Annotated in this window: 37 protein-coding genes and 2 pseudogenes; 15 read left to right on the top strand and 24 right to left on the bottom strand. The window is 61.8% G+C overall.

Features of this window, described 5'->3' with window-relative positions; genetic code table 11:
• The 3 genes and pseudogenes from GNZ13_RS33240 to GNZ13_RS33230 form a co-directional block, all read left to right on the top strand.
• Positions 1–206: pseudogene (locus GNZ13_RS33240) on the top strand (D-glycerate dehydrogenase); the annotation flags it as partial.
• A 115-nt stretch (positions 207–321) separates the two neighbouring features.
• Positions 322–448 (top strand): annotated as a pseudogene (locus GNZ13_RS52945) (2-hydroxy-3-oxopropionate reductase); the annotation flags it as partial.
• Between the two features lie 135 nt (positions 449–583).
• Entirely contained in the window at positions 584–1,345 is a 762-nt protein-coding gene (locus tag GNZ13_RS33230) for an SDR family oxidoreductase (RefSeq protein ID WP_172172437.1), read from the top strand.
• A gap of 81 nt (positions 1,346–1,426) precedes the next feature.
• Here the strand turns inward: GNZ13_RS33230 and GNZ13_RS33225 are convergent, their stop codons facing one another.
• The 15 genes from GNZ13_RS33225 to GNZ13_RS33155 all read right to left on the bottom strand — a co-directional run bounded on the left by GNZ13_RS33225 (position 1,427) and on the right by GNZ13_RS33155 (position 17,535).
• Positions 1,427–2,029: an ANTAR domain-containing response regulator gene (locus GNZ13_RS33225; protein ID WP_172172435.1), complete on the bottom strand. Its 603-nt coding sequence runs from the start codon at positions 2,027–2,029 to the stop codon at positions 1,427–1,429.
• A 321-nt stretch (positions 2,030–2,350) separates the two neighbouring features.
• Positions 2,351–3,187, bottom strand: coding sequence for a nitrilase family protein (locus GNZ13_RS33220; RefSeq protein WP_172172433.1), 837 nt, complete (start codon positions 3,185–3,187; stop codon positions 2,351–2,353).
• Entirely contained in the window at positions 3,184–4,581 is a 1,398-nt protein-coding gene (locus GNZ13_RS33215) for an amidase (RefSeq protein WP_172172431.1), read from the bottom strand. Before GNZ13_RS33215 ends, GNZ13_RS33220 begins: the two co-directional genes overlap by 4 nt.
• Positions 4,578–5,501, bottom strand: a complete 924-nt coding sequence (locus tag GNZ13_RS33210) for a DUF1028 domain-containing protein (RefSeq protein WP_172172429.1) — start codon at positions 5,499–5,501, stop codon at positions 4,578–4,580. The genes GNZ13_RS33215 and GNZ13_RS33210 overlap by 4 nt, the downstream gene beginning before the upstream one ends.
• A 20-nt stretch (positions 5,502–5,521) precedes the next feature.
• Entirely contained in the window at positions 5,522–6,232 is a 711-nt protein-coding gene (locus GNZ13_RS33205; protein ID WP_172172427.1) for a branched-chain amino acid ABC transporter ATP-binding protein, read from the bottom strand.
• A complete protein-coding gene (locus GNZ13_RS33200) occupies positions 6,229–8,061 on the bottom strand; it encodes an ABC transporter permease subunit (protein WP_328807336.1) in 1,833 nt (610 codons plus the stop codon). The genes GNZ13_RS33205 and GNZ13_RS33200 overlap by 4 nt, the downstream gene beginning before the upstream one ends.
• On the bottom strand, positions 8,054–8,887 hold the full coding sequence (locus tag GNZ13_RS33195) for a branched-chain amino acid ABC transporter permease (protein WP_216675125.1): 834 nt from the start codon (positions 8,885–8,887) through the stop codon (positions 8,054–8,056). The genes GNZ13_RS33200 and GNZ13_RS33195 overlap by 8 nt, the downstream gene beginning before the upstream one ends.
• A gap of 25 nt (positions 8,888–8,912) precedes the next feature.
• Positions 8,913–10,025 (bottom strand): substrate-binding protein, encoded by a 1,113-nt coding sequence (locus GNZ13_RS33190; RefSeq protein ID WP_172172443.1) that lies wholly within the window; start codon positions 10,023–10,025, stop codon positions 8,913–8,915.
• Between the two features lie 135 nt (positions 10,026–10,160).
• Complete coding sequence (locus GNZ13_RS33185; RefSeq protein ID WP_172172423.1) at positions 10,161–10,931, bottom strand: SDR family NAD(P)-dependent oxidoreductase; 771 nt, start codon at positions 10,929–10,931, stop codon at positions 10,161–10,163.
• A gap of 12 nt (positions 10,932–10,943) precedes the next feature.
• The gene (locus GNZ13_RS33180; protein WP_172172441.1) at positions 10,944–11,939 is read right to left on the bottom strand and encodes an acetamidase/formamidase family protein; all 996 of its coding nucleotides are present in this window, start codon (positions 11,937–11,939) and stop codon (positions 10,944–10,946) included.
• Between the two features lie 60 nt (positions 11,940–11,999).
• The gene (gene urtE / locus GNZ13_RS33175; protein WP_172172421.1) at positions 12,000–12,704 is read right to left on the bottom strand and encodes an urea ABC transporter ATP-binding subunit UrtE; all 705 of its coding nucleotides are present in this window, start codon (positions 12,702–12,704) and stop codon (positions 12,000–12,002) included.
• Between the two features lie 2 nt (positions 12,705–12,706).
• Complete coding sequence (gene urtD, locus GNZ13_RS33170; RefSeq protein ID WP_172172419.1) at positions 12,707–13,462, bottom strand: urea ABC transporter ATP-binding protein UrtD; 756 nt, start codon at positions 13,460–13,462, stop codon at positions 12,707–12,709.
• The gene (gene urtC / locus GNZ13_RS33165; RefSeq protein ID WP_236002304.1) at positions 13,459–14,553 is read right to left on the bottom strand and encodes an urea ABC transporter permease subunit UrtC; all 1,095 of its coding nucleotides are present in this window, start codon (positions 14,551–14,553) and stop codon (positions 13,459–13,461) included. The genes urtD and urtC overlap by 4 nt, the downstream gene beginning before the upstream one ends.
• 38 nt (positions 14,554–14,591) lie before the next feature.
• Positions 14,592–16,202, bottom strand: a complete 1,611-nt coding sequence (gene urtB, locus GNZ13_RS33160; protein WP_172172415.1) for an urea ABC transporter permease subunit UrtB — start codon at positions 16,200–16,202, stop codon at positions 14,592–14,594.
• An 85-nt stretch (positions 16,203–16,287) separates the two neighbouring features.
• A complete protein-coding gene (locus tag GNZ13_RS33155; protein WP_172172413.1) occupies positions 16,288–17,535 on the bottom strand; it encodes an urea ABC transporter substrate-binding protein in 1,248 nt (415 codons plus the stop codon).
• Between the two features lie 403 nt (positions 17,536–17,938).
• Between GNZ13_RS33155 and GNZ13_RS33150 the strand changes: the two genes are divergently transcribed.
• The 4 genes from GNZ13_RS33150 (at position 17,939) to GNZ13_RS33135 (ending at position 21,063) form a co-directional block, all read left to right on the top strand.
• A complete protein-coding gene (locus GNZ13_RS33150; RefSeq protein WP_172172412.1) occupies positions 17,939–19,126 on the top strand; it encodes a transporter substrate-binding domain-containing protein in 1,188 nt (395 codons plus the stop codon).
• On the top strand, positions 19,123–19,725 hold the full coding sequence (locus tag GNZ13_RS33145) for an ANTAR domain-containing response regulator (protein ID WP_172172410.1): 603 nt from the start codon (positions 19,123–19,125) through the stop codon (positions 19,723–19,725). The genes GNZ13_RS33150 and GNZ13_RS33145 overlap by 4 nt, the downstream gene beginning before the upstream one ends.
• A gap of 96 nt (positions 19,726–19,821) precedes the next feature.
• Positions 19,822–20,805, top strand: coding sequence for an oxidoreductase (locus tag GNZ13_RS33140; RefSeq protein ID WP_236002303.1), 984 nt, complete (start codon positions 19,822–19,824; stop codon positions 20,803–20,805).
• Positions 20,806–20,865: 60 nt separating this feature from the next.
• Positions 20,866–21,063, top strand: coding sequence for a tautomerase family protein (locus GNZ13_RS33135; RefSeq protein WP_172172408.1), 198 nt, complete (start codon positions 20,866–20,868; stop codon positions 21,061–21,063).
• Between the two features lie 19 nt (positions 21,064–21,082).
• On the opposite strand, the gene GNZ13_RS33130 is transcribed toward GNZ13_RS33135, so the two are convergent.
• The 3 genes from GNZ13_RS33130 to GNZ13_RS33120 form a co-directional block, all read right to left on the bottom strand.
• Positions 21,083–22,018: an SMP-30/gluconolactonase/LRE family protein gene (locus tag GNZ13_RS33130; protein WP_172172406.1), complete on the bottom strand. Its 936-nt coding sequence runs from the start codon at positions 22,016–22,018 to the stop codon at positions 21,083–21,085.
• A 16-nt stretch (positions 22,019–22,034) separates the two neighbouring features.
• On the bottom strand, positions 22,035–22,889 hold the full coding sequence (locus GNZ13_RS33125; RefSeq protein ID WP_172172404.1) for an SDR family NAD(P)-dependent oxidoreductase: 855 nt from the start codon (positions 22,887–22,889) through the stop codon (positions 22,035–22,037).
• 240 nt (positions 22,890–23,129) lie between these two features.
• Positions 23,130–24,044: a LysR family transcriptional regulator gene (locus tag GNZ13_RS33120; protein ID WP_172172402.1), complete on the bottom strand. Its 915-nt coding sequence runs from the start codon at positions 24,042–24,044 to the stop codon at positions 23,130–23,132.
• A 206-nt stretch (positions 24,045–24,250) separates the two neighbouring features.
• Here GNZ13_RS33120 and GNZ13_RS33115 point away from each other — a divergent pair, with 206 nt between their 5' ends.
• From GNZ13_RS33115 to GNZ13_RS33090, 6 genes are all read left to right on the top strand, one after another.
• The gene (locus GNZ13_RS33115) at positions 24,251–25,306 is read left to right on the top strand and encodes an aldo/keto reductase (protein WP_172172400.1); all 1,056 of its coding nucleotides are present in this window, start codon (positions 24,251–24,253) and stop codon (positions 25,304–25,306) included.
• Between the two features lie 286 nt (positions 25,307–25,592).
• A complete protein-coding gene (locus GNZ13_RS33110; protein WP_172172398.1) occupies positions 25,593–26,672 on the top strand; it encodes a Gfo/Idh/MocA family protein in 1,080 nt (359 codons plus the stop codon).
• A gap of 81 nt (positions 26,673–26,753) precedes the next feature.
• Positions 26,754–28,100, top strand: coding sequence for an MFS transporter (locus GNZ13_RS33105; protein ID WP_172172396.1), 1,347 nt, complete (start codon positions 26,754–26,756; stop codon positions 28,098–28,100).
• A 602-nt stretch (positions 28,101–28,702) separates the two neighbouring features.
• A complete protein-coding gene (locus GNZ13_RS33100; protein ID WP_172172394.1) occupies positions 28,703–31,894 on the top strand; it encodes an efflux RND transporter permease subunit in 3,192 nt (1,063 codons plus the stop codon).
• Complete coding sequence (locus GNZ13_RS33095; RefSeq protein WP_172172392.1) at positions 31,884–33,071, top strand: efflux RND transporter periplasmic adaptor subunit; 1,188 nt, start codon at positions 31,884–31,886, stop codon at positions 33,069–33,071. The genes GNZ13_RS33100 and GNZ13_RS33095 overlap by 11 nt, the downstream gene beginning before the upstream one ends.
• A complete protein-coding gene (locus GNZ13_RS33090; RefSeq protein WP_172172390.1) occupies positions 33,064–34,533 on the top strand; it encodes an efflux transporter outer membrane subunit in 1,470 nt (489 codons plus the stop codon). Before GNZ13_RS33095 ends, GNZ13_RS33090 begins: the two co-directional genes overlap by 8 nt.
• A 71-nt stretch (positions 34,534–34,604) precedes the next feature.
• Here GNZ13_RS33090 and GNZ13_RS33085 read toward each other — a convergent pair whose 3' ends face one another.
• Positions 34,605–35,066, bottom strand: coding sequence for a hypothetical protein (locus tag GNZ13_RS33085; protein ID WP_172172388.1), 462 nt, complete (start codon positions 35,064–35,066; stop codon positions 34,605–34,607).
• Between the two features lie 318 nt (positions 35,067–35,384).
• Positions 35,385–36,260: a LysR substrate-binding domain-containing protein gene (locus GNZ13_RS33080; RefSeq protein ID WP_172172385.1), complete on the bottom strand. Its 876-nt coding sequence runs from the start codon at positions 36,258–36,260 to the stop codon at positions 35,385–35,387.
• A gap of 376 nt (positions 36,261–36,636) precedes the next feature.
• On the opposite strand from GNZ13_RS33080, the gene GNZ13_RS33075 reads away from it, so the two are divergent.
• Both GNZ13_RS33075 and GNZ13_RS33070 read left to right on the top strand, forming a co-directional pair.
• Entirely contained in the window at positions 36,637–37,458 is an 822-nt protein-coding gene (locus tag GNZ13_RS33075) for an N-acyl homoserine lactonase family protein (protein WP_172172383.1), read from the top strand.
• 72 nt (positions 37,459–37,530) lie between these two features.
• Positions 37,531–38,826: an MFS transporter gene (locus tag GNZ13_RS33070; protein ID WP_172172381.1), complete on the top strand. Its 1,296-nt coding sequence runs from the start codon at positions 37,531–37,533 to the stop codon at positions 38,824–38,826.
• A 96-nt stretch (positions 38,827–38,922) separates the two neighbouring features.
• Here GNZ13_RS33070 and GNZ13_RS33065 read toward each other — a convergent pair whose 3' ends face one another.
• From GNZ13_RS33065 to pdxA, 4 genes are all read right to left on the bottom strand, one after another.
• Positions 38,923–39,825 (bottom strand): NAD(P)-dependent oxidoreductase, encoded by a 903-nt coding sequence (locus tag GNZ13_RS33065; protein WP_172172379.1) that lies wholly within the window; start codon positions 39,823–39,825, stop codon positions 38,923–38,925.
• Positions 39,826–39,866: 41 nt separating this feature from the next.
• Positions 39,867–41,021, bottom strand: coding sequence for an alcohol dehydrogenase (yqhD, locus tag GNZ13_RS33060; protein WP_172172377.1), 1,155 nt, complete (start codon positions 41,019–41,021; stop codon positions 39,867–39,869).
• 99 nt (positions 41,022–41,120) lie between these two features.
• On the bottom strand, positions 41,121–41,723 hold the full coding sequence (locus tag GNZ13_RS33055) for a TetR/AcrR family transcriptional regulator (RefSeq protein ID WP_172172375.1): 603 nt from the start codon (positions 41,721–41,723) through the stop codon (positions 41,121–41,123).
• Positions 41,724–41,808: 85 nt separating this feature from the next.
• Positions 41,809–42,810: a 4-hydroxythreonine-4-phosphate dehydrogenase PdxA gene (gene pdxA / locus GNZ13_RS33050; protein WP_172172373.1), complete on the bottom strand. Its 1,002-nt coding sequence runs from the start codon at positions 42,808–42,810 to the stop codon at positions 41,809–41,811.
• Positions 42,811–42,944 lie beyond the last annotated feature (134 nt).

Genomic DNA, 42,944 nt, shown 5'->3' with positions numbered 1-42,944 from the left:
GGCTCGACGTGTTCGAGCGCGAACCCGAACTCGAACCAGGATTGAGCAGCCTCGATAACGTGCTCGTCGTACCGCACATCGCTTCCGCGACGATCGAGACGCGCCTTGCGATGGGCAAGATCGCAACGGACAACGTCATCAGCGTGCTGAAAGGCGAAAAGCCGCAGACCTGTATCAACCCCGAAGTATTGCGCTCCGCGGCGTAACAGCTTGTCGCTGCCGCCAATGATTTAAGAAGAACTCATTGAAGAGGAAGTCATGGCAAAAGTTGGTTTCATCGGTCTGGGTGTCATGGGTGCGCCGATGGCCGCCAATCTGCAGCGCCAGGCACTGATGGGCGGCTTCGCGGCGTCGCGGATTCTCGAAGTGCACGGCGAACGGCATGAGCCAGCTCGACCACTCGGCTCTGTGCAGGGCAATCGAGTTGCTGTCCAGCCACGAAATCGCCAGCAACTACGCCACCTATAGTTGTGAATGGAATGGACTGGGCAGGCCATACGCTGCCCAGCGTTTCCTTCTCGCGATTACCGTATTGCGCGTGCTGATCGTATGCGCATCGTATTGATACATGGAGGTTTGTCTCATGAGTTCAGAACCCGGCAAGATCGCATTGATCACTGGTGCAGGTAGCGGTATCGGACGCGCTACCGCTCGCAAGCTGTTTCAGCACGGCTACCGTGTAGTGCTCGCTGGACGAAGCAAAGCACCCCTCGAGGCGCTAGCCGACGAGGCGCAGCAACTCGGCCACGAGGCACTTGCTGTTCCAACCGACGTCACCGACGCCGCTAGCGTCGCCGCCCTCTTCGACGCGATACGACAGCGCTACAACCGCCTCGATCTTCTCTTCAACAATGCCGGCCGTGGCGCACCGGCCGTCGATATCGACGAACTCAGTCTGGACGATTGGCGCGCCGTCGTGGACACGAATCTGACGGGTGCCTTCCTCTGCACGCGCGCTGCCGTCGCGTTGATGAAAACACAACTGCCGCGCGGCGGACGTATCATCAACAACGGCTCGATCTCCGCGCACGCGCCACGTCCGAACAGCATCGCCTATACGGCCACCAAGCACGCGATCACCGGCCTGACCAAATCGACATCACTCGATGGACGCAAGTACGACATTGCCTGCGGACAGATCGACATCGGCAACGCTCTCACCGACCTGGCGGCACGCATGGCAAAAGGAGTGCCACAGGCCAACGGTGAAATTGCCGTCGAACCGCTGATGGATGTCGAGCACGTCGCCGGTGCGGTCCTTTATATGGCCGATTTGCCACTCGATGCGAACGTGCAGTTCATGACCATTATGGCTAGCAAGATGCCGTTTGTGGGGCGTGGGTAACGAAAAGACAACGGCTGCGGGCGCGTGGCGCGGCCTGTGTCTGCGGTGCGCAGCTTGCGCATGGGAGACGATTCTTGTGGGCTAAAGAGTCAGCGTTTCGTGCGCCTTGACGATCTCGCTTGCCACCACCTCGATCTGCTCGCGCTTGAGCATCGCCTTTGAACGTAGCAACTGATACGCGTGTTCTTCCGACACGCCGCGCCTTTCCATCACAAGCTGCGTGGCCTGCTGGATCACGCGAACCTTCGCTTGCTTCTTCTCGAGCCGCTCAATGTATCGATCGCGCTGACGCAATGCCTGACATTGCGTCAGCGCCACCGCAATCGCGGTCAGCAATCCGAATGAGCGCACCGGCGACGGTATCATCGCCAGCGCGTTCAGGCGCAGCACCGCTTCGACGGTGATCGGATTTTCGTAGGCCACCACCGGAATCACGGGCGGCGACATGCTGGTTCCGAGCCACGGAAAATTGACCGAGAGGGTTTCGGGGCGCATCGCCATCAGCACGAGCCCGGTTCCGAAGGGCAAGCAGTCGAGTGTCGGCCAGCAGACCTCCACGTCGCACCCAATGCGGTGGAGTTGCGCGAGAAGCTCCTCGCCATCCTGATCTCGCGGGTGAATCACAACAACTTTCAGCGAGCGCAAATCGCGCAGGATCGCCAAGCTATCCGCGGTCCACTTCATCGTTCCGCCCTGTACTCGCCATATGAGTTGCTTCCGATATGGATCCGGTTATAAAGAACATATGGCACGATGATTCCTTGGAGACGCTAGAGAGGAAATCGGCCGGGCGGGCGGGCATCCGGAAGCGCCATGTCGTCGTGGGGCCGAACCGCGAGCTTTCCGCTGGTGTAACAGCGAGCGTGTAGCGATGAGAGAAGATTACGTCGAGGCGGAGGGCGAATCTACTCTACGGTTGGATATGCCAATGCCGCGTTAGCGTACCCCGCTTATACGAACGTATAAGCGCAGCGAGGGGTGAACGCTTACGATTAACCGCCCGTCTCAGTAGATATCAGGACGGCGGTCCCGCAATACGTGATTAAACGCATTCAATTGGCGGTGCCGGCGCGCGTCGGCCAGATTCACCGACGCCACCAGAATCTCTTCGTCCGTTGAACTGGCAGGACCGGCCGCCGGCCAACCTTGCGAGTCGACAATCAGGCTGCGTCCAAGAAACGGCTGGTCGCGTTCGACGCCGACCCGGTCCGCCGCGGCCACGAACAGTCCGTTCGAATGCGCGCCGCCCATCGCCAGCAGATTCGCCATCACGGGCAAATCGGCCGGCTGCGCAGGCATCGGTACCCAGTTGGTCGGCACGCACAGGATGTCGGCGCCCCTGGCAGCCGCCATCCTGAACACTTCAGGGAACCAGATGTCATAACAGATCGCGCAAGCCACCCGGCCGAACGGCGTATGAAACACAGGCATGCCGAGGTTACCGGGTTCGAAAAAGAGGTGCTCGTCACCCCATAAATGCATTTTGCGGTAGCCGCCCAGCACGCCACTCGGACCGATCACGGCCGCCGAGTTGTAGAGCGCATCGCCATCGCGTTCGGCATACCCGGCCACTAGCGTGACGCCCAGACGCGCGGCAAGCGTGCTCCATTGCCCAATCGTGTCGCCGTCCGCCAAGGCTTCGGACAGCGCGAACGCTTCTTCACGCGACTCGAATACATAACCCGAATTGCATAACTCCGGCAGCACGATCAGGTTCGCGCCGCGCGCATGCGCCTGCCCGATCAGTTCGATCGAGTGCGCCACGTTGCGCACCTTGGCCCCCACTTCCGGGCACATCTGCACGCACGCCACCGTCACCTTGCTCTCGTTACCTGTCGTCATGGCTGCACACTTTTCGCAATCGGCGAGCGCACCGCGTCCCAGCGGTGCACGCTTTCATAGGACGCGGCTACGCGCAGAATCGTGGCTTCGTCGAACGGTTTGCCGGCGATCTGCAGGCCGATCGGCAAGCCGCGCGAATCGAAGCCGCATGGCAGGGACAGGGCCGGCAAACCGGTCAGGTTGAATGGATAGGTGAGACGCCATGACGCCGCGAGCGGGCTCTCTTCCATGCCCCCAGTCACCACCGTTGCCTGTCCGCGCCGCCATGCGGTAACCGGCGACGCGGGCGTCACGACGACGTCGACGCGCTCGAAAACCGCCTTGAAATCATCGATCAGACACGCGCGCAACTGCTCGGCCTTCAGATAGTCCGACGCCGACACCATGCGGCCGATCTCGACGAGCGTGCGCACGTCGTCGGCCATCGCGGCGGTCGCGCCGCGCTGCAGGCCGCGATCGTGATACGCGCTCGACGACGCGAGTTCGATTGCGAAGATCGCGCCCAACCCGTATTGCAGATTGGGCACCTCGAAGTCGATCACCTGCGCGCCGAGCGCGGCGAGCGCCGCAATGGCGCGCTCGACTTGCGCCTCGACTTCCGCCTCGTTGGCGCCGAAGAAGTGATTGCGGCACACGCCGATGCGCATGCCCGCGATGCCGCCGTCCAGCGACGCGGTGTAATCCGGCACCGGTACGTCGGCGCTGCCGGGGTCGCGCGTATCGTGTCCGGCGAGCACGTTGAGCAGCAGCGCCGCGTCGCGCACCGACAGCGTCAACGGCCCCGCATGATCGAGCGACCAACTATGCGGCACGATCCCCGCGCGGCTGACGCGTCCGAACGTCGGCTTCAGGCCCACTACGCCGCACAGACTCGCCGGAATGCGAATCGAGCCGCCCGTGTCCGATCCGAGCGCGCCGTAGGCCATGCGCGCGGCCAGCGCCGCGCCCGAGCCGCCGCTCGACCCGCCAGGAATGCGCGACGGATCCCACGGATTGCGAGTGGGCGGCGTCTCCGTGCCCCACGCGAACTCGTGCGTGCGGGTCTTGCCGATCAGTACCGCGCCAGCCGCCCGCAGGCGCGCAACGGCGGCTGCGTCTTCGTTCGCGAACGTATAGCCCGGCGCACGGCTGCCTGCCGTGGTCGGCATGCCGGCCGTCAGGTAGTTGTCCTTGATCGCAATCGGCACGCCATGCAGCGGACCGCGCCGCACACCGCGCTTCAGTTCCTCCGTGCATTGCTCGGCTTCGGCGCGCGCGGCCGGGTTAAGACATTCATAGGCCAGAACTTGCGGATCGAGCGCGGCGATGCGCGTGAGCAGCGCGTCCATAACGTCGGCCGGCGAAACCTCGCCCGATACAATGGCCGCGGCGATGGCGGTGAGATCGTCGTTCATGCTTCGCCCTTGGTGGAAGGTCCCGCATAAGCGCGCGCCGGATCGAACACGACCACCGGGTGCACATCTGACCGATCGAGTTCTCGTAACTTGCTAATCTCCGCGAGAATCGGCTCGTAGGTGGCGAGGTTGTGCGCCACGCGCTGCGCAGCGAACTCGACGCCGAGCCACCGGGCGAGCACCCGCATGTCTGCATCCAACGGCTCTGTTGCGCCCGGTCTCGATTGCGGCGGCGTCAACAGCAACTCGGTCACGGCGGCCGGCGGCGCACGGCCGGGATCGTCGCGTGTGGGCATCCCTTCGACGAACGGGACGAACTGCCGCTGCGCCACCTCGAACACGCGCCGCAATTCGGCGACCGGCTCGTGATGTTCGTCGACCCGCAAATCGAGGTGGGCATAAGCCTCGTTGCGCACCACCTTGAGCGCCGCCGATTGGCGGCCGCGCTTGTCGCCGCCGGCGGCTTGACCCGCTTCGAGCGCGCGCATCAGGCGCTCCTCCAGCGCGAGTTCGCCGCTCGCCTCATACGCGGCGAGCATCGCATCGAGCGTCCCGGCGCCGGTCAGCATGTTGCCCTGAATCGTACAGGACGTGCCGCTGCGCTGCCCCGCCCAACCCGTACATTGCGAACCGGTCCAGCACGCGCTTTGACCATTGCGGCCGACAATGCCGAGCTGCCGCAGATCCGCGGCGGCATCGTCTTTCAGTACCCGCTCGAGCGCCTGTTCGGCGCTCACGCCCTGATCGAGCAAGTCAAGCGCATCGAGCGCGAGATACGGATTGACCCAGGATTGCGTCGACACCGCGCCCACGCCGGTGCGCAGATACACGCACATCGCGCCGACCGCCGGCACCGCCGTGCTGACCGCCACGCCCAACGCGCCGGTCCGCGCACAGCGCGCGACGATGGAAAACGTCATGGCAAACTTTCCCCTTAGCGTTACAGCGACAGGAAACGCGAAACCGTGGCTTGCGCCGACGTATCCGCCGTGTCACCGGCCGCCGGAATCTCACCCAGTTCGAGCACCGCGTAGCGATTCGCGACGGCAAACGCAAAATGCACGTGCTGCTCGACCAGCAGCATCGTCGTGCCGGCACTGTCCCGCTCGCGGCTGAGAATGCCGACCAGCCGTTCGATCACCGACGGCTGCATGCCCTCGGTGATTTCGTCGACCAGAATCAGCTTCGGCTGGCGAATCAACGCCCGCGCGACCAGCAGCATCTTCTGCTCGCCGCCCGACAGCGTGCCCGCTTTCTGCTTGAGGCGGTCCTTCAGAAACGGAAAAAGATCCTCGATACGCTCGAAAAGCGGCTTGAAATCGCGATCCCGCATGAGGGCGAGCTTCAGGTTGTCTTCGACGGACAAGTCCTGAAACAAGGCCTTTTCCTGCGGGATGTAAGCGACGTCGCGCCGCGCGATCCGGTTCGGCGGCACGCCCGTGGTCCGCTCGCCGAACAGCGCGATGTCGCCGCTCTTCGGGCGAATGAAACCCATCAGCGTTTTCAGCAAGGTCGATTTGCCCATGCCGTTCTTGCCGAGAATCGCCACCACTTCGCCGCGCGCGAGCGTGAGGTTCAGGCCCTTGAGCACCATCGCCTCGCCGTACCCGCTGTGCAGCGCGTCGACCTGAACAATCGTCGATGCATTCATGCGTCCGCCTCCGGCTGACTGGCGGCGGTATGCGCACCGCCCGCGTACACCGAGCGCACGAGTTCGGAGTGCACGACTTCTTCGACACCGCCGTCCATCACGATGCGCCCCTGGTGCAGCACGACGATGCGCGAACTGATTTGCTGCACGAAATCGAGGTCATGCTCGACCAGCAGAAGACACATCCGATAGCGCGACGACAGTTCCACGAAAATCTCGCCGATCTGCGTGCGCTCCTGTTTCGTCAGGCCCGCGGTGGGTTCGTCCAGCAGCACTGTGCGCGGTTCGAGCGCGAGCACCATCGCCAGTTCAAGCGCCTGCTTCTGGCCGTGCGACAGGTAGCGGCACTCGCGGTCGAGAATCCGGTCCAGTCCCGTCAGCCGCAGCACGTCGAGGGCCGGCTGCGGCAGCGCGAGTACCGGGTCGCGCTGCCATTTCGACGGCGTCTCCACCCGATAGCGCGCAACGCGCAACGCCTCACCGACGCTTAGCGATTCGAACACCGTCGCCGTCTGGAACTTGCGGCCGACGCCAAGCGCCACGCAGTCGTACGGCGCGAGCGTGCGGATCTCCGTGCCGCCGATCTCGACTGTGCCGCCCGAGCGTTCCGCGCCGTCCGCAATGCAGCGCATCAGCGTGCTCTTGCCCGCGCCGTTCGGTCCGATCAGACTGAGCAGCTCTCCGGCGCGCGCGTCGAAGCTGATGTCGTCAAGCACCTTGAGGCTGCCGAAATGCTTTTGCACCTGTTTGATCGATAGCGCCACATGGGGGTTGTCCAGCATGCCGTCACCGCGCGGCGGGGCCGCGACCAGCGTCACCGGCGCGGGCGCCGCACGGCGGCGGCGTCGCGGCAACACCTGGCGCGCTGCGCCGGCTACGAGCGGCGCGAGCCCCCGCGGCATCGCCACGATCACGACGACGAACGCCACGCCCACCAGCAGAGTCCAGACATAAGGCAGATTGCCGCTGAGATAGGCGCTGCCGACGTCGATCAGCATGGCGCCGACAATTGGCCCGATCAGCGATCCGCGCCCGCCGAGCGCGACCCAGATGACCAGTTCGGTGCCGAACACAAAACCGGCGTATTCCGGCGCCACCACCATCTGCACGCAGGCAAACAGAAAGCCCGCGAACGCGGCGATGACCGCGCACGCGTCCATCAGCCGCGCCTTGTAGCGCGACACATCGATGCCGAGATACTCGCAGCGTGCTTCGTTTTCGCGGATGGCGACCAGCAGTTGCCCCGCATCGCTGCGCACGAACATCCACGCCACCACGGCCAGCAAAACCAGCAATGCGCCCGCGATGAAGAACCAGGCTTCAAGCGGAATATCGAAGCTGTCGAAGCCGGACAGGCCGCTGCTCGACCCGGTGAACTCCCCGCCCGAATAGATGCACTGAACCAGCACGATCGGCAATACGAGGGTGACGACCGAGGCGTAGAGCGGCGATGCCCCGTGATAAAACGCCAGCCAGCTGACCGCACGCGACACGATCCAGGCTGCGGCGACGCCGGCGGCGAGCGCTGCCGCCGCAAGCGGAAACGAAAAGCCGACATGCGTGAAAATCAGACCGGCCGCGTAAGCGCCGATGCCGAAAAATGCCGACTGCCCGAATGTGAGGATGCCGGTATAGCCCCACAACAGATCGACGGTCAACGCGACTGCCGCATACAGAAACGCGCGGATCAGGTTGTTGACGAGGAAGGTCGGCAGCGTGATGCTGCATATGGCCAGAACGACGAGTGCAACGACGCCGATCGCTGCCGGCCCCTTCCACGGCGAAGCCACCGCGGTGCGAAACGGCAGGGCGGAAGCGGGATCAGCCACGTGCGAAGCCCTCCGGTCGAACGCGTAACAACAAAGCTGCGAGTACCGCGATGGTCAGACCGCCGAGCACGGGATTGACGAAGGTGCTGACCAGCACCTGCGCGCCGCCGAGCACCACGCTCGCCACCGCAAGACTGACCAGCGACGAACCGGACACCAGCACCAGCATGAACGCGCCGACGATCCACAGCACGCCCATGTTCGGATCGACGCTGGCAAGCGGCGTAATCAGACAGCCCGCGGCCGACGCCAGCGCCGCGCCGGTGCAGAAGGTCATGAAGCGCACGCGCGAACTGCTGATGCCGAGCCCGCGTGCGAGCGCTTCGTTCATGATCACCGCCCGGGTCTGCAAGCCGAGCCGGGTGCCGTTGAGCAGCCAGCCGAGCGCGAGCGCAACCAGCGCGGCCACGCCGACCAGAATCAGCCGGTAGGCCGAGTACTGAGTACCGGCGAGCGAGATCGCGCCGTCCACCGGACTGGCCACCATCTGCACGCCGCGGCCGAACGCCAGCGTGATAAGCTGGCCGCCGATGATGCCCAGACCCCAGGTCGCCAGTATCGCGTCGAGCGGGCGCGCGTACAGCGGACGAACGATGAACCGCTCGACCGCCATCCCCGCCACGAAGCCGATCGCGAGCGCGCATGGCACGCCCCACCACCAGTTCAGGCCGGCGTGCTCGACGAGCACGCTCGCATAGCCGCCCGTCGTCAGAAACGCTCCATGCGAGAAGTTGATGATCTTCATCACGCCGAAGACCATCAACAACCCCGCCGAAACGATGAACAGGATGGCCGCCGTGGTGACGACATCAAGCCCGAGATTCAGCATTGCCGGGACTCCATAGTACGGCTTACTTCAAGGCCGGACACTGCGCGCCCGGATCAACGTTGCGGAACGATTCGATCACCTTCACCGAACCGTCCGTCTGCACCTGGCCCAGATACATCGTGAGCGGAGTATGTCGTTGCTTGTCCATCTGGATGTGGCCGCGTGGGCCGTCGAACGAAACCTGGGCGAGCGCCGGAATCACCTTCGCCGTGTCGACCGAACCGGCTTTCTCCACCGCGGCCTTGTACAGGTAGATCGCCTCATACTCCGGCACCGACAGATCGTTCGGCGTCTTCAGATCCGCGCCGAAGCGCTTTTGCATCGCAGCGAGGAACGTCTGGTTCGCCGGCGTATCGATGTTGGTCACATACGAACCGGAGATGTAGATGCCCTGCGCGTCCGCGCCCATGCTTTTGGCGGTGCCCTCGTCGACGGCGAGATTGCCGTACGGAACCTTCACGCCCGCCGCACGCAGTTGCTTGGTGAGGGTGACGTTCGGCGCACCGCCCGCGGTCGAGGTGATGATCGCGTCAGGCTTGGCCGCCTGCAGCTTGCTGATAATCGATGTCCAGTCGGAACCGTCCATCGGCAGATACTCGTTGCCGACCACCTTGCCGCCGTGCTTCTCGATGTAGGTCTTCGTGAAGTCGAGCATACCGCGACCGAACGCGTAGTCGCTGCCGATCAGGAAGAACGTCTTCGCCTTCTGCTGCTTCATGAAGTAATCGACGATCGGCGCGACCTGCTGGTCGGGCACCCATGCATCGACGTACATGTAACGGTTGCAGGAGCGGCCTTCATAAAACGACGTGTAGATGAACGGCACCTTGCCGCGCGTCACGATCGGCAGGCCCGCGTTGCGCGCGGCACTCGTTTCCATCGAGATGAGCGCGTTGACCTTCTTTTCGAAGATCAGCGAATCGAATGCCTTTTGCGCGCCCGCCGCGCCGCTACCGTCGTCGGCCACTTCCAGGCTGACCCGACGCCCCAGAATGCCGCCTTTCGCATTGATGTCGTCGACAGCCAGTTGCGCCGCCTGAACCACCGACGGAGCAACCACACTATTCGCGCCGCTCAGACCCACGGGCACGCCGATCCTGATCGGATCGGCGGCCATGGCCGCGTGGCTCGTCATCGAGAGCGATACCAGCAGGGCGGCCGCCGCGCCGCTTGAGCGGCCGGCAGTCAGAAGGGAAGAGATTCTTTTCATTATCGTCAAGGCTCCTTGGTTTTTTGTCGAATCGACTTAAGTGACGCAGCTTTGCGGCACTTAGAGCTGCACCCCGCGCGTGAGCGCGCCATCCACTACAAGATTCGCCCCGCTCACGAAGCTCGCCGCCGGACTCGCGACGAACGCGACCGCGTTCGCGATCTCCTGCGGGCGCGCCATGCGTCCGCTGGGATTCAACGCGAGTGCTTCCGCGAACAGCTTCGGATCGTTGTGTTCGATGTGATCCCACACGCCGCCTTCGAAATAGACGTTGCCCGGCGACACGGCGTTCGCGCGGATGCCCTTCGGCGCGAGGTGGTACGCGAGGCCTTGCATGTAGTGGATCAGCGCCGCCTTGAAGGTCCCGTAAGGGCCGGCGGCAAAGTCGATTTCACGGCCGGACACGCTCGATATCGCGATAATCGATGCGGCCTTGCTCGCTTCCAGAAACGGCAACGCGGCGTCGACCAGGTTGACCGTGCCCATCAGGTCGGTTTCGAATTCCTTGCGCCATGATTCGAGATCGTTGCCGATCGACAGCGCGCTCACATTGGCGACCACGATGTCGATGCCGCCCAGTTGCGCAGCGGCGTCGCGTGTCCAGGCCTGCAACGCTGGACCGTTCGAAACGTCGACCGAGGCGCCGCATACCTTGACCGCACCGCCTGTGACCTGCACGATGCCGGCCACCGTCTGTTCGACCGCGGCGCCATCACGCGCGCAGAGCGCGACGTCCGCGCCTTCGGCTGCCAGCGTTTGCGCAATGGCGCGGCCGATACCTTTGGTGCCGCCGGTTACGAGTGCCTTCAAACCTTTGAGTTTCAGATCCATGGTGGCGTTTCCTCAGGCGGCCGGTGCGAGATATTTCTTGCTGATCGCCGCGCCGACCGAATACTTCGGGTCGACGAAATTGCCTAGCCGCACCTTGCCGCACTGGCTGAGCATCATGTAGGCATCCCAGCGGTCGAAGCCGTATTCCTTTTCCATCCACAGCACCAGTTCGCGGTACGCGATACGCGTCGCGTCTTCAAGCGGGCGCGCGCTGCCGATCGCCATCAGCAGCTCATCGGTTTCGAGGCGCGGCCATTCGATATGCCAGCCCTTGATCAGATCGACGTGGATCGTAGTCGTGCTGGAGAATTCGACGGCGGTGCCGCACACTTCGCCGTCGCCCTGGCAGGCGTGTGCGTCGCCGATAAAGAGCCGCGCACCGGCGGAGCGTACCGGCAAATAGGTGATGCTGCCGGGGCCCATGTCGGGCACGTCCATATTGCCGCCGTGATTGTCCGGCGTGAGCGAGTTGATCGAGTCGATTTCCGGCGATAGGCTCAGTGTGCCGATATGCGGCTTGTACGGCAGCGTGACGCGCTTGCTCCAGTAGACGCCTTCTTCGTCCACGTCGATCTTGCGGGTGATCTCGGGCAGCGGCTCATTGAGCGTTGCGGTGTATTCCGTACCGGTCAGCGCGCCGAAGCGCGGAATCAGGCAGCAGGTGCCGCGCGGATTGTCGCCGCGCGGCAACATCGATTCGATGTACACCGCTACCACGTCGCCCTTCTCCGCGCCTTCGATCATGATCGGGCCGCTTTGCGGATTCAGGAACGGCACCCGCAGCTTCTGACTCGGCAGATCCTGTTCCGTGAGGATCTTGCCGTCAAATGCATCGCGTGTCTGAACCACCACCCGGTCGCCAGGGACGATGTTCATCACCGGCGTCGAGTACGGTCCGATGGTGTAGTGAAATGTACCCTGACGGGATTCGCTGAGTTCATGCGTTTCGCGGACTTGGCCGCGTGCGACGCCGCGCGTGTGCATGATCGATTGTTCGAGCCAGTTCATCATGGTGTTCCTGCTCAATTGTGGGTTGTCGAGGTAAATGGGCGCAACGCTGGCGCCGCATCACACTGAAATTAGCGCTCTGACGTTATTGGCTTCCATCTGGTCCCCGGGCCCCGCCGACACGACCTGGCCGCGTACCAGCACGACATAGTCGTCGGCTACCGCCTGCGCGAAATCGAAAAATTGTTCTACCAGCAGGATCGACAGCGATCCCTTCAGCGAACGGATCACCGCCTCGATCTCCATCACGATCGACGGCTGGATGCCCTCGGTGGGTTCGTCGAGAATCAGCAGCTTTGGATTGGTCAGAAGCGCCCGGCCAATCGCAAGCTGCTGCTGCTGTCCGCCGGACAGATTGCCCGCAATGCGCCCGCGCATCGTCTTGAGCACTGGAAAGGTATGAAAGACGTCGTCGAAGGAAAATTGCTTGCCCTTGGCGGTCTGATTGCGCTCGCCCGCGTAGGCGCCGATGCGCAGGTTTTCTTCGACGCTGAGTTGCGGAAAAATCTCGCGTCCTTGCGGTACGTAGCCGAGACCAGCCAGCACGCGCCGGTGCGACGGCGTGCGCGTCAGGGGCTGGCCCGCCAGTTCGATTTCGCCGCCTTTGACCGGCAGCAACCCGACAAGGCACTTCAGCAAGGTCGTCTTGCCTACGCCGTTACGGCCGAGTACGACTGTGCAGGCGCCTTGGGCCACGTTCAGCGACACGTCGCGCAACGTGTGGCTGCTGCCGTAAAACTGATTGAGTGCGGAAATCTTCAGCATGCTCACCGTCCGAGATAAACCTGAATCACGCGTGGATCGTTGCGCACGCTCTCCATCGATCCCTCGCCGAGCAGCCGCCCTTCATGCAACACGCTGACGAGGTCCGCGATCTCGCCGACAAAATCCATGTCGTGCTCGATCACCACCACAGCCCGCTCGGGCGACTTGAGCCGCGCGATCAGTTCGACGGTACGTGCGGTTTCGTGATCGGTCATTCCGGCAACCGGTTCGTCGAGCAGGATCACGTGCGGATCGGCGACAAGCAGCATGCCGATTTCGAGCCACTGCTTCTGGCCATGCGACAGCGTGCCGGCCATCCGATCCCCTTCGTGCTCGAGACCGATCGTCTCCAGCACTTCGTCGATGCGCCCGTTCTGCTGTGCGCCGAGGCGCGAGCGAACCATGTCCGCATAGCCGCGGCCGTTGCGAATCGCAAGTTCGAGGTTTTCGCGGACCTGCAGCGCTTCGAACACGCTTGGCTTCTGGAATTTTCGGCCGATGCCCAGGCGCGCGATGGACGTTTCATCGAGCGTCGCGAGATTCGTGACCTTGTTCAGAAAGACCTCGCCCTCTGCCGGCCGGGTCTTTCCCGTGATGACATCCATCAAGGTCGTCTTGCCCGCACCGTTCGGACCGATGATGGCGCGGATCTCGCCGTAACGGAACTCCATCGACAAATTGGTGATCGCCGCGAAGCCGGAAAACCTGACAGACAGGCCGCTGATGTAGATGGCGGTGGCCGGTTGTGGCTGGTTCATTGGCCGCCTCCCTTGCTTTCGTTGCTGGCGGCCTTGAGCGTGCCCCACACGCCGTTGCTGAAATAGACAACGATCACGAGCGTTACGCCGGCAAGAATGAACGGCCACACCGCCGGCAGTTGCGCGGTCAGCCAGAACTTGAGTCCGTTGACCACGATCGCGCCGACGATTGCGCCGATCAGGGTGCCGCGCCCACCGATGGCCACCCACACGGCAATCTCGACGGACAGTTGCGGCGAAACGATAGTCGGGTTGACGATGCCGACCTGCGGCACGTACAGCATTCCGGCAAACGCCGCGAGGACCGCCGAGAGACACCACGCGAAGAGCTTCAGCGTATGCGTGCGGTAGCCGAGAAAGCGCATCCGCGCTTCGTCGTCGCGCACCGCGATTAGCGCCCGACCAAAACTGGAGCGCGCGAGAAAGCGCACGCCGACATAAGCCGCCACCAGCAGCAGGCACGAACACACCGCGAGGCCGATCTGCGTGGACGTATCGGCAAGCTTGCGGCCCGCGAGGCTCGTGAAGCCGGTCATGCCGTTGTTGCCGCCGAGGCCCACGTCGTTGATGAACAACAGCAGCATCAGCGCATACGTGAGCGCCTGCGTGATGATCGACAGATACACGCCGTTGATGCGCGAGCGGAACGTGACGAAGCCGAATGCGCCCGCGACCAGCACGGTGACGACGATTGTGACGAGGATCGTTACATCGAGCCGCGAGAGCATCTTCCATACGGAGGGAAAGTCGCTCGCGCCCATGTATTGCATGAAGTCCGGCAATACGTGCGTTTCGGCGTAGGCGCCGTTCAGCAGATAGATGGCCATCATATAGCCGCCTATGCCGAAGAAGATGCCGTGCCCGAGGCTCAGGATGCCCGCATAGCCCCAGACCAGATCGAGCGCCAGCGCGAGCAGCGCGAAACACATGATCTGTCCGATCAGGTTGATGCCGAACAGCGACAAATGCAGCGCATTCGACTCCGGAATCACAAAATAGGCAAAGGGCAGATAGAGCGCCACCAGGACCAGCACCGGGACGATGCCGACCTCCACGGTCTGGCCCATCCATTTCGTTGCAAATGCCGACAAGGTGAATCTCCTGCTGGTACGCGGATCGGGAAACGTGTTCATACGCGGGTCTTCAATGCAAAGAGTCCTTGCGGGCGCTTCTGGATAATCAGCACGATGAGCAGAAGCACGGCCACCTTGGCGGCAACTGCCCCGTAGAACGGTTCGATAAACTGGTTGATTTCGCCGAGCGCGAGCGACGAGACGACTGTCCCCGCGAGACTGCCCGCACCGCCTAATACCACCACCATGAACGAGTCGACGACGAAGCCCGTGCCCATCGACGGATTGACGCTGGCAATCTGCGTCAACACTACGCCGGCCAGTCCCGCGAGGCCAGCGCCCAGGCCGAACGCGATGCGATCGACGCGCTCGGCGGGCACGCCGAGGCAGCGCGCCATGTCGCGCAGCTGGGTGGTGGCGCGCATCAGCAATCCGAGCTTCGTGAAGCGGACCACGGCGAAGGTCGCGACGAAGATCAACACGGCGAGCACGATTGCAAACACGCGGTTGTAGGTCACAAAAAAGCCGGGCGCGACCTGCATGCCGCCGTTGAGAAAGCCGGGCGTGATGAACTCGACGTTCTGCGAGCCGAACAGCACCTGAATCAGCTTGATCAACGCGATGCTGACCGCCCAGGTGGCGAGTAGCGTCTCCAGCGGCCGGCGATACAGAAACCGGATGACGAAGAACTCGAGCAACATGCCGCACGCTGCGCAGATCACGAACGCCACGGGAATCGCAACAAAAATGTAGGCGTCGAACCAGCCCGGCAGATGCGCCTGCATGAAACGTTCGACGAGGTACGTCGCGTACGCGCCGATCATGATGAATTCGCCATGCGCAAGATTGATCACGCCCATCAGGCCGAACACGATCGACAGGCCGAGTGCCGTCAACAACAACACGCCGGCATAGCTCAAGCCGCTAAACAGAATCGACAAGCCCTTGCCGAGCGACAGCCACGTGTCCATGTGGCGAATCGCGCCCTGCACTGCAGCTAGCACGTCGGGATCCGAGCGCACGGAATCCTGCGCCGCAAAGTTCGCCAGCGCAGTCCGCGCGGTTTCGCTCGGCACCTCGGCCACAGCCTTGATCGCCGCCAGGCGGTCGGCCTTGACATTGCTGTTCAGCCCGCGTTTAGCCAGAGCCAGCGTGAGAATGGTCGCGATATCCGGGTCGTGCTGCGCCTTGACCGCACGGGCGACGACAGTGGGATCGAGCAATGCAAAGAACTTGTCGACTTGCCGCGCGGCCGTCGCGCGGGTGTCCTGCTGCGGCGAGAACAGGTCCATTTCCGCCGACGCCAACGCGAGCCTGCGCATCATCACAATGCTCGGCACATAGGGCGAATCCGCCGGTGCGTTGGCGCGCGGCTGGAGGGTCGCGGCGTCGAGCGCAGGGTTTCCCTGCAGCGTCGCCTGACCGTCGGCGCCGCACACCAGCGCGCCGTTACGAATCGCATCGACGACCTGACGCGCCCACGCACGCTCATGCGTATCGTCCGACACGCCGGTTTCGACAAGTTGCTCTAGTGCAGCGGCCTTGTCGCCGTTCGTCGCGCAGAACGACGTGAGCATCGAAGCGCGGCCCGGCGCGGCGCTCGCGGTAGTGGCCCAGACAAGCGCCAGACAAGCGATCGCGCGAAAGATCTGCCTGAAATTGATCATGGGTGTTTCCATTCGATCCTGCTAGGGGGACCGGCATGCTTGCGTATGCCGATCCCACAACTGGCTGACTATGCGGCAGGGACTGTCAAGCCTTGCCGATAAACGGGCTGAATGGCACCGGCTTCTCGATGTCTTTAGACTTCCACAAAATGTCGAAGCCCTGAGTCGCATTGATCGAGCCGATCATGTCGCCACGCCACAAGTACTGGGTGGAAGCATCCATCTTCACCGTGTAGCCTGCCGGATCGACCATCGACTGACCCGCGAGCGCCTTGCGCACCGCGTCCGCGCTGGTGGAGTGCGCTTTCGCGGCAGCCTGCGCCCACAGATTGATGCCGAGATAGGTCGACACCATCGGGTCGATCACCATGTCCGGCCGATGCTTCAGGTTATGGGCGCTCACGTAGTTCTTCCAGTCGCTCTTGAACTGGCGGTTCTGCGGCGTATCGACGTTCTGGAAGTAACACCAGCAGCTGAGGTGGCCAACCAGCGGCTTCGTATCGAGACCTTCCAGATCGCTGTCGACCACGTCCAGGCCAAGGATCGGAATATCGGTTGCGCGCACGCCCTGATTGATCGCTTCCTTGAACATCGCCGGAATCGAATCGCCGACCACCGTCATCACGACGATGGCCTGGCCGCCCGGTTGCGCGGCGAAGTCCTTGATTTCGCGCACGATGGTCTGGAAGTTCGACTGCCCGAATGGAACGTAGTGTTCGCGCCATGCCGAGTCAGGAATGTTCTTGGTCTTCAGATAGCCTTTGAGCATCTTGTTGATCGTGCGTGGCCAGACGTAGTCGCTGCCGATCATATAGAAGCGCTTGGCGCCGCCGCCCTGGTCACTCATCAGGTAATCGATCGCCGGGAGCACCGAGCTGCTCGGCGGCGAGTTCAGATAGACAACGTTCTTCGACTGCTCTTCGCCTTCGAAGTGAAGCGGATAAAACAGCAGACTGTCCTGCGACTCGACCACCGGCAACACCGACTTGCGCGACACCGACGTCCAGCAGCCGAACAGCGCCGCGCATTGGTCGCGCAGGATCAGTTGCTTCGAGAGCTGCGCATACATGGGCCAATCCGACGCCGGATCGACGACGACGCCCTGAAGCTTGCGCCCGAGCACGCCGCCCTTGGCGTTGATCTGATCGATCGTCATCAGTGCCGTATCTTTTAGCAGCGACTCGCCGTTGGCCATCGTGCCCGATTGCGAAAACAGCAGGCCGAGCTTGATCGGATCGCTGGCTCCCGCGGCAAACGCAGCCTTGGGTAGCGCAGTGCCCGCAGCGGTCACCAATCCGGAGCCGACTGCCGACAGGAAGGTACGTCTTTTCATTTGCTTCACTCCGACATGGATTAGAAATCGCAAACGCAAAAAGCCCGAAACCAGACAAGCTGGTTTCGGGCTTTTTTGGCCGGTGCCGCTCAAGACGCCTTTGTCTCGAACAGCGAAATGGATGCTGTGGTTCCCCGTTATGCACGGCGGGTCAGCGCGACTCTATAAGCAATGGCTATGCCAGGTTTTGCAGCCGGCCGGGATGCGTACCGCAAAACCCTTTTGTGAAACGGATGCGAATTGATCAGTTGCGTTCCGGTCAAAACGGAAGGCATGATAAATAAAGCAATCGGCGCGGCTGACTGGCTCAGCACCGCACAAAGACGGTGCGCGTGCGCACCAGCCGCGTGCCACACGCACAAACAGCGTACTTCCCAAACGTAGCGACCATCGGTTTTGACGAATGACCCGTATTGATGCCGGCCGTACCTCAGACCCAATCAGAATTGGCGTGCTGTACTCACGCTCAGGCGTGACCTCAGCCGCGGAGCTCACTCAACTGCAAGCCACCATGCTTGCGGCGGAGGAGATCAATCGCGCAGGCGGCGTGTCCGGCCGCGAGATCGAACTCGTCTGTCTCGATCCGCAATGCCAGCCGCGGCGTTATGCCGACCTCGCCGAACAACTGATTCTCGAACACCGGGTTCGGATTATCGTCGGCTGTTATATGTCCAGCACGCGCAAGGCGGTCATTCCGATTGTCGAACGGCACAATGCGCTGCTCTTCTATGCGACACCGTATGAAGGCTTCGAATACAGCCGCAATGTGATCTATACCGGTGCGGCGCCGAATCAGAACACCCTGCCGCTCGCCGGTTTCATGCTCACGCAGTTCGGCTCACGCGTGAGCATGATCGGTTCAGACTATGTGTGTCCCTACGAGTCGAATCGCGTGATGAGCGATCTGATCCTCGAACGCGGCGGAGAAAAGGTGGACGAAACCTACCTGTCGCTCGATGCGCCGTGGGAGAGTTATCTGGATGTCGCAAAGCGGATCAAGCAGCTCGCACCCGACTTCATTTTCTCCACCGTCGTGGGCGAAGGCATTCCGCATCTGTACCGTGCGTTTGCTCATGTCGGGCTCGATCCGTACCGCACGCCTATCGCCAGCCACATGACCAGTGAAGCCGAAATCGCGGTAATGGGAAACGACCTCGCACAAGGACACATCACCTCGGCCGCATACTTTCAGAGTGTGGATACGGCCGCGAACCTCGGCGCCGTCGCCCGCTATCAGGCCCGCTTCGGCGACGATCAGCCGACCAACATGTGCTGGGAAGCCTCCTATTTCCAGATGCATCTGCTCGCGGATGCGATCCGCCGCGTCGGCTCCGACGACCCGACGCTGTTGCTGCGCGTGTTGCCCGGACTCGAATTCGACGCGCCACAGGGCCGCGTGCGTATCGACGAGCACAACAACCACACGTACCTGCATCCGTTAATCGGCCGGGTCGACGCACATGGCCGCTTCGATATCGTCGGGCGCGCACCTGAACGCGTGAAGGCGGATCCCTACGTCGTCTCTCACAGCACGCCCGCGTGGACCGCACACGCGCATCCTGAACTCGCACGCGCGGGAGAGGATCGATGACGCGGACCGCGCAGACGCCGGCGATCCTGCGCGACCTGCGTTCGCTAAAAGTCGTTGTGATTCATCCGCAGGATCAGGACGGCGAAGAGTTGCTCGCGCAGCTTCAGCGCATTGGCTGTGACGTGCAGGTATGCTGGCCGCGCCTCGACAGCCTGCCTTCCGACACCGGCCTCGTCGTCATGGCGATGCGTCCTGAGGCGCTGTCAGTCGATTATCCGTGGCTCGGAACCAGCGCGTCGCCGCCGGTGATTCCGGTCGTGACCTACGAAAATCCGATCACCATCGAAGCGGTGCTGCGGTTGAATGCGTTTGCGACGATCCCGTCGCCGGTCCGCTCGTTTGGGTTATTGACCGCCATCGCCGTCGCGCTCACGCAATTCAAGGCATCCCGCGCACGTGAGCGATACATCGAGCGGCTCGAGCAGAAGCAGGCGAAGGTTCGGGTGATCCAGCAGGCCACGCGGATCGTAATGGACTCGCGCGGCATGTCTGAAGAAGATGCGTATCAGCTGCTGCGCTCAAAGGCCATGCTCAAACGCGAACAGATCGAGACGGTGGCCGGCGACATCGTCAGGGCACACGAAACCCTGAGTTTCTAACGCCGGCTCTTGCCGACCGGATGTTTGCAACAGAACCTCGCCGGGAACCGCTGCCTGGCCGATAGCGACGCCCCAGACTTACCAATGGTAGTCTCGATGTTGACTACTACTATGCTGAGCCGGGGCAATATGAACAAACAGTGGACCATAAGCGATGTTCCGCCGCAGATCGGCAAGCGAGTTCTCATCACTGGAGCGAACAGCGGCATTGGCTACCATGCCGCATTGACTCTGGCACGCAAAGGCGCGCAAGTCATACTTGCGTGCCGCGATAAACAACTCGGAGAAGAGGCCTTATCCCGTCTGAACGCCGCCGCGCCCAACGCTCGTGCCGAACTCGCGATTCTCGATCTCGCATCCCTCGCGTCCGTACGCCAGTTCGCGCAGAGGGAGCTCGCCGAGCAACGCCCCATTCACGTTCTGGTCAACAATGCTGGCGTCATGGCGCCGCCGAAACGGCTCGAGACTGCCGACGGCTTCGAGCTGCAGTTTGGCACCAACGTACTCGGCCATTTCGCGTTGAGTGCGCTCCTTATGCCCGCTCTTGAACTAGCTGCGACTGGATCGCCTGATCGACCACGCATCGTCACAATCGCGTCCATCGCGCACAAGCAAGGACAGATCGATTTCAACGACCTCCAATCCAAAAAGACGTATTCGCCAATGCAGTCCTATCGGCAGTCGAAGCTCGCGGATCTGATGTTTGCGTTCGAACTCGACCGGCGTTTGCGCGCTGCCAATTCCCGTGTTATGTCGGTTGCCGCTCACCCTGGCGTCGCAAACACCAATCTGTTTCGGGGCGGGGATCGCTCCGCGATTTCGCGAGCTGCCCGCGATCTCCTTAGTCATTTCATCGGCGCCGTGCTGAACACCGATTACGCGGGCGCCCTGCCGACCCTTTTTGCGGCTACTTCGCGTGACGTCAGTGGCGGTGGCTACTATGGTCCACAAGGCTTTCTGGAGGCACGCGGAAGCAGGATTGGCGAGGCGAGCGTCGCCAGGCAGGCAAAGGACGCTTCGAATGCCGGCCGTTTGTGGCAGGTGTGCGAAGAGCTCACTCAGGTACTTCTGTTGCAATAACGCCGTGCAGTGCCGCTATGATTGCAGCTGCAATTCCTTGCCAACCCGTCGGAGAACGTTATGCCAGAAGTCATTGTTTACGCAGTAGCAGGGCGCTCACCCGAGCAAAAGAAAGCGCTGATGACGGGGATTACCAAAGCTGTGGTTGACAGCTTTGGTGTCGCCGCTGAACAGGTTGTCGTGCAGATCGTGGAGTCTTCACCAGACTCCAAGTCAAGAGGCGGCATTCCGTTCAGTGAGCGCCAGCGCACGTCTTGAACCCGCATGGCGGACGCGCTCAGGTTGCGACCGCCGCCGTCGCATCGACGTATAGCGCGTACAGCGATTGCCCAGCCGCCATGAACAGCCGGTTATGCGCTGCGCCGCCGAAGCAGACGTTCGCGCAGCGTTCGGGCAGAGCGATGCGGCCAATCGCGTTGCCGTCCGGCGCGAATATCATCACACCGTTGAGTCCCGGTCCAGTGCCCCAACCGGCCCACAGGTTACCGTCCGTGTCGCAACGGAAACCGTCTGGCGCGCCGTTTTCGCCCGCATCGACGAATACGCGCCCGTGCACGAGGCTCCGACCGTCCTCGACATCGTACACACGGATGCGCCGCGGCTTTGAGCCCGATTCGACAATGTAGAGGCGGCGTTCGTCGGGCGAGAAGCAGATGCCGTTCGGATTGACGATGTCGTCGGCGACCACCTCCGCCCGGCCGGTGGCCGGGTCGAAGCGGTAGACGTTGGTCGGCAGTTCGGGCTCAGCTTTGACACCCTCATAGTTGTTAGAGATGCCGAACAGTGGATCAGTGAACCAGATGCTGTCGTCGCTCTTCACAACCACGTCGTTCGGTGAGTTCAGCCGCTTGCCGTCGAAGCGGTCGAGCAGCACGGTCAGCGCGCCGTTGTACTCGGTGCGCGTCACGCGCCGGTTGCCGTGCTCGCAGGTGATGAGCCGACCCTGGCGGTCCCGTGTATTGCCGTTCGCGTACCCCGATGGCTTGCGAAATACCGACGTCGCGCCGGATTCCTCATCCCACCGCATGATGCGGTTGTTCGGGATGTCGCTCCACAGCAGGAAGCGGCCGTCGCCGAACCACAGCGGGCCTTCGCCGAAGCGCATGCCCGTCGCAAGCCGCTCGACCGCCGCGTTCGTGATCCGGTATTTCAGGAAGCGCGGATCGAGCACTTCCACTGCGGGATCGGGATAGGTCTCACTTTGTTGCCACATAGTGCTGGCCCTTGAGTCAACGGGGCTGCTTGATGAACGCTTCGAATGCCCTGGCGTAGTCCGGATGCCAGCGCGACAACGGGGGCCGGTTCTCGACGATATCGCCTGCCGCCCATAGAATGCGCAGTTCGTCGAGCGAACGCGGCACGTCGTTGTCGGGACACAGTATGTAGAAGTCGCCGGCGTCGAGACGCTCGAACATGAAATCGACGGTCTGCTCGGGCGTCCATGCGGCGACGGGCTTTTCCACGCGGCCGTTCCGCGTCAGTTCCGTGAACACGAAGCCAGGAATCAGCAGATGAGCGCTGATCTGGCAGTCGGCGGTGTTGCGCAGTTCGTGCTGCAGCGCTTCGGTGAACGCTTTCAGACCGGCCTTCGCAACGTTGTATGCGGGGTCGCCCGGCGGCGTCGTGATGCCTTGCTTTGAACCGGTGTTGATCACGAGCCCCGGACGACCGCGCTTGATCATGTCCGGCACAAAGACCTGCGTACCGTGGATCACGCCCCACAGGTTGACACCCAGCACGCGCTCCCAGTTCTCGGCTGGACCGAACATCCCGCTGCCGGGCTGAATGCCGGCGTTGTTCATCAGCACATCTGTTCCGCCGAAGCGTTCGACGACGGTTGCGTGCAGGCGGCGAACTTCGTCGGCGACGCTGACGTCGGTCTCAACCGCGAAGACGTCTTGTGTGCCGTTTGCGGTCAGCGCGGCGATTTCCTCCACCGCCCGCGCGACGCGGTCGGTGCCGAGGTCGGCAATGCAGATGCGCAGCCCAAGCTGCGCAAAGCGTTTGGCAGCAGCCAGGCCAATGCCAGCGGCGCCGCCGGTGATCACGGCGACGGCGCCCGGAGTCAGGGCAGAATGAGTCATCAGAATCCTCGTTAGCGCCGGAATCGCGGCGCCACCAAGCGGTCGCGATCCCGATCCATTCGAACAGTGAGTCGACGATCGTAGCATGAAGGCTTTTTTGCGTGACCGACCGGGGGCACCGCTGGGGAGCGGTCCGAAGCACGGCGCGGACGGCTGTGACCCGCTAGCGACATTCGGCCACGTTCACTGGATGTCCGCTTACCGCCACGTTCAGTATCGCCGCGCGGAGCCAGTCGAGCGTCAGGTCGCCACCGCGGGCAATTTGAGCAAGTCCAGGAAAGCACGGGCGACGGGTATGAGCGGTTCTCCCGCACTTCCCTTAAAAACGGCCGCGAGTTCCCAGCAGGGCTCCTCGGCTTCGCACAGGCTCGCCGTTGCGACCGGCGCGCCGCGCGTGTTGCTCCCCCTCGCGGCGGCCACAGATTCGGGCACCATGCTGATCGCAAGCCCCTGTGCAGCCAGTTCAAGCAACATCGGCATGTCGTTGACCTCGAAGCTGGTCCGGCGTTGCAGCCCTGCCGCCGCAAAGCATCGATCGACCAGCCGCCGCACGCTCCACTCCGGGCGCAGGTCGGCGAATGTTTCGTCGATGAGATCGGCCAGCGCCAGCCCGCTGGCGCCCGCAAGGCGATGATGCGTCGCGCAGACGACGACCATTCCTTCACATGCGAACATGTGCGATCCGACACCATCGAGCGACGTATCCGGTGGCTGTGTGAACGCGAGGTCGAGGCGCCCTTCCCGCACCTCGTCGATCAACGCGCGCGAGCCGTCCAGTGTCAATTCGATATCGATCCCACCGAACGCGGCCCGAAACTGTCCTAGCGATGCGGCCAGGTCGACGAAAGGCGCGAGACCGTGAATCGCACCGATACTCAGCCGGCCGCGTGCGAGCCCGTGAACCTGCGTTACGGCGTGCCGCGCGTCGCGCGCGGCAGCCAGGACCCGCTGCGCCTCTGCGAACAGCACTTCGCCGGCAGGCGTCAAGGCGACTCGCCTCGTGCTGCGATTGAACAACGGTCCGCCCAGGTCTTCTTCCAGCGAGCGGATCGACGCAGACAATCCGGACTGCACGAGGTTGAGGCGCCGCGCCGCGCGCGTGAAATGCCGCTCTTCCGCGACCGCCACGAAATGTTCCAGCTGCTTTAAATCCACGTTGGCACTCTTTCTTGCAGAGACGATTAATCACGAAACCCGCACAATTGAATCATATCTTTCTATTGGAATGGTAATTCAATCTCCGCTATCGTCGAACGTCTGGGGAAGTCAAGGAACACTGGGCACGAAATGCGGGCGCAATCTGACTTAACGACCGCACGCCGGCTGTAAATCCTCGCAACATACATGGAGATTGCTTCATCATGGACTACCGTCAACTTGGCCGTTCGGGCCTCAAGGTGTCGACCATCACGCTAGGCACGATGACGATGGGCGGCAAAGGCAAATTCGCGAGCGTCGGCGAGGTTGGCCTCGACGAGGCGCGCCGGCAGATCGACATGTGCATCGACGCGGGCGTCAACCTGATCGATACCGCGGACGTCTATTCGAACGGTGCGTCGGAGGAAATCGTCGGCCAGGTGCTCGGCGGCAAGCGCAAAGGCGGCGTGCTGATTGCGACAAAAGCCCGCTTTCCCATGGGTGACGGCCCGAACGACCGGGGTCTGTCGCGGCATCATTTGATAGAAGCCTGCGAGGCGAGCTTGCGCCGCCTCAAGACTGATGTGATCGACCTCTACCAGGTGCACGAATGGGACGGACTCACGCCGCTCGAAGAAACGCTTGAGGCGCTCGACCTGCTTGTCCGGCATGGCAAGGTCCGGTATGTCGGCTGCTCGAACTACTCAGGCTGGCACCTGATGAAGGCGTTGCATGTGAGCGAACGCGATCGTCTGCCGCGCTTCGTGAGCCAGCAGATCCATTACACGCTCGAAGCACGCGAAGCGGAATACGAACTCGCGCCGATCGCACTCGATCAAGGCTTGGGCATTCTCGTCTGGAGCCCGCTCGCAGGCGGCCTGCTGTCGGGTAAGCACCGCCGCGACGCGACGCCCGAGGGCACGCGTCAGCTCGCCGGCTGGACGGAGCCGCCGATCCGCGACGCCGAACGACTGTGGTCGATTGTCGACACGCTTGTCGAGATCGCCGGCGAGCAGAATGTCTCGGCCGCTCAGATCGCGCTCGCATGGACGCTCGGGCGCCCCGCCGTCACGTCGGTCATCATCGGCGGGCGCAACGAGAAGCAACTGCTCGACAACCTCGGCGCGGCGAATCTCAGGCTGACCGACGAACAGCGCGAGCGGCTCGACAAGGTGAGCGCGCCGCCCCTGCTCTACCCGTACTGGCATCAGGTGCAGACCGCGCACGATCGTCTTTCAGTTGCGGACCTGTCGCTGCTGGGGCCCCATCTCAAGGCGTAGAGGGTGATGCGGCCGAGATCGACCCCCGGCCGCTCTGAAAGATCGCAGGTCATACAGAGATGTCCACCTTGGCCGGATCGCAGTAGTTCTATCGCGAAGTCGACTTGCGCTTGCAGCGACTTCACTTGACCATGGCGCGCCGTCATGAGCCTGCCGTGCAATCAAGCCGATGGATGCCCCTTCACTCCTCGCGTCACGCAATCCGCGATCGACATCGTGCGCTGCCACCGACCGGTGGCAGCAGCGCCTCGCTCGCATTCAAGCTAACGACGTACACCGAATCATCATGAAAAAACTCAGAACGGCCATCGTCGGTTGCGGAAAGGTCGGTCATTTCCATGCCCGGGCGCTCTCGAACCTCGAGAACTCGGACTTCGTCGCGGTATGCAGCACCTCTCTCGATCGAGCAAAGGCCTTCGGCAAACAATACGGTGTGCGCGCGTTCGATAGCGTCGAAGAGATGGTGGAAGCCGCGCAGGTCGACGTTGTATGCGTCTGCACTCCGCATCCTCAGCATGCTCCCGTTGCAATCGCCGCCTTGAAAAGCGGCTGTCACGTTCTCATAGAGAAGCCCCTCGCTTCTTCGCTCGAAGACTGCGATGCAATCCTTTCATGTGCGGAAGAACACCGGCGTACGGTCGGCGTCGTGTGCCAGCGGCGCTTTTATCCGTCCGCGATGCGAATCAGGCAGGCCATCGATGCGGGCAAGATTGGCCGCCCTGTCATCGGTAACGTCGTCATGCTCGGATGGCGCGACCGCCAGTACTACGAAAGCGATCCCTGGCGTGGCTCGTGGGCTGGCGAAGGAGGCGGCGTGCTCGTGAACCCGGCACCTCACCAGCTCGATCTGCTCCTCTGGTATCTGGGCGAGATCGATGAGGTCTACGGAGTGTGGAAGAACGTCAACCACGACTACATCGAAGTCGAAGACACCGCGGCGGCCATCATCAAGTTCAAAAGCGGCGCGATTGCCAACATTCTGGTCAGCAACTCACAGAATCCTGCGTTGTACGGGAAGGTCCATATTCACGGAGATAACGGCGCGTCGGTCGGCGTACAGACGGACGGCGGCGCGATGTTCATCGCCGGCGTCTCGACCATCACTGAACCGCCTTACAACGATATCTGGACGATCAAAAGCGAAGAAGGAATGCTCGCCGAGTGGAGAAACGCGGACGCGGAGTATTTCAATTCCTCGGATTCCCTGTACTTCTATCACGAGCAGCAAATAGATGATTTTCTGACTGCCGTCGGCAACGGCACGAAGCCTTTGATCGACGGACTGGACGGCCGGAAGACCGTAGAACTGTTCACAGCCATCTATCGCAGCACGCAGAACAATGCGGTTATAAAACTCCCACTCTGAGCAGGACGACGAATCGCCGGTGTTCGATGCCGGCAATGCATGTTTGGGCGAGCCTCCAGACGGCATCTTGAATGCGAAATCATGAAAGCAACAAAGACCCGATATTTCATTGTCTTTTTACTGTTTGTAGTCACGGCCATCAACTATATGGATCGTGCGAATCTCTCGATCGCGGGCAGCAGGATCCAGGGGGAATTCGGCCTTTCGCCGACCCAGCTCGGCCTGCTCTTTTCAATGTTCACGTGGACGTATGCGGCCGCCCAGATTCCCGTCGGGTATCTCCTTGATCGAATCGGATCGAGGGTTCTATACGGCAGTGCAATAGTCATCTGGAGCACATGTACGTTCGCGATGGGCTTTGCATCCCATCATCTTTTCGCGACCCTCGGCGCCTCGTTTGCGGTGCTGCTGGTCTGCCGGGCCCTGATTGGCCTCGCTGAAGCGCCGTCGTATCTCTCGAATACGAAGATCGTCGCGAACTGGTTTCCGAAGAACGAACGCGCACGGGCGACGGCGACCTATATCAGTTCGCAATACATGGGTCTTGCATTGTTCACGCCCGTCCTGACTTTTCTGACGAGCCGTTACGGCTGGCAAATGGTGTTCTATGCAACGGGTGGAGCGGGGATCGTCTTTGGGGTCTACTGGCTGATCGTTTATCGTGACCCCAAAGACAGCAGGAAAACCGGTCAGGCCGAGCTCGACCTTATCAAGGCCGGTGGTGGCTACGGATCTCAGGATCAATCCACGGTCAGCACCGTGGTTGAGAGAGACGACGTCCTGTACTTCCTCAAGAACAAAACTGTCTGGGGCCTGTTCATCACGCAGTTCGCCTACAACTCGACGCTGATCTTCTTCATGACATGGTTCATCGTCTACCTCGAAAAGGCATTGAATCTCACGCTTTCCAAAGCGGGACTGGGCGCATCCATTCCCTATCTCATGGCGATGGTCGGCATGCTGGCGGGCGGCTTCCTCAGTGACAGCCTCCTGAAAAGGGGTAAATCGGTCACGGTCGCGCGCAAGACGCCGGTGATCGTTGGCCTCGTGTTGACGGCCATGATCGTCACCGTCAATTTTTTCGAGAACCAGCCCGTCATCGCGATCGGGATCCTTTCGCTGGCCTTTTTCGGAAACAACGTCGCGAATCTCGGCTGGGTGGTGTTTACGGACGTCATTCCTCGCAATTTCATCGGTACGATGGGCGGCTTCCTGAATCTGTTCGGCAATCTGTCCGGCATTACTACGCGCATCGTTTTCGGCATGATCCTGCAGCGCACGCATAACTTCCACTATGCGATGTGGTACGTCTCGATCGTCGCCGTTCTGGGCATCCTTTCGTATATCTTCCTCGTCGGCAAAATCGAAATGATCGTGCCGCCGAAGAAGCGGGCGCCGGATGCGTACCGGGTCATGCAGTCGAACTAGGCTCATGTAGGAAGACTTACGCTACCCGAGCGTCTGCAGGACTGAACCCGTTTTGCACATAACTGTTTTGTGCAAAACGTCACTTTTGCAACGCTTTATCGCCCGTTACTCTGCTTCGATGCGTCACTGCGTTCAGAGTGTCAAGGTCGGCTTGCGAAGCGGTGGACATTAGTATTCCTCTTCACGAACGTAACCGTTGCGTTGTTGTTCGACTCGGCACGCATGGACCCCTTGAACAATTGGTAATAAAAAACGCTGACGGTTTAGCCTTCGCAGAAAGTGACGCTCGTGCGCCTGTGTCCGGTTCTTACCAGGCATCACTCTGTCCAGCAACGACAAGGTATTCCCGGGACGTGCGGGCAAAGCGAAATGAGCTTACCCGGCATCCATACGTGCCTGACGTTTCATTTGTCCTTCAGCAGAAATGCCGAGCTTTGTGTACATTCGCGCTTGAGTTGCGTTGCGACACATCGGCACCTGTCCCAAGGCAGCCTTCTTCGTTGCGCATGTGTCAGGTACAAGCACACGGCTGCGGGTCATCGCACGCCGCGCTAGCCTCCACCAAGACACTCTTACGTTTTACCCCAAGCTCCGGAATTCTCATGCTCGGCCTAGTCCGTATCGCCCTTCGGCGACCCTACACCTTCGTAGTCCTGGCGATCTTCATCCTCATCATCGGTCCTTTGTCCGCGATGAGGACGCCAACCGACATCTTTCCGGATATCAAGATTCCCGTGATCAGCGTCGTGTGGCAGTACACGGGTCTGCCGCCGGACCAGATGGTCGGCCGCATCACCTCGCCATTCGAGCGCACGCTGACGACCACTGTGAATGACGTCGAGCATATCGAGGCGGAATCGGTCGCCGGCTTCGGGATCATCAAGATCTTCTTCCAGCCGGGGGTGAATATCAGCACGGCGAACGCGCAGGTGACTTCGGTCGCGCAAACTCAATTGCGGCAGTTGCCTGCAGGTACGACGCCTCCTCTGATCCTGAACTACAACGCGTCGACCGTGCCGATCATCCAGTTGGCGCTGTCCGGCAAGGGACTCTCTGAACAGAACCTCGGTGACCTTGGCCTGAATGCGGTGCGCCCGGTTCTCACGACGGTCGCAGGCGCGGCGATTCCTTACCCGTTCGGCGGCAAGACACGTCAGGTGCAGATCGACGTCGACCCAGTGGCGCTCCAGGCGCGCGGCTTATCCGCGCAGGACGTCGCCAATGCACTTGCCGGCCAGAACCTGATCACGCCCGTCGGCACGGAAAAGATCGGTGACTACGAGTACACGCTGCAACTGAACAATGCGCCGTCGGAAATCAAAGCCTTGGGCGATCTTCCCGTCAAGGCAGCCAATGGCACCACGGTCTATATTCGTGACATTGCGAATGTGCGCGACGGCAGCCCACCGCAGACCAATATCGTGCACGTCGACGGCCGGCGTTCGGTACTGATGTCCGTGCTCAAGAACGGTTCGGTTTCGACGCTCGGCATCATCTCCGGCATCAAGCAGCGGCTTGCTGCAGGGAAAGCGTCGTGGCCCGATAACCTGCAGATCGAGCCCATCGGCGACCAGTCGCTGTTCGTACGGGCGGCCATCACCGGCGTGGCGCGCGAGGGTGTGATCGCGGCCGTGCTGACGAGCCTGATGATTCTGCTGTTCCTGGGCAGCTGGCGCTCGACGATTATCATCGCAACCTCAATCCCACTCGCTATCCTCGGCTCCATCGCGACGCTGTCCGCGCTCGGCGAGACTTTGAACATCATGACGCTCGGTGGTCTCGCGCTAGCGGTGGGGATTCTGGTCGACGATGCCACGGTGACGATCGAAAACATCAACTGGCACGTCGAGCACGGCAAGGAGGTGGAGACGGCTATTCTCGACGGCGCGGCGCAGATCGTCACGCCGGCGTTCGTCTCGCTGCTGTGTATCTGCATCGTGTTCGTACCGATGTTCTTCCTGAGCGGCGTCGCACGCTTCCTGTTCGTGCCGATGGCTGAAGCGGTGATCTTCGCGATGATCTCTTCGTTCATCCTGTCGCGAACCCTTGTGCCGACGATGGCGAAATACCTGCTGAAACAGCATGTAAAGGGCGAGCACGTCCATGAACCCAGGAGCCCCGGTCCGCTTGGGCGTTTCCAGCGTGGCTTCGAAGCGCGCTTTGAAAAGGTGCGTAGCGCCTACCGTGGGTTGCTCGAACTCGCGCTGACCCACCGGCGTCCGTTCGTCAGTGGCTTCCTTGGCTTTGTCGCCCTCTCGTTCGCGCTGGTGCCGTTCCTCGGCCGCAACTTCTTCCCTTCGGTCGATGCCGGACAAATCCTGATGCATGTGCGCGCACCGGTCGGTGTTCGCGTTGAAAAGACCGCGCAGATTTTTGCGGATGTCGAAGGCGAGATCCGCCAGATCGTCCCGCCGGCGGATCTCGGTACCGTGGTCGACAACATGGGTCTGCCGGTCAGCGGCATCAATACCGCGTACAACAACACCGGTACTGTCGGCTCGCAGGACGGTGACATCCAGATCGCGCTGAACGAAGGCCATCGTCCAACCGAAGAGTATGTTCGCATCATGCGCGAGAGATTGCCGCGGGAATTCCCGGGCGTCACGTTTTCGTTCCCGCCAGCGGACATCATCAGTCAGATCCTGAACTTCGGCTCGCCGGCGCCGATCGACCTGCAGATTCGCGGCAATAACCTGAACGCCAACTTCGCGTACGCGGACCGTCTGCTGCGCCAGGTTCGCGATGTTCCGGGCGTGGTCGACGCGCGGATCGCGCAGTCGCACGGCAACCCGACTTTCAACGTCGATGTCGACCGCACACGCGCGCAATTGCTCGGCATCACCGAGCGCGACGTGACGAACAGCATGGTGGTGAACCTCGCAGGTTCCAGCCAGGTCGCGCCCACGTTCTGGCTGAACAACTCGAACGGCGTGTCTTATCCGATCGTGATGCAAACGCCGCAATACAGCCTCGATTCGCTTGCGGCCTTGCAAAATCTTCCGATCACGGCCAGCGGCGGAAGCACCGCCCAGATCCTTGGCGGTCTGGCGACAGTCGAACGCACCAGCAGCAATGAGGTTGTCAGCCAGTACAACATCCAGCCCATGGTCGAGATCTTCGCGACCACCCAGGGTCGCGACCTCGGCGCGGTGGCATCCGATATCCAGCGCATCGTGCACGACAACACCAGCACCTTGCCCAAGGGCTCGGCCGTCGCGCTGCTGGGCCAGGTGCAGACGATGAACAGCGCCTTTGCCGGCATGTTGTTCGGCTTGCTTGGTGCGGTGGTGCTGATCTATCTGCTGATCGTGGTCAATTTCCAGTCGTGGGCCGACCCGTTCGTGATCGTGACCGCGTTGCCTGCCGCGTTGGCAGGTATCGTCTGGATGCTGTTCGCGACCCACACGACGCTCTCTGTACCCGCATTGACCGGTGCGATCATGTGCATGGGGGTGGCGACGGCCAACTCGATTCTGGTCGTCAGTTTCTGCCGCGAACGTTTTGCCGTACACGGCGACCCATTCAAGGCCGCCCTCGAAGCGGGCTTTACGCGTTTTCGCCCCGTGCTCATGACCGCGCTCTCCATGATCATCGGCATGGCGCCGATGGCGCTCGCCCTCGGTGAAGGCGGTGAGCAAAACGCGCCGCTTGGCCGCGCCGTGATCGGCGGTCTGCTGTTTGCGACCACCGCTTCGCTGTTCCTCGTCCCCGTCATTTTTTGTATCGTGCACGCGCGCCCCGGGCGCGCGGCTACCCCGGCATCCGTCTCGGGAGGTCCTGCTCATGTCGTCTGAATCTACTTTTCCCACTAATACACCATCGCGCCGCCCGCTTCTGGTAGCAGGCGTGGTCGGCCTGCTGGTCGCCTTAGGCATCGTCGCTGCCGGCGTCACACTGCGAGCCGCCGATGCCCGCAAGCTGAAAACCTGGACCGACGCCCAGGCCGTGCCGACCGTCAACCTGATCCAGCCCTTGCGCGACGCCAACGGCCCCTCGCTGCAACTGCCCGGCCGTCTCGAAGCGTTTACGCGCGCGCCGATTTTCGCGCAGGTCAGCGGCTATCTGAAATCATGGAGTGTCGATATCGGTGCGCCCGTCAAAGCGGGCCAGGTACTCGCCGAAATCGAAACGCCCGAGCTTGACCAGCAGCTATTGCAGGCGCGCGCGGACCTCCAGAGTGCGCAGGCGAATGCGTTAGTTGCGGGTACCACGGCGAAGCGCTGGGAAGCGCTAAGCGGCACGGATTCCGTCGCCCAGCAGGATGTCGACCAACGCACCGCTGACTACACCGCCAAGGAGGCGATCGTAGCGGCCGCGAAGGCCAACGTCGACCGCCTCGTCGCCACCAAAGCCTTCGCGCGCATCGTCGCGCCATTCGACGGCGTGGTGACCGCCCGCGATACCGACGTCGGCGCGTTGGTCAACGCCGGCAGCGGCGGGGTAGGACAGGAGCTGTTCGCGGTCTCCGACGTCAAGCAGTTACGCGTGTATGTCCAGGTGCCGCAGAATTACGCACCGACGATACACGACGGCACGACCGCCATCCTGACCGTCCCCGAGTATCCCGACCAGCAGTTCACTGCGCGCGTGGTTGCAGCGGCAGGCTCGGTCAATTCGAGTTCGGGAACGACGCTGGTTCAACTGCTGGTTGACAACGCTAACGGCAAGCTGCTGCCGGGTGGGTTCGCCAGCCTGAAATTCTCGTTGCCCGCCTCCGCCGATTCAGTCCGTGTACCGGCCAGCGCGCTCGTCTTCGATAGCCGCGGCGTCGTGGTCGCCACGCTTGGTGCAAACGGTCACGTGTTGTTCAAACAGGTGAAGATCAACCGCGACCTGGGCGACTCAGTGGAGATCGGCTCAGGGCTCGCCGCAACCGATCGCGTGATCGATACACCGCCCGACGGACTCGCTGACGGCGACAACGTGCAAGTTGCGACGGCGACCGACAAGAAGGCAGCGGCACATGGTTAAGTATGGACTTCCGGCGCTTCTCGCGAGCGTCGTCGCGCTCTGCGCCTGCTCGCTCGCGCCGCAATATCAGGTCCCGCCGACGCCAATCGCTGCGCAATACAAGACGGTTGGCCCGTGGACCACGGCACAGCCCGCCGACCGGATAGACCGCAACGGCTGGTGGAAGATGTATGGCGACGCACAGCTCGACGATCTCGAAGCCCGCCTGCTGGCAAACAACACCGATTTGCGCGCGGCGTACGCGCACTATGCGCAAGCGCAGGCTTTCGTGGCGCAGGTCGAGTCGGGTCTGTACCCGTCGATCAGTGCGAGCGCCGTGCCGCAGCGCGATCGCCAGTCCGACAGCCGGCCGTTGCGCGTGGGCGGCCCGAACGACTACAACTCCGTCACGCTTGGCGGCGAAATCAACTACGACCTCGACCTCTGGGGTCGCGTGCGCGACTCTGTGGTGGCCGGCAAGGACGAGGCGCAGGCGACCAAGGCCGATCTGGCCTCGGTCAGGCTGAGCCTGCAGGTCGAACTGGCGGACAGTTGCCTCCGCTTGCGCGGCCTCGACCAGCAAACCGAGCTGTTGAACGAGACTGTCGTGGCGTATGCGAAGGCCCTGCAACTCACGGAAACGTTGCACAACAGTGGGATTGTGTCGGGCCTCGACGTTTCCCGAGCGCAAACGCAACTTTCGTCGGCGAAGTCGCAGCTGTCGCAGAACCTGGCGCAACGGGCTCTGATTGAACATGCGATCGCGGTCCTGGTCGGAGCCTCCGCGTCCGAATTCAGCCTGCCGCCCCAGACCGCCGCCATCGCGTTGCCGGCGATTCCAACCGGCCTGCCCTCGACGCTGCTGCAGCGACGGCCCGACGTCGCTGCAGCGGAACGCCGGGTGGCCGAGGCCAACGCAAAAATTGGCGTCGCGCGGGCGGCCTACTTCCCGGACATCATGCTCAGCTTGCAGGGTGGTGTGCAAAGCGCAGCCTACGCCGGTCTGGTTAGCGCGCCCAATCTGTTCTGGGCGGTCGGCCCGCAGCTTGTGCAGTACGTGTTCGACGGCGGGTACCGTCGTGCGCAACTCGTTTCCGCCAAGGCGGCAACCGAAGAAGCGGGAGAACGTTACCGCGGCGTCGTGCTGTCTGCATTCCAGCAGGTTGAAGACAACCTTGCCCTGCTGTCGTATCTCGGCACTGCGCTTAGTGAGCAACGGGATGCAGCAAACGCCGCCCAGTACTCGGTCGACCTCGCGTTACGCCAATATCGCCAAGGCACAGTGGGTTACCTCGATGTCGTGCAGGCGCAGACCGTCGCACTCGAGGCGCAACGCAGCGTGCTCGATATCCAGACACGCCAGCTGAGCGCGAATGTGCAACTCCTGCATGCGCTCGGCGGCGGATGGTCGAGCGATGAACTCGCTCAAGCGGCTTCAGCGCCTGCGCTCGTCGCGACAGCAATGGAACGCAGCGCTAATTGACCGCCTCTGGACGGTACGGGAACGGCACGCCCCGTATTTTCAACTACTTCGGAGCGCGTTCCCCGTCCGGACTATTGCAACCTGTTGGCGGTCGCGGAAACGTTGAGCTCGATGTCGTCGCGGCGATCAGTCGTCTGTGCGTCTTTCGAAACTGGCGAACGAAGGTCGCCTTTGATGAACCTGGAAAACCGCGCTTTGGCCTCGATCACGTGCCTGGTCGCAGCCGCTGTCAGTTGCTGATCGTGAATGGCCAGGATTTCTTCGAGCATACTTGCGACCTCCGCGCTGACTTGCCACACTCCGTCACACTGTGCCCTGCCACCCGCTTGATCCAATGCAGCCTCGGCACGCCGGTACAAATCGACAGGTGCGCTACCGAATCCGGCCTCTTGTAAGTAGTACGTCAGATATACGACTCTGTTCAGCTCATTGATCAGATGAGCGTTCCCTTGCCCTTTGCGACAGACTGCAAGAGCAAGGTGATTCGCGAGCGAGATATCAGAGGCAGCTTGCCTCGTCATTGGGAGCAGCATCTCCTTGCTTAGGTGACGCCGACCAAAAGAAGCGCGGCCCGTAGGCCGGCGAGTGCTATGGGACATTGAGAGTGTATCGAATAGAGAGTTGCGAAACGGCCCTACTGGCTTGCAAATAATCGACATTCACGATTGGGCCGGGTCAATTCTATAGCGATATCGTCGAGGCCGCATTCACGAGACGCTTAACAAATTGTTGCCATTTAACACGGCATATTTGCACGATCGTTCGAATTACCTAAGCTCCGGATTCTTTCCAGGCGGAACGGTTGCCACATGCAGAAAAAAGCAACGCGAAGCCCGACGGCACTGTGCCGCTTAGCCACATTTGAACTCCGAGGCCACTTGCAGAAAGGCCTGGATCAGTCGGGTACGGGCTGAGGAGCGTCCCCATATCAACCCGACCACGCGCTTCTGAAAAGGATGGGGCAGCGGCCATTTGGCAAGTGATAGATCGGTGAGTGGTTTGGTCATCCAGTCGGGCACGAGTGAGACGCCAAGACCACGGTCCACCAGCGCGGCAATCGCGCCAAGCCCGTCAAGTTCGCAGCGTTGATGCGGCGTGATGCCATGTTGCCGAAGGTAGCTCTCGGCGAGCTGCCCACCGACGACATTGCGGTCGTAACGGAGAAACGGTTCCGTCTGCAATGTGACGTGCGGATCGGTCACCTTCATCGCGGCAGGTGTCAGCAGCACGAGCGGCTCTTCCCTGAACGTGTGCCAGTCGCAACTTTTCGGCAGATTGAACGATGGCCGTGCGATGACCGCGGCATCAAGATCGCCACCGACGACTTTCCGATACAGGTCGAGCGAGGTGCCCGGCTCGAGATAAAAGTCGATTCCAGGGTGACGCGCCAGCAGCTCCGCAAGCATTATAGGGATCAGACTCGTCATCATCGTTCCCATGCCGCCGAGGCGCAGTTGTCCACCCAGCGTCGACGGATTCTCCAGATCCGACTTCAGGTCGCGGATGTCGTGCAGCACCTTGCGAGCGCGTTCGAGGATGCGCTCGCCGGCCTCCGTCGTACCGACCGTGCGTCCGCAGCGGCGCACGAGTTGACCGCCCAGCTCCGTCTCGAGCATCTTCACGCGCTGTGCCACCGCTGCCGGCGTCAGATCGAGCCGGCGAGCGGCTTCCGCGATCGAGCCAAATTCGACCACGTAGACAAAGCTCTGAAGATAGCGGGAGTCCATCGAAAGAAATTTTATGTTTTGAAGAAAGCAAAGACTACTTCTTCTGAGAGGCGATGACTAGCATACTCGTCGCAAACACTCCCCTCGGTGCGTCTGGTGGCTAGTGGAAAACGGGGTCACCACCATCACCGAATCGGTCGGTAAGACCATCGCCGGCCCGCTTGTTCAGCTCCATCCTGACGAAAACGCCGTCATCGCGCGCATCGACATGCCGACTGGGACGCTCCTGCGGCGACCATCGCGGGTTATGCGCGTCATCCGAATCTGGCTGCGACGTCGATTATCGGGCTGTTCTGCGAGCGCAATTCGTTGGCATGACTGATGGACCAGGAAAGACTTGACCGAGAGCTTGGCGATTCATAAATGGAAGGAGACGATGACTGTGTCAGCCAGCCTGTCCGGCACAACCGAAACGCTTGTCAAAAGCGTTTCACTGTTCAACCTCGGCACGCTGATCAACGACCAGTCGTCGTTGACGATGCGACGCGGAATGGGCACGCGGGTCGAGGTTCCCGTGACCGGCGCATTCATCGAGATGACGGACGGTGAACATATTTTGTTCGATACCGGACTTCTGCCGCATAACTGCGAACGGGATGATGGCGCCGACCCCTGCCTGTCGATGAAGCGCTTTTCCGAAATGATCGCGCGCTATGAACGACAGGACGACATTCGCGCACGGCTGGCCGATCTCGGTCATACGCCAGAGCACGTCAAGATCGTCATCAACAGCCACTTCCACTGGGATCACTCGGGCGGCAACCTGTTATTCCCTCACGCGCGCTTCCTGGTACAGGGTTCGGAATACCGCTTTGCGTATCAGCCAGACAGCTTTGCCGCGCGGCCATACGAGCGCGCCTACTTCGATTGCGACATCGACTATGAACTGTTGCGCGGCGATCAGGTGGTAAAGCCCGGTGTAGCCGTGCTCACGACGCCGGGCCACACGCCGGGACATCAATCGCTGATGGTGCGTCTGCCGTCGGGCCCGCTCATGTTCATGACCGGCGACGCAGTGTTCTGCCCGGCCAACCTCGAACCCGACTCGCCGCCCGGCAACGCGCACACGACCGAACAGGCGATCGCATCTATCGCGCGGTTGCGCCTGCTGTGCGAGTTCTTCGGCGGTGAACTGGTGATCTGCCACGATCCCGACTTCTGGAAGAAGTGGCAACCGGCGCCGCATCGATACATATAAAGATAAACACGTGCTGTCGCGCAGGGCCAGTTGCTGCCTTGTCGCCATGCACGCGAAACATGGAGACAGACGATGAAGCAAAGATGGTTTCGCTTACTGCCCGTGATGATGATGACCCTTATCATCGCGTTCATGGACCGCACCAACATCGGCTTTGCGATTCCGTCGATGGGCAAGGAGCTCGGGCTGACCGCCTCGATTCTCGGATTCGCGTCGGGCGTGCTGTTTCTCGGCTATGGCGCTTCGCAGGTTCTGGGCGGCTGGATCGCCGACAAGGGCCACGGCAAGGCGCTGATCGCCGTGCTGATGGTGCTGTGGGGAACGATCGAAATGGCGCAGGGTTTTGTGCACAATGCGCAGGAGCTGGTCGCGGTTCGCTTCGCGATCGGCGTATTCGAAGGCGGCATATTCCCGACTTTCCTGCTGTTCGTGAGGAACTGGTTTGCGCCGTCCGAGCGTGCTCGCGCAAATGGCATCTGGCAACTTTGTTACCCGTTCGCCGCGATGGCGAGCGGTCCTATCGCCGGCTACATCCTGAAGCTCGGCGACTGGCGCACGTTGTTCATCGTCGAGGGCGTGTTCCCGCTCGTATGGGTATTTGTGTGGCTGTGGGGCGTGGCCGATTCGCCGCGCAACGCGAAGTGGTTGAAAGCTGCCGATCGCGCGCAACTGCTCGAACGCCTCGACTCGGAAAAAAAGCAGCACGCGTCGCAAGCGCCGTCGCCGACACCGGTGTCATTCGGCTCGCAGTTGCGGCGTCCGGCGGTGTGGCTCTTCGCAACGTCGATCCTGCTTTGGAACACCGGCTTCCTCGGCTTTGTGATCTGGCTGCCCAGCGTGATTCATCAACAGCCGGGGCTTTCGTCGACGGACATCGGCTGGCTCTCATCGATTCCCTACGCGTTCGCGATCGTGCTCATGCCGATCCTGACTTACTGGTCCGACCGCAAACTGGACCGGCGGCTTTTTTCCGCAATACCACTGGCCATTTCTGGTCTGGCCCTTCTGGTTGGCGGCGAGACCTTTGAGTCCAATCCGTTCGTCGGGAACATGGCGCTGCTCGTGATCGCCGGCGCGACACTTTACGGATCGCAGCCGGTACTCTGGTCGATCGCCACCGAGCTCGTGCCGCCCGAAGTGACGGCCCGAATAAGCGGCATGATCAACGGTATCGGCATGATCGGGGCATTTGGAGGGCCTTACTTCGTCGGCTACGCGCGTTCATTTACCAACTCATTTTCCGCCGGACTGTTGGTAATGGGCCTCTGTCTGATTGGCACAAGCGCGTTCGTGATGTTGATCAAGGAAGCCGCTAGACCACAGCATCAGCGTGATAAGACGGCGGAGCCGAATATAGGCCGTACCTGAGCCCGGGGATAGCACCTTAGATCGCCAAACATTCCCGCTCGCGCTCTGTTCGCCGCGTCGAATGCCGCTCATAGCGAGCGGCATCGTCCCCATTGCTCAGCTGCCGTGAAACGCCTTGCTCAAGCCGGCATCGGACAACGCGCAAAGCGCCACCGCCGACCAGTCATGCTCGGCGCCGAGCCCTTGCGAGCGCAACGTCAGGAACCGGTCGTGGACGAGACTTGCCAGCGGCAGCGGAACGCCAAGCGCCTCGGCGGCTGCCAGCATCAGGCGGTTGTCCTTCTGCCCGAGCGGCAACGAGAAGCCCGGCGGCTGGAATTGCTGCGAAGCAATCAGCGGACCGTAGATCTTGTATGGCGGCGCATTGAAGTTTGCGCTCGTCAACAGCTCGACCAGACGCATCGGATCGATGCCGGCCTTGCCCGCTACGGCACACGCTTCGCCCAGCGTTTCGATGATTACAGACAGCATGAAATTGCCGATCAGCTTCACCAGGTTGGCCTGCGAAGGATCTTCGCCGACAATGCCCACCGACTGTCCAAGCGTTTCGAGAAGCGGCACGGCAACCTTGAGGTGCTCGTCCGCGCCTGCCGCCATGATGAACAGCTTGCGCGCTGCCGCGGCATCGGGCCGGCCGAATACCGGTGCGGACACGAAGGCAAGACACGCTTCACGGTACTTCGCTGCGTGGTCCTGTGCGGTGGCGACACTGATCGTGCTCATCGAGATGTGCAGCGCACCCGGCTTCAGCGTGGTGGCGATGCCCGCCTCGCCGAACGTGACCGCTGCGTGCGCGGCATCGTCGGCCACCATCGTGAACACCACGTCGGCCCCCAGCGCCGCCTGCGCGGGACTCGACGCGATACTCGCCCCCGCTTCGCGCAATGGTTCGGCGCGGGCCGGGCTACGGTTGAAAACCTGCACGTCGTGCCCGGCGTCGATCAGGTTCCTCGCAATCGCTGCGCCCATCGAGCCAAGTCCTACAAATCCAATTTTCATAATGACATTCCAAATGATCAGCCGCGCGAATGCGGGCCTGTTCAGACTGCAAATTGATAGACCTGACGGCTCACGTCGAGCGTCACGTCGCCGTGTTCGCCCAATGCCGTCATCCCGTGCTCTTCGAGCTTCGCGATCAGCGTGCCGATTGACTGGCCGCCAATCTGGTAGTCGCGCAAGCGGGTTCCCACCGACATGCGTTCGAAGAACACGCGGGTCGCCGTAATCGCCGCACTGATACGCTCGTCCTCGCTGCCCTCGGTGATGTTCCAGACTCGTTCGGCGTACTGCAGCAACTTCGCGCGCTTCGACTCGCGGCGCACGCTCAGCATGGCCGGCAGCACGATGGCGAGCGTCTGTGCGTGATCGAGTCCGTACAGCGCCGTGATCTCGTGGCCGAGCATGTGGGTCGCCCAGTCCTGCGGCACGCCGGCGCCGATCAGGCCGTTCAGCGCCAGCGTTGCCGTCCACATCAGGTTGGCTCGCACCGTATAGTTGTGCGGCTCGGCAAGCGCTTGCGGGCCGACTTCAGTCAGCGTGATCAGCAGGCCTTCGGCGAAACGGTCCTGTACCCTGGCGTCCACCGGGTAGGTCAGATACTGCTCGACGATATGAACGAACGCATCGACGACACCGTTGGCAATCTGCCGCTGCGGCAACGAATAGGTCGTGGTCGGATCGAGCACCGAGAAGACCGGATAGGTCGCCTCGCTACGGAACGGCAACTTGTCGCCTTTCGCGCGGTGGCTGATAACGCCGCCGTTGTTCATCTCCGAACCGGTGGCGGGCAGCGTCAGCACGCTGCCGAACGGCATCGCGTCGCGTATCTCGGCCTGCTTCGCCAGAATGTCCCACGGCTCGCCGTGGAACTTCACAGCGGCAGCGATGAACTTGGTGCCGTCGATCACCGAGCCGCCGCCCACCGCCAGCAGAAAATCGATGTTCTTCTCGCGGACGAGCGCAACCGCTTCCATCAGCGTTTCGTAAGTGGGATTCGGTTCGATGCCACCGAACACGTGCCACGCGCGGTCACCGAGCGCCGCCTGCACTTGCGCGAGCACACCGTTGCTCTTGATGCTGCCGCCGCCGCACGTAATCAGCACCCGTGCGTTGGGCGGGACCTGCGCATCGAGTGTGGCAATCTGGCCTTCGCCGAAAATGATTCGAGTGGGGTTGTGAAACGTAAAGTTCTGCATTGAATCTCTCTTCCTTACATTGAAATGACCGGTCGTCTTAAAACGCAATAAACGGCTGCCCGAATCGAAATCCGTCGCCGCGCAGACCAGCTACGACCGTTACTGCGGGGATTTGAAAAACAGATCGAACATTGAATGCACGCAAGCCTTCAGCGGTTCGACCGAGTCATCCAGCTTCATGCGCAACAGGCTGCCTTCCCATGCATTCCAGAAAAGGTCAGCCATCGCATCAGCTGAAAGATCGCGCCGCACGGAGCCGTATTCCTGGCCGCGCCGCAGATAATCGGCACAGCCAACACGCCATTCGTTGACCGTCCTGCGCGCAGCGACCCGGCACAGATCGCTCGACTGCGCGATCTCGCCCGCAAAGTTGCCGACCAGACAACCGTAGCGGTCGTCACAGTCTTCGTAGTCGGCAACGATGCGCGCGTAGATGCCGCGAAGCGCGAGTAGCGGATCGGATGACGCCGCTTCGAGCGAATACTGCTTCCATTCAGCGGCCTGCTCCTGCGCGTAGTGGTGCAGGATCGCCGCGCCGAATGCCTCTTTGCTCTCGAAGTAGTTGTAAAACGAGCCCTTCGGCACACCGGCACGCTCGACGATGTCTTTTACGCCGGTGCCGTGATAACCCGTTTCGGCGAACAGCGCGACACCCGCTTCGAGTAGTCTTTCGCGAGAGTCTTCAGTGCGTCGTGTGTGCATATTCACTACAACTACAGCCCTAAAGGCACGCTGTCGCTCCGCGCGAGCGGGCGGCACCGTGCACATACATCGATTTCAAGCCGCATCAGGCGCGGCGCGTCGCGAGTTCGGCGCCTTGACGCAGTGCTTCGAGCAGGCTGCGTTCGTCAGCGATGCCTTTGCCTGCGATATCGAACGCCGTGCCGTGATCGACCGAGGTACGGATCACATCGAGGCCGACCGTCACGTTGACGCCGGCTTCGAGGCCGAGCACCTTGACCGGACCGTGGCCCTGATCGTGGTACATCGCCACCACCAGATCGAAGTCGCCACGTCCCGCACGGAAGAACAGCGTGTCGGCAGGGAGCGGGCCTTCAATGTCCCAGCCGCGTTCACGCAAGACCTGCACGGCTGGAACGATCTTTTCCTCTTCCTCGCCATAACCGAACAGGCCGTTTTCGCCGGCATGCGGGTTGATGCCGCACACGGCGATGCGCGGATTGGCGATGCCCGCCTTCACCAGCGTCGCATGACCTCGCTCGATCGTGCGCTGCACGAGGCCCGGTTCGATCTTGCGGATCGCATCGATAATGCCGATGTGGGTGGTCACGTGGATCACGCGCAGTTTCGGCGCGACCAGCATCATCGACACTTCCTCGATGCCCGTGAGGTGCGCGAGCATTTCGGTGTGGCCAGGATACTTGTGACCGCCGGCGTGCAACGCTTCCTTGTTCAGCGGCGCCGTGCAGATCGCATCGATCTCGTCGGCCTTCGCGAGTTCGACGGCGCGCGCGATGTACTGATACGCGGCGTCGCCTGCGAGCGCCGACAGCGCGCCGAAAGGCAAGTCGGCGGGAATCAACGCGAGGTCGATGCAGTCGATAGTGCCGCGTTCATATTGCGCATCCGACGGCTTCGCGATGCGGCGCACTTTCGTGTTGCCGCCGACAATCCGGTTGGCCTGCTCAAGGCGCGCCGCATCGCCGATGACAAGCGGGCGGCACTGCCGATAGACGGACTCGTGCGTCAAGCTCTTGACGACGATTTCCGGACCCACGCCCGCTGCGTCGCCCATCGTGATGCCGATGACTGGAAGATAGTTGCTCATGATGTTTTGCCTGAATGACGTTGGTTCGTTTCGCGAGCCGGCGAAGATGTCGCTGTGCCGTTCGGGTGAGCCGATCCGGACTCGCAGTAAGCGAACTCCGGTGTGCCCCGCAGATGAAGGTAGGCGCCATACAG

This window comes from Paraburkholderia elongata (assembly GCF_013177735.1).
In the GTDB taxonomy this organism is placed as follows: domain Bacteria; phylum Pseudomonadota; class Gammaproteobacteria; order Burkholderiales; family Burkholderiaceae; genus Paraburkholderia; species Paraburkholderia elongata.
Note: the sequence above shows the minus strand (reverse complement) of the source record. Positions and strands in the feature narration are given on the sequence as shown.

Excerpts from the sequence above, each read along its gene's own strand:
- GNZ13_RS33230 (WP_172172437.1), top strand. The coding sequence starts at position 584 with ATGAGTTCAGAACCCGGCAAGATCGCATTGATCACTGGTGCAGGTAGC.
- GNZ13_RS33225 (WP_172172435.1), bottom strand. The coding sequence starts at position 2,029 with ATGAAGTGGACCGCGGATAGCTTGGCGATCCTGCGCGATTTGCGCTCG.
- GNZ13_RS33220 (WP_172172433.1), bottom strand. The coding sequence starts at position 3,187 with ATGACGACAGGTAACGAGAGCAAGGTGACGGTGGCGTGCGTGCAGATG.
- GNZ13_RS33215 (WP_172172431.1), bottom strand. The coding sequence starts at position 4,581 with ATGAACGACGATCTCACCGCCATCGCCGCGGCCATTGTATCGGGCGAG.
- GNZ13_RS33210 (WP_172172429.1), bottom strand. The coding sequence starts at position 5,501 with ATGACGTTTTCCATCGTCGCGCGCTGTGCGCGGACCGGCGCGTTGGGC.
- GNZ13_RS33205 (WP_172172427.1), bottom strand. The coding sequence starts at position 6,232 with ATGAATGCATCGACGATTGTTCAGGTCGACGCGCTGCACAGCGGGTAC.
- GNZ13_RS33190 (WP_172172443.1), bottom strand. The coding sequence starts at position 10,025 with ATGACGAGCCACGCGGCCATGGCCGCCGATCCGATCAGGATCGGCGTG.
- GNZ13_RS33185 (WP_172172423.1), bottom strand. The coding sequence starts at position 10,931 with ATGGATCTGAAACTCAAAGGTTTGAAGGCACTCGTAACCGGCGGCACC.
- GNZ13_RS33180 (WP_172172441.1), bottom strand. The coding sequence starts at position 11,939 with ATGAACTGGCTCGAACAATCGATCATGCACACGCGCGGCGTCGCACGC.
- urtE (WP_172172421.1), bottom strand. The coding sequence starts at position 12,704 with ATGCTGAAGATTTCCGCACTCAATCAGTTTTACGGCAGCAGCCACACG.
- urtD (WP_172172419.1), bottom strand. The coding sequence starts at position 13,462 with ATGAACCAGCCACAACCGGCCACCGCCATCTACATCAGCGGCCTGTCT.
- urtB (WP_172172415.1), bottom strand. The coding sequence starts at position 16,202 with ATGATCAATTTCAGGCAGATCTTTCGCGCGATCGCTTGTCTGGCGCTT.
- GNZ13_RS33155 (WP_172172413.1), bottom strand. The coding sequence starts at position 17,535 with ATGAAAAGACGTACCTTCCTGTCGGCAGTCGGCTCCGGATTGGTGACC.
- GNZ13_RS33150 (WP_172172412.1), top strand. The coding sequence starts at position 17,939 with ATGACCCGTATTGATGCCGGCCGTACCTCAGACCCAATCAGAATTGGC.
- GNZ13_RS33145 (WP_172172410.1), top strand. The coding sequence starts at position 19,123 with ATGACGCGGACCGCGCAGACGCCGGCGATCCTGCGCGACCTGCGTTCG.
- GNZ13_RS33140 (WP_236002303.1), top strand. The coding sequence starts at position 19,822 with ATGTTGACTACTACTATGCTGAGCCGGGGCAATATGAACAAACAGTGG.
- GNZ13_RS33135 (WP_172172408.1), top strand. The coding sequence starts at position 20,866 with ATGCCAGAAGTCATTGTTTACGCAGTAGCAGGGCGCTCACCCGAGCAA.
- GNZ13_RS33130 (WP_172172406.1), bottom strand. The coding sequence starts at position 22,018 with ATGTGGCAACAAAGTGAGACCTATCCCGATCCCGCAGTGGAAGTGCTC.
- GNZ13_RS33125 (WP_172172404.1), bottom strand. The coding sequence starts at position 22,889 with ATGACTCATTCTGCCCTGACTCCGGGCGCCGTCGCCGTGATCACCGGC.
- GNZ13_RS33115 (WP_172172400.1), top strand. The coding sequence starts at position 24,251 with ATGGACTACCGTCAACTTGGCCGTTCGGGCCTCAAGGTGTCGACCATC.
- GNZ13_RS33110 (WP_172172398.1), top strand. The coding sequence starts at position 25,593 with ATGAAAAAACTCAGAACGGCCATCGTCGGTTGCGGAAAGGTCGGTCAT.
- GNZ13_RS33105 (WP_172172396.1), top strand. The coding sequence starts at position 26,754 with ATGAAAGCAACAAAGACCCGATATTTCATTGTCTTTTTACTGTTTGTA.
- GNZ13_RS33100 (WP_172172394.1), top strand. The coding sequence starts at position 28,703 with ATGCTCGGCCTAGTCCGTATCGCCCTTCGGCGACCCTACACCTTCGTA.
- GNZ13_RS33095 (WP_172172392.1), top strand. The coding sequence starts at position 31,884 with ATGTCGTCTGAATCTACTTTTCCCACTAATACACCATCGCGCCGCCCG.
- GNZ13_RS33090 (WP_172172390.1), top strand. The coding sequence starts at position 33,064 with ATGGTTAAGTATGGACTTCCGGCGCTTCTCGCGAGCGTCGTCGCGCTC.
- GNZ13_RS33085 (WP_172172388.1), bottom strand. The coding sequence starts at position 35,066 with ATGCTGCTCCCAATGACGAGGCAAGCTGCCTCTGATATCTCGCTCGCG.
- GNZ13_RS33080 (WP_172172385.1), bottom strand. The coding sequence starts at position 36,260 with ATGGACTCCCGCTATCTTCAGAGCTTTGTCTACGTGGTCGAATTTGGC.
- GNZ13_RS33075 (WP_172172383.1), top strand. The coding sequence starts at position 36,637 with ATGACTGTGTCAGCCAGCCTGTCCGGCACAACCGAAACGCTTGTCAAA.
- GNZ13_RS33070 (WP_172172381.1), top strand. The coding sequence starts at position 37,531 with ATGAAGCAAAGATGGTTTCGCTTACTGCCCGTGATGATGATGACCCTT.
- GNZ13_RS33065 (WP_172172379.1), bottom strand. The coding sequence starts at position 39,825 with ATGAAAATTGGATTTGTAGGACTTGGCTCGATGGGCGCAGCGATTGCG.
- yqhD (WP_172172377.1), bottom strand. The coding sequence starts at position 41,021 with ATGCAGAACTTTACGTTTCACAACCCCACTCGAATCATTTTCGGCGAA.
- GNZ13_RS33055 (WP_172172375.1), bottom strand. The coding sequence starts at position 41,723 with ATGCACACACGACGCACTGAAGACTCTCGCGAAAGACTACTCGAAGCG.
- pdxA (WP_172172373.1), bottom strand. The coding sequence starts at position 42,810 with ATGAGCAACTATCTTCCAGTCATCGGCATCACGATGGGCGACGCAGCG.